Consider the following 56579-nt stretch of genomic DNA (forward strand, 5'->3'; position numbering starts at 1 on the left):
GGTGGTCACCGTGTCGCCGACTCGCTTTTCGACGACGTCGCCCATCTCGTCCCGGGTGTAGGAGATGGCCTGCCCGGCGGCGTTGACCTTGGAGACGGGGCGTCCGGCCAGATCATTGGAATAGGTGACGGTGCGGCCGTTGAAATCGGTCTCCGCGACGAGATTCCCGGCCGCGTCGTACTCGTAGGTCCAGGTCGCGCCGTCCGCGCCGGTGACGCGGACGAGGCGGTTCTCGGTGTCGTAGCCGAATTCCAGGCGTGCGCCGTCCGGGCCGATCTCGGCGATCGGCGTTCTGAAACCCGTGTATTCGGCGCGGGTCACGTTGCCGGCCGGGTCGGTGTGTTCGAGGAGGTTGCCCTCGGCGTCGTACGACCATTTCTCGTGCGTTCCGTCCGGGAGCCGGCGCCAGGCGGGGAGCCCTTCGACCGTCCATCCGTACCCGGTGGTGCCGCCGACCGGGTCGGTTATCGACGCGATGCGGCCGAAGGCGTCGTGGGAGAACCTGGTCACGGCGCCGAGCGGATCGGTGACGGCGACGGGGGATCCGGCGGCGTCCACGTCCAGCGTGGTGGTGCGTCCCTGCGGATCGGTGATCGCGGTCAGCCGTCCGGACGTGTCATAGGCGTAGGCGACCTCCGCCCCTGCGGGGTCGGTGATGCGCGTCAGGTTTCCGCGGTCGTCGTAACCGTGATGCCATGTGCCGCCGCCGGCGTTGGTGGACCTCACGGGCAGGTTCAGGTCGTTGTAGACGACCTCCGCCCGCGCCCCGTCCGGACGGACGACGCCGGTGAGGTTGCCGCTCTCGTCGTAGGTGTAGCGGGTGGTGTGCCCGAGCGGGTCGGTGCGGGCGAGGAGCCGGTCGTAGCGGTCCCATTCGGAGCGGGTGGTCGCCCCGAGCGGGTCGGTCTGGGAGACGACCTGGAGGTGATCGTTGTAGCGGTAGGCCGTGGTGCGGCCGAGCGAATCGGTGACGAGCGTGGTCCGGTTCTCCGGATCGAACGCGAGGGCGGTGCTGAGGAGGCCATCGGAGCCCGTGCCTCGGACGGCCCGGCCCTCGCCGTCGTATTCGTAGCCGTAGGAGAAGCCGTTGCGGTCGGTCCAGCCGGTCAGGCGCGCCGCGTCGTCGTAGGTGTACCGCAGCGGTGCGCCAGAGGAGTTGATCACCTCGGCGAGTTCGCCGGCCGCGTCGTAGCGGAAGCGGATCAGGGTGATTCCGCCGTCGGTCGCGTCGGTGGTGGTATCGGTGAGGAGGCGGAGTTCCGTTACGCGTCGTCCCGTGTCCACTCCTTCGGAGTCGGTCTCGGCGGTTTCGACTGCTATGCGCTGGCCGCCGGGACGGCGGATCTCTGCCAGCGTCCCGTTCTCGTACCGGAACTCGATACGGTCGCCGCTGCGGTCGGTGATCGCGGTGAGGGGCACCTCCGACCAGCCGTACTCCTCGCCGGGCGCGGGGAAGTGGAGGGTGTGGCCGAGCTGCGGGTCGGTGAGGCGGTAGCCGCCGTCCGGCGTGAGGACCAGCGGCCACTGCGGGCCTTCCACCGGCCGGAACTGCACATTCGGCACCCCCGCGTGGGGGTATTTCAGGACCATCGCGTCGGCCGAAAGGAAATGGACGCCCGTCGCGTCCATCTCCAGGCGCTGATCGAGAGTGGAGGCCCAGGACGTCCCGAATAACCGGCCGTCGCGATAGCTGGAGACATGGGTCCGCTCCAGGACGAGCGGCAGGATTCCCGGAAGCGTCACATCGGTCTCGGTGAGCAGGACCTCACCCGTGATCACGTCGATGGGGTCGTGGGTGGTGTTCCGGCCTCCGGGCTGCCTGCCGCCGTGGCGGGGATTGTCCTGCCCCCGGTTCCGGCCCCCGCCGCCGCGCTGCCGGCCTCCGCCGGAGCCCCCGCCGCGTCCCGGGCCCCGGCCCCGGCCGCCCTTCGCGCCCCGGGGGCTGCGGAAGGCCTTGCCCGCCATCCGGCCGAACGGGCCGCCGACGGCGGCGCCCGCGCGCCCGCGGCTCCTGCCGCCGGGACGCGTGCCCCTACCCAAGACGGGCTCCGATCACGTGGTCGATCAGCATGGTCATCATCCGATCATTCCGATGCCGACGCCTCGGAGCGGATTGTATCGGCGAGAGGCGTCTCCGCCCCGGCGCCCGCGTCGGCGCGCTTAGACATATCGGGCACGGCATGGGACGATTTCGCAGGTGAGCAGCAGATCTACGGAGGCGCAGCGGCTGAGCGACCTCGCCTTGCTGCGCCGCGTCCGCGACCGGATCGACCGCGAGTACCAGAACCCGCTGGACGTCGAGGCGCTCGCCCGCGGGGTGAACATGTCGGCCGGGCACCTCAGCCGCCAGTTCAAGCAGGCCTACGGTGAGTCGCCGTACGGCTACCTCATGACACGGCGCATCGAGCGCGCGATGGCGCTGCTCCGCCGGGGCGACCTCAACGTCACCGAGGTCTGCTTCGAGGTCGGATGCTCGTCGCTGGGGACGTTCAGCACCCGCTTCACCGAGCTGGTCGGCGTCCCGCCGAGCGTGTACCGGCGGGAGCAGGCGGAGGCGACGGAGGGCATGGCGCCGTGCGTCGCCAAGCGGGTCACGCGACCGATCAGGAATCGAGAAGCACAGGTCACCGAGCCGCAGCTAGCGTGACGGCCATGGAAATCAGCATTCACCAGACCTTCCTTCCGCACGACGACCCGGACGCGTCGCTGGCCTTCTACCGCGACGTTCTCGGCTTCGAGGTCCGCAACGACGTCGGGTACGCCGGGATGCGCTGGATCACGGTCGGCCCCGCCGGCCAGCCCGGCACGTCCATCGTCCTGGAGCCGCCGGTCGTCGACGGCTGCGGCATCACCGAGGACGAGAGCCGCATGATCAGCGAGATGATGGCCAAGGGCACCTACGCGGGCATCAACCTCGCCACGCCCGATCTCGACGAGACCTTCGCGAAGCTGGAGTCGAGCGGCGCCGAGGTCGTCCAGGAGCCGACCGAGCAGCCGTACGGCGTCCGCGACTGCGCCTTCCGCGACCCGGCGGGCAACCTGCTCCGCATCCAGGAGCAGCGCTGAGGCGTCGTCCGGCCCACGCGGCCTGACCTGCACGAGGCCGCCCCCGGTGCCGGAGGCGGCCTCCCGCACGAGACGGCGATCACCGGTCGCCGGCCGCCGAACCGGACGTATCCTTCGGAGTCGGCGGGCTCGCGACAGGCGACGCCGGCGGAGTCCGCGGAGGGCGGCTCCACCTGACAGATGGAGACACGATGAGCATGACCAGGGGGACGGAGGCGCAGTCGCCTGCGGAGCACGCCGCCGACCGCCACGACCTGATCCGCGTGCACGGCGCGCGGGTGAACAACCTCAAGGACGTCAGCGTCGAGATCCCGAAGCGCCGGCTGACCGTGTTCACCGGCGTCTCCGGCTCGGGCAAGAGCTCGCTGGTGTTCGACACGATCGCCGCCGAGTCGCAGCGGATGATCAACGAGACGTACAGCGCGTTCGTGCAGGGCTTCATGCCGACGATGGCGCGTCCCGAGGCGGACCTGCTGGAGGGGCTGACGACGGCGATCATCGTCGACCAGGAGCGGCTGGGCGCCAACCCCCGCTCCACCGTCGGCACCGTCACCGACGCCAACGCCATGCTGCGCCTGCTGTTCAGCCGGCTCGGGCAGCCGCACATCGGGCCGCCGAACGCGTTCTCCTTCAACGTCCCGTCGGTGAAGGCGGCCGGGGCGATCACCGTCGAGCGCAGCGGCGGCGCCAAGGCCGAGAAGGTGACCTTCAGCCGCGCGGGCGGAATGTGCCCGCGGTGCGAGGGGCGGGGCGCGGTCTCCGACATCGACCTGCGCCAGCTCGTCGACGACTCCAAGTCGCTCAACGAGGGCGCGATCACCATCCCCGGCTACAAGGCGGACGGCTGGTCGGTGCGGTTCATCATCAACACCGGCTACTTCGACCCGGACAAGCCGATCCGCGACTACACCGATCAGGAGCGCCACGACCTGTTCTTCCGCGACCAGGTCAAGGTGAAGATCGAGAACACGAACATGACGTACGAGGGGCTGGTGCCGCGCGTCAAGAAGTCGTTCCTGGCCAAGGACAAGGACGCGATGCAGCCGCACATCCGGGCGTTCGTGGAGCGCGCGGTCGCCTTCGCCGACTGCCCCGACTGCGGCGGGACGCGGCTGGCCGAGGCGGCCCGGTCCTCGAAGGTCAAGGGGATCAACATCGCGGACGCGTGCGCGATGCAGATCAGCGACCTGTCCGACTGGGTCCGCGGGCTGGACGAGCCGTCGGTGGCGCCGCTGCTCACGACGCTGCAGAGCACGCTCGACTCGTTCGTGGAGATCGGGCTGGGGTACCTGTCGCTCGACCGGCCGTCCGGGACGCTGTCGGGCGGCGAGGCGCAGCGCACCAAGCTGATCCGGCACCTCGGGTCCGCGCTGACGGACGTCACGTACGTGTTCGACGAGCCCACCATCGGCCTGCATCCCCATGACATCCAGCGGATGAACGAGCTGCTGCAGCGACTGCGGGACAAGGGCAACACGGTCCTGGTCGTGGAGCACAAGCCGGAGACGATCCAGATCGCCGACCACGTCGTGGACCTCGGCCCCGGCGCGGGGACGGCGGGCGGCGCGGTCTGCTACGAGGGGACCGTCGCCGACCTGCGCGGCAGCGACACGCTCACCGGCCGCCACCTGGACGACCGCGCCGTGCTGAAGGAGTCGGTGCGGAAGCCGGAAGGGACGCTGGAGATCCGCGGCGCGAACGCCCACAACCTGCAGGACGTGGACGTCGACGTCCCGCTCGGCGTGCTGTGCGTGGTCACCGGCGTGGCGGGCTCCGGCAAGAGCTCGCTGATCAACGGCTCGGTGTCCGGGCGGGACGGGGTCGTCACGGTCGACCAGGCCCCGATCCGCGGCTCGCGGCGCAGCAACCCGGCGACGTACACGGGGCTGCTCGACCCGATCCGCAAGGCGTTCGCGAAGGCCAACGGCGTCCAGGCGTCGCTGTTCAGCGCCAATTCGGAGGGCGCCTGCCCCGCCTGCAACGGCGCGGGCGTCATCTACACCGAGCTCGGGTTCATGGACGGCGTCACGACCACCTGCGAAGACTGCGAGGGCAAGCGGTTCGAGGCGTCCGTACTGGACTACCACCTCGGCGGCCGCGACATCAGCGAGGTGCTCGCGATGTCGGTCGCGGAGGCCGAGGAGTTCTTCGGGTCCGGTGACGCGCGCACCCCCGCCGCCCACAAGATCCTTGCCCAGATGGACGACGTCGGGCTCGGCTACCTCAAGCTCGGCCAGCCGCTGACGACCCTGTCCGGCGGCGAGCGGCAGCGGCTCAAGCTGGCCACGCACATGGGCGAGAAGGGCGGCGTCTACATCCTGGACGAGCCGACCACCGGCCTGCACCTCGCGGACGTCGAGCAGCTGCTCGGGATGCTCGACCGGCTCGTCGACTCCGGCAAGTCGGTCATCGTCATCGAGCACCACCAGGCGGTGATGGCGCACGCCGACTGGATCATCGACCTCGGGCCGGGCGCCGGGCACGACGGAGGCAAGGTCGTCTTCGAGGGCCCGCCCGCCGATCTGGTGGGCGCCCGCTCCACCCTCACCGGCGAGCACCTCGCCGACTACGTCGGCCGCTGATCGCCGACCGCTGACGGCCGACCGCTGACGGCCGGGCGCGGGGCCGCCTCCTTCGTGGAGGCGGCCCCGCCGCCGTTACGCGGCCGGTCCGTGGTCGAAGGTGTGGCGCGGGCCCGGCAGGCCGCTGGGCTTGGGCGGCGGGCTCTCGCGGACGCGCCGCCGCAGGCCGAGGTTTCCGGCGACCTCGTTGCGCAGGCGCGGGAGCTGCGCGTACAGCGCGTCGCCGGGGCAGGCGGTGGTGTTGTAGTCGCGGTGCCCGACGATGGCCTCCCGCGGGTCGAGTCCGTGGACGTCGCACAGCCAGGCGCAGGTCGCGACGAGGGCGTCCCACAGCGCTTCGGTGGGCTCCTCGGTCATGTAGGTGCCCTCGTTCTCGATGCCGATCGTGTGGTCGTTGTGCCCGAGCGTCTGCGCGCCGACGACGAGATCTCCGGCGTCGATCGCGGCGAGGCTGCGGTTGCGTCCTTCCATGAGGTGGCCGCCGCGGCTGATGGTGAGCTGCTGGCCGGCGTCCTCCCAGCCGTTGGAGTCCATGTGGAAGTTCTGGATCGCGCGGGACAGCGTGAAGGCGTGCGCCAGCGACAGGTCGGCGGCGTTCGCGGAGGCGGTGTGGTGGACGACGATGTGATCGGGAGCGCGGTTCAGCACGGTCGCCGCCGCCGTGGGCGGGCGCGCGGCCCACTCGGCACGGGTGTACCGGCGGGGCACGGCCCGCGCCTCGGGCACGTTCGGCGTCTGGGGGACGGTCAGGGCGGACGCGGCGGGCTGTGGGCCGAGCAGCACGCCGCTCATGGCGGCGGCGGCGCTTCCGAGCAGGCCACGGCGGGTGAATGGAATGTTGGCGGGCACGAGCGGCTCCCCTCTAGGTGTCGATCGGCCGGGGCTGCCGATCATGCGTGAAATCTCCCGTCACTACAACCCCGGCGCCGCCGGAGGCATCAGTTCGTGGTGCGAACTGTGGGTATGCTGGTCGCGTGGGTACGCAGGATGATGAGCGGATCGGGGTCGTGAGCGCGCTGGTGCAGAGCGCGTTCTTGGTCAACGCCGTGTACACCGAGTCGGCTCGGGAGCACGGCATCACATCGCAGCAGGGCGTGCTGCTGTGTGTGCTGATGATGCGGCCGCGCGGGATGGGTGAGCTGGGCGCGATGCTCGGGCTCGCCAAGTCGAGCCTGACCGGCCTGGTGGACCGGACGGAGCGCAACGGCCTCGTCCAGCGGGAATCCGACCCGGACGACCTGCGGGCGGTGCGGGTCGCGCTGACGCCGCAGGGTCGCAAGCTCATCGATGAGTTCTATCCCGAGACGTGCCGGCGGGTCGAGAGGCTCGCCGACGGTCTCGGGGACGCCGACCGGGACGCGCTCGCCGACGTGCTCAGCCGCGTCGTCCGCGACAACGAGGTCCCGGTGGTCTTCATGGAACCGGGCGAGGGGCCGTTCTCCAAACACTGACTCCGCGACCGCGGGTTGAAGTTCGTAGCACGAACTAATATGGTTCGTGGTACGAACTCTTCTCCTATGTGCGGAGCGTGTGATCATGAGTCGAACTGTCGCCGTCATCGGCGGAGGCTACGGCGGAGCGGCCGTCGCCAAGGCGTTGGACGCTGAGGCCGACGTCGTCCTCATCGAGCCCAGGGACGCGTTCGTCAACGCGGCGGGGTCGCTGCGGGCGCTGACCCGGCCGGACTGGGCGGGCAACATGTTCTTCCCCTACGACGCGCTGCTGACCAGGGGCACGGTGATCCGAGACCGTGCCGTCTCGGCGGATCCCGGCGGTGTCGCGCTCGCCTCGGGACGGCGTCTCGACGCCGACTACCTGGTCCTGGCGTCCGGCTCCAGCTACGTGTATCCGGCCAAGCCCGCCGCCGACACCACCGGCGCCGCGCTGGACGACCTGCGCCGCACCCACAAGGAACTCGCCGGTTCCGAGCGGGTGCTGATCGCCGGGGCGGGGCCGGTCGGGCTGGAGCTGGCCGGTGAGATCAAGGAGGTCTGGCCGGGCAAGCGGGTGACCGTCGTCGATCCGGTCGAGCGGCTTCTCCCGGGCTTTCATCCCGAGCTGCGTCGTGAACTGCATCGGCAGCTCGACGAGCTGGACGTCCGGCTGCTGCTGGGCTCGCGGCTGACGGCGCCGCCGGCGGTGGAGTCGGGCCGGGCCGAGACGTTCACCGTGACGACCACCGGCGGTGAGGAGATCACGGCCGACATCTGGTTCCGCGCCTACGGCGTGCGCGTCAACAGCGAATACCTCGCCGACGGACGGCTCACGGCCCTGACGGCCCAGGGCGAGGCGCCGGTCTCGGAGACCCTCAACGTCCGCGGGCACGACCACGTCTACGCGGTCGGCGACCTCACCGACGTCGCGGAGGCGAAGCGGGCCGGGCACGCCATGCGGCATGCCGAGGTCGTGGCGGAGAACATCCTCGCCCAGCTGCGCGGGGAGCGGGCGCCGGCGGTCTACCGGCCGTCGCCGGAGCCCATGATCCTGCTCCCGCTCGGGCCTCGCGGCGGCGTCGGCCAGATGCCGGCGGAAAACGGGCCGTCCGTCCTCCCGGCCCCGGCGGTCGCCGAGTACAAGGGCGCCGACCTGTTCACCGGACGGTTCGCCGAACTGTTCGGCACCACCGATTGAGAAGGGAGGCGGAACAATGCCGGTAAAGAACGTCGTCTTCGGCTTCGGCGCCCACACCGGCGTCGGAGACGTGCCCGAACTGCTGCGCCTGGCTCAGCAGGCCGACCGGGACGGTCTCGACGTCTTCTCCCTGTCGGACCACCCCTACATCGGCGGACGCCTCGACGCCTACGCCGCCATCGGGTTCATTCTGGGGCGGACGGAACGCATCGCGGGCCTCGCGAACGTCACCAACCTGCCGACCCGTCCGGCCCCGATGCTGGCGCGGACGGTGACGTCCCTGTCGGCGCTGTCCGGCGGCCGCGTCGTGCTCGGCATGGGCGCGGGCGGGCTCTGGGACCGGATCTCCGACATGGGCGTCCCGCGGCTCTCGCCGGGCGACGCCGTGGACGCCTTCGAGGAGGCGATCATCTTGGTCAGGAAGCTGTCGGGCGGCGGCCCGCCGATCACCCACCGGGGCCGCCACTACCGGGTGGACGAGATCGACCCCGCCCCCGTGGCCGCGCCACCCGTGTGGACCGGATCGGTCGGACCGAAATCCCTGGCCGCAACCGGACGCGTGGCGGACGGCTGGATCCCCGGCCACGCCGCCGACTGGCTCAGCGACCGGTACCGGAGATCGCGGCCGATCATCGATGCGGCGGCCGCCGCCGCGGGCCGCGATCCGGGGGAGATCCGCACGGTCTTCAACCTTCCGGGACGCATCACCGACCGTCCGGCGGCAGCGACCCGCGACCGGTCCGGGCGCTGGATCGGCGGTTCCGTCGACCAGTGGGTCGAGGAGCTGACGGGGGCCGTCCTGGAGCACGGCGCGTCGGGCTTCACGCTCTTCCCGGCGGGCGACGGGGCGCAGGACGACGTGTTCCTCGGGCGCTGGGCCAGGGAGATCGTCCCGGCCGTGCGCGAAGCGGTCATGAAAGAGGAGGGGTGAGGCGTCAGCGGCGCTGGAAGCCGTCCTTGGTGCGCAGGCCGTAGCCGAACGCGCGGTCGAAGGAGATGTGGGCCAGCCAGCCGCACATCCCGGCGAAGATCGGCGCCCAGGTGAAGGGCACGACGGTGTAGATCGCGATCAGGGCGACCGGGACCAGCGCCCGGTGCGCGGCGTTGTAGTACGGGACGGCGCGCGCCGGGAGCTGCCCCTTCTCGACCTTGTGGGCGTCCCGGGCCCCGGCCAGGAAGGTCAGGTCGGGGGCGATGAAGAAGACGACGGCGAGGAGGACGGCGAGCCAGCCGTGGTTGACGCCTTCGAGGACGGCGAACGCCGTCCAGAACAGGGCGTTGGCCAGCCACGCGACGCGGCGGACGGTGCGGGCGCGGCCGGCCTTGGCGGTCGCGGCGGTGACCGGGGCGGCGGTGGCGGGGGCGGCGGTGGCGGTGGCGGTGATGGTGGTCATGGCCTGGACTCCCTTGCGCGGGCGGCTAATGCTCTTAGCCGTAACCATAAAGCTAAGAGCATTAGCCGTCAAGCTCAACGGAGTCGCGCGTAGACGTCGCCGGACTTGCCGCGCGGGCGGATGCGGTCGAGCCGCCGTTCCAGGGTGGCCGCGTCCAGCCAGTGCGGGGCGGCGAACCGCATCGTCTCGACGGGGGAGTAGTTGTACTCGTAGCCGCCGGCCGCCGCGCCGAGCCGCTCCGCCAGGCGCAGCGCCTCCAGCCCGGCGTCGTGCGCGGACGGGATGTACTCGAACGAGAGCGCGGGCAGGGCGCGGGTGAGACCCGCGAGGACGTCGGCCTCGTAGCCCTCGACGTCGATCTTGCAGAAGGCCGGGACGCCGTGCGCCGCGATGAGGCCGTCCAGCGTCGTCACGGCCACCTCGACGGTCCGGTCCCACCGGACGCGGGCGAAGCCGCTGTCCGCCGCGACCGACTCGATCCAGCCGCGCGACATCGAGGACACCGTCGGCGTCGCCGTCGAGAGGGCCAGGTCGGCGGTGCCGGGCCGGGCGCCGACGGCGTCCGGCACGATCGTGACGCCGCCGTCGCGGCCGTAGAGGAGGCGCAGGACGCTCAGGCAGTCGGGCTGCGGCTCCGCCGCGACGACCCGTGCCCCGAGGCCCCGCCAGACGCGCACCCGCCCGCCGACGTGCGCGCCGATGTCGAACGCCAGATCACCCGGCTTGAGGAACTCGCCGTAGAGGCGCGTCGCGCGGCGGTGCTTGCCCGGGACGCCGTAGTACATGACCAGGGACCGTGCGATCCCGTAGGCGCGCAGCAGCATCCGCCGACATTACCGCGCCGGTCCGCCGCCCCGGCCGGATTCCCCGCGCCGTGTCGGGGAACGTCCTGCGAGGTGGAGACCAGGCCGTGGACGTCGGGCCGGGCGACCCGCTCGCCGTTCGTCCTGCCGAGCGGGCTGCGGGGACGGCTCGCCGGGCGCCTCATGCTGCGGACGAACAGGCAGGACGAGGTCGCCCGCCTGCTCGCCGTCCGGCCGGGGGAGCGGGTGCTGGAGGTCGGGTACGGGCCGGGCGGGCTGATCCGCCGCCTCGCCCGGACGCCCGCCGGACGCGTCTGCGGCGTCGACCCGTCCCCGGAGATGCGCGACATGGCCGCCAGGCGCGCGGCCCGGGCGGACCTCCGGGTGGGGACGGCCGAGGACACGGGGTTCGGCGACGCCGAGTTCGACTGCGTCGTCTCCGTCAACAGCGTGGCGCTCTGGCCGTGCCTGGAGCGCGGGCTGGACGAGCTGCGCCGCGTCACGCGTCCCGGCGGGCGGGTCCTGATCGCCTGGCACGGGGGCCGCCGTCCGCCGAGGATCGCGCGGAGGTTCCGGCTGCCGGACGACCAGCTCGCCCGCGTCGAGGACGCGCTGCGCCGCCGCTTCTCGAACGTCCACCGGCACGAGCTGTCCGAACTGACGGCGTTCACGGCCAGGCGGGACCGCCCAGGCGAGCGGGACGAGGACGGGGGCGCGGGCCGGGCACAGGGCCGGGGCGCGGGTCAGGGCTTGCGGGCCAGGCCGCCGTAGACGGAGACCTGCGAGTCGTCGATCTGGCGGGCCGCGTCGTCCGGGCGCCAGTGGTGGACGGCCGTCACGCCCGGCTCGACCAGTTCCAGGCCGTCGAAGAAGCTCGTGATCTGCGCCGCGGTGCGGCCCTTGGCGCGGATCCCGTGCTCGTTGTGCTTCTTCAGGGCGTTGAGCGGCTTGGCGGCGCTCTCGATGTTGATCGTGGAGAGGGCGAGGAAGCTGCCGGCCGGGAGCGGCTCCAGCAGCCGCCGGACGATCCGCTGGGCCTCGTCGTCGTCGGGGATGAAATGGATGACGGTGAGGAGGCACAGCGCGACGGGCTCGCCGAGGTTGAGCGTCTCGTGGAGCTCCGGCGCGGTCAGTATGGCGTCCGGCTCGCTCAGGTCGGCCTGGATGTAGCGGGAGCGTCCCTCGGGGGTGCTGGTGAGCAGGGCGCGGGCGTGCACGAGCACGATCGGGTCGTTGTCGACGTACACGATCCGGGCCGACGGGTCGACGCCCTGGACGACCTCGTGCAGGTTGGGCGAGGTGGGCAGGCCCGTCCCGACGTCGAGGTACTGCCGGATGCCGTGGTCGACGGCCAGGTGGCGCGCGACCCGGACCATGAAGTTGCGGCTGGCCCGCATGGACGTGCGCATGTACGGCGCGATCTTGACGATTTCCTCCGCGGCCTCCCGGTCGGCGGCGTAGTTGTCCTTGCCGCCCAGCAGGTAGTCGTAGACGCGGGCGGAGTGGGCCACGTCGGTTCGCAGGTCAGCCGAGCGCGGTTCACTGTCCGCTGTGTCCGGCACGGGAAGCCCCCATCGATCGGTGCGGTGGCACGCCCCACATACTAATGAGGCCGCTCACCCTTTGGATCACGTTTTGTCGGGGTTGACGGCACATTGCAGTAAAGGGAATCCCACTGGCGAGGCGAATTCTCGTCAGGACGGCAAAAGCCCGCGGGTCAGGACGGCGGGAGGCCGAGCGCGCGGGCGATCAGCATGCGCTGCACCTCGGACGTCCCCTCGCCCACCTCCAGGATCTTCGCGTCCCGGTAGAAGCGGCCGACCGCGTACTCGTTCATGAAACCGTACCCGCCGAAGATCTGCGTGGCGTCCCGCGCGTTGTCCATCGCGGCGTTGGACGCGACCAGCTTGGCGATCGCGGCCTCCTTCTTGAACGGCTCGCCCGCCAGCAGCCTCGCGGCGGCGGCGTAGTAGGCCAGCCGGGAGGTGTGGGCGCGCAGCTCCATGTCGGCGATCTTGAACTGGATCGCCTGGTAGCGGCCGATCTCCTTGCCGAACGCCTCGCGTTCCCGCACGTAGCGGAGGCATTCGTCCACGCAGCCCTGGGCGAGGCCGACCGACAGCGCGGCGATCGCGATGCGGCCCTCGTCCAGGATGCGGAGGAACTGCGCGTAGCCGCGCCCGCGCTCCCCGACGAGGTTCTCCGCCGGGACGCGCACGTCGTCGAACGACAGCTCGCGGGTGTCGGACGCCGACCAGCCGACCTTCGAGTACTTGCGCCCGACCGTGAACCCGGGCGTCCCGTTCGGGACGATGATCGTGGAGATCTCGCCGTCGCCGGTGAACGCCGTGACGGTCACGAACGCGGTGATGTCGGTGCCGGAGTTGGTGATGAACGCCTTCGACCCGTTGATCACCCACGAGTCGCCGTCCAGCCGGGCGGTGGTGCGCATCCCGCCGGGCACGTCCGACCCGCCGCCCGGCTCGGTGAGGCCGAAGCCCGCCAGCCGCTCGCCGGAGGTGAGCCGCGGCAGCCACCGCTCCTTCTGCTCCGCCGACCCGAACCGGTAGATCGGCATCGCGCCCAGCGACACCCCGGCCTCCAGCGTGATCGCGACGGACGAGTCCACCCGCGCCAGTTCCTCAAGGGCCAGGCAGAGGGCGAAGTAGTCGCCGCCCATCCCGCCGTGCTCCTCTGGGAACGGCAGCCCGAACAGGCCCATCTTGCCCATCGCGGCGACGATCTCGTACGGGAACTCGCCGCGCTCGTACAGGTCCCCGATCACCGGCGCGACCGTCTCGCGGGCGAACCGCTCGACCGTGCTCCGCAGCTCTTCCTGCTCCTCGGTGAGCGTGAAGTCGATCATCATGTCTCCGTTGCGGGTGAGAGGGCCTGGACGACGCGCGACGGGCTGGGGCGGCCGAGACGGCTCGCCAGCCAGCGGCTGGTCGCGACAAGACTGTCGAGGTCGACGCCCGTCTCGATGCCGAGCCCGTGCAGCATCCAGACGAGGTCCTCGGTGGGCAGGTTGCCGGTGGCGCTCCCCGCGAACGGGCAGCCGCCGAGACCGCCGGCGGACGCGTCCACGACCGTGACCCCGGCCTGGAGCGCGGCGAGCGTGTTGGCGAGCGCCTGCCCGTAGGTGTCGTGGAAGTGGACGGCGAGCCGCTCCGTGCCGATCCCCGCCGCCCCGAGCGCCTCGATCAGCGCGGTGACCTGGCCCGGCGTCCCGACGCCGATGGTGTCGCCGAGGCTGAGCTGGGAGCAGCCGAGGTCCATCATCCGGGACGCGACGGACACGACCTGCTCGATCGGCACGTCCCCCTCCCACGGGTCGCCGCACGCCATCGACACGTACGCCCGCACCCACAGCCCTTCCGCGCGGGCGCGCCCGACGACCGGGGCGAACATCGCGAGCGACTCGTCCACGGTGCGGTTCAGGTTGCGCTGCGAGAACGTCTCGGTGGCGCTGCCGAAGATCGCGATCTCGGTGACGCCGTTGGCGAGCGCCCGGTCGAGCCCCCGCTCGTTCGGGACGAGGACGGGATAGCGCAGCTCCGGGGAGCGGGGGAGGACGTCGAGCAGCTCTTCGGCGTCGGCGAGCTGCGGCACCCATTTCGGGTGGACGAAGCTGGTCGTCTCGATCGTGCGCAGGCCCGCGTCCGCCAGCCGCGTCACGAACTCGGACTTGACGTCCACGGGGACGACCGCCTTCTCGTTCTGCAGCCCGTCCCGCGGCCCGACCTCGTAGATCGTGACCTCGCGGGGAAGACCGGAGAGAGGAACCCGCATCGTCATGCCTCCTCGATAACGGCGTCATGCTCGATCACGGCCAGGACGGCGTCGAGCGCGACCTGCGCGCCCGCGCGGACCGGCAGTTTCGCCACGACCCCGGAGAGCGGCGCGGTGACGGTGTGCTCCATCTTCATCGCCTCGACGACCACGAGCGGCTGCCCCTCCGCGACCCGGTCGCCCTCGGCCGCCTTGACGGCGAGGACCGTCCCCGGCATCGGGCTGCGCAGCACCCCGTCGCCCGCCGCCGCCGCGTCCGCGCCGCCCTCGGCGCGGACGTGCTCCGCCAGCGCCCAGGCGCTTCCGGCGCGTCCGAGCCACAGCGTGCGCCCGTCGCGGGCGGCCTCGAACGAGGTCGTCCTTCCAGCGTAGGTGAGGGTGAACGGCCTGGTCAGCGACGCCGTGACCGGCGGGTCGCCGCCGATGGCGACGCGTGCGGACGCGGCCCGCCCCTGGACCCGGACCTCCACCGGCTCGCCGCCGGACGGGGTGATGATCCACGGCGTCCAGGCGTGCGCGCCGGGACGCCAGCCGTCCGGGACGTCCCACGGGTCGTCGCCCGAGCCTTCGAGGGCCAGCATCCGCTCCAGCGCGGCGGCGGCCAGCACGTCCGCCGGGACGGACGCGTCCGCGGTCAGCTCGTCCAGGGACCGCTCGACCAGGCCCGTGTCGAGATCGCCCGACACGACGGACGGATGCGCGAGCAGGCGCCGCAGGAACGCGACGTTTGTCGGGACGCCGAGCAGCGTGTACGAGGCCAGCGCCCGGTCGAGGCGGTGCAGCGCCTCGGCCCGGTCGGTGCCGTGGACGATCACCTTGGCGAGCATCGGGTCGTACGCCCCGCCGACCTCCGTCCCGACGTCGAGCCCCGAGTCGACGCGGGCGTACTCCGGCTCGGACAGGGTGAGGACGCGTCCGCCGGTCGGGAGGAAACCGCGCGAAGGATCTTCGGCGTAGATGCGGGCCTCGATCGAATGGCCGTCGAGCGTCACGTCGTCCTGGGTGAACGGCAGCGGGCGGCCGGACGCGACGCGGAGCTGGAGCTCGACCAGGTCGAGGCCCGTGACGAACTCGGTCACGGGGTGCTCGACCTGCAAGCGGGTGTTCATCTCCATGAAGAAGAACTCGTCGGGGCGGTCGGCGGAGACGATGTACTCGACCGTCCCGGCGCCCACGTAGCCGACGGCCTGCGCGGCGGCGACGGCGGCGGCGCCCATCCGGTCGCGGGCTGCGGCGTCCAGCAGCGGCGACGGCGCCTCCTCGATGATCTTCTGGTGGCGGCGCTGCAGGCTGCACTCGCGCTCGCCCAGGTGGACGGCGTTCCCGTGGGCGTCGGCGAAGACCTGGATCTCGATGTGCCGCGGGTTCTCGACGAACCGCTCGGCCAGCAGCGTGTCGTCGCCGAACGAGCCGCGCGCCTCGCGGCGGGCGGAGGCGATGGCGTCCGGCAGGTCGGCCGCGTCCCGGACGAGCCGCATGCCCTTGCCGCCGCCCCCGGCGGACGGCTTGATCAGCACCGGCAGCCCGACCTCCAGGGCCGCGGCCTTCAGCTCGGCGTCGGAGAGGCCGGGTTCGTCCCGTCCCGGCACGACGGGCACGCCCGCCGCCGCGACCGTCCGCTTCGCGCGGATCTTGTCGCCCATCGCCTCGATCGCCTCGGCGGGCGGGCCGATGAACACCAGCCCCGCCTCGCCGCACGCGCGCGCGAACGCGGTGTTCTCGGCGAGGAACCCGTACCCCGGATGGACGGCGCCCGCCCCCGCCGCCCGCGCCGCCGCGATCACCGCCTCGACGTCGAGGTACGACGGGACGCGGAGCGCCTCGTCCGCCTCCCGCACATGCCGGGCACGCGCGTCGGCGTCGGTGTGGACGGCCACCGAACGGACGCCGAGCCGCCGCAGCGTGCGGAACACGCGGACGGCGATCTCCCCGCGGTTGGCGACCAGGACGCTGTCGAACATCAACACCCTCACATCCGGAAGACGCCGTAGCCGACCGGCTCCAGCGGTGCGTTCGCGGCGGCCGACAGCCCGAGGCCCAGCACGCGCCGGGTGTCGGCCGGGTCGATCACCCCGTCGTCCCAGAGCCGGGCCGTCGAGTAGTACGGGTTGCCCTGTGCCTCATACTGCTCGCGGATCGGCGCCTTGAACGCCTCCTCGTCCCCGGCGGGCCACTCCTCGCCGCGCGCCTCCAGCTGGTCGCGGCGGACGGTCGCGAGGACGCTCGCGGCCTGCTCTCCGCCCATGACGGAGATGCGGGCGTTCGGCCACATCCACAGGAAGCGCGGCGAGTACGCCCGGCCGCACATCGCGTAGTTGCCCGCGCCGAACGACCCGCCGATGACGACGGTGAACTTCGGGACGCGCGCGCACGCCACCGCCGTGACCATTTTCGCGCCGTGCTTGGCGATGCCGCCCGCCTCGTATTCGCGGCCGACCATGAATCCGGTGATGTTCTGCAGGAACACGAGCGGGACGCTGCGCCGGTCGCACAATTCGATGAAATGCGCGCCCTTCTGCGCCGATTCGCTGAACAGGATCCCGTTGTTCGCGACGATCCCGACCGGATGCCCGTGGATGCGCGCGAAACCGGTGACGAGCGTCGCGCCGTACTCCTTCTTGAACTCCTGGAAGCGGCTGCCGTCCACGACGCGGGCGATGACCTCCCGCACGTCGTAGGGGGTGCGCGGGTCGGGCGGGACGACCCCGTACAGCTCCGCCGGGTCGGCCGCCGGCTCCTCGGGCGCCGCGACGTCCCACGGGCGCGGCTCGCGCGGCCCGAGCGTGGACACGATGTCGCGGACGATCCGCAGCGCGTCCGCGTCGTCGTCGGCGAGATGGTCGGTGACGCCGGACGTCCGGGAGTGCAGCTCGCCGCCGCCCAGCTCCTCCGCCGTCACGACCTCGCCGGTCGCGGCCTTCACCAGCGGCGGGCCGCCCAGGAAGATCGTCCCCTGGCCGCGGACGATGACGGCCTCGTCGCTCATCGCGGGGACGTACGCCCCGCCCGCCGTGCACGACCCCAGCACCGCCGCGATCTGCGGGATTCCGAGGCCGGACATGGTGGCCTGGTTGTAGAAGATGCGGCCGAAGTGCTCGCGGTCGGGGAACACGTCGTCCTGCCGGGGGAGGAACGCGCCGCCGGAGTCGACCAGGTAGATGCAGGGGAGGCGGTTGTGCAGCGCCACCTCCTGCGCCCGCAGGTGCTTCTTCACCGTGACCGGGTAGTAGGTGCCGCCCTTGACGGTGGCGTCGTTGGCGACGATCACGCATTCGCGGCCGGAGACGCGTCCGATCCCGGTGATGATGCCGGCGCCGGGCGCCTCGTCGTCGTACATGCCGTTCGCGGCCAGCGGGGACAGCTCCAGGAACGCCGAGCCGGGGTCGAGGAGCGTGTCGACCCGGTCGCGGGGGAGCAGCTTGCCGCGCCCGACGTGCCGCTCGCGGGTCCGCTCGGGGCCGCCGCGCCCGGCCCGGTCGACGCGGTCGCGCAGCTCGGCGGACAGGGCCTCGTTGTGCGCGGCGTTCGCCTTGAACGCCTCGGCCGAGACGTCCGCGCGGGAGCCGATCTCGGGTCCGCTCATGCCCGTCCCCTCCTGTTAACGACCGTTAACAACGCCGATGTTAATGGGCGTTAACAACTCTAGTCTAGACTGGCGCGCATGACGTCCCACCCCGCCGCGGAGCCGGCCCTGCCGCCGAACCCGCGCCGGGCCGAGATCCTCGCCGCCGCGGCCGAGCTGTTCGCGCGGCGCGGCTACCACGGGGCGTCCATCGGCGACCTCGGACGGGCCGTCGGCCTCACCGGGCCCGCCCTCTACCGGCATTTCCGCGGCAAGGAGGCCGTGCTCGCGGAGATGCTCCTCGACATCAGCGAGCGCCTCTTGGCCGAGGGCGTCCGGCGCGCCGCCGACCCCGATCCGGGACGGGCCCTGGACGCGCTGCTCCGCTGGCACATCGCGTTCGCGCTGGACAACCCGGCGCTGATCACCGTCCACGAGCGGGAGTTGGACAACGTGCCCGAGCCGCAGCGGCATCGCGTCCGCCGGCTCCAGCGCGCCTACGTGGAGGAATGGGTCGCCGTCCTGCGCCGCCTGAACCCGGCCCTGCCCGGCGACCGGACGCGCGCCGCCGTCCACGCCGCGTTCGGCCTCCTCAACTCGACCCCGCGCAGCGCCGCCGGCCTCGACCGCGCCGCGATGTGCACTCTCCTCCACACCATGGCCCGCGCCGCCCTCGAAAACGCGGGCTGACGCCCGCGCTAGCAGGACGCGGCCTGGCCGTCGAGGGAGCGGTTCACGGCACGGGCGAAGGACTCGGCGTCCGTCCCCTTCTGGTCGAAGATCTTCTGGACGCAGCCGCGGAACGTGCTGCTGAACGTGCTGTAGTGCGGCGTCACCGGACGCGGCTCGGCCCGTGCGAGCGCGGTGATCACGGCCTGCCCGAGCTGGGTGAGCTGCGCGTGATCGGGCAGTTCCGTCTCGCCGGGAGCGGGCGGAGGCTCATCGGTGAGCGCCCAGCACGTCTGCACGTTCACGTGGGCGGGCGAGCGGCGTTCCGGGGTGAGCCCGAGCGCGGAGTACCGTCCGGGCGCGAACCCGCCGCAGGAGAACAGGAGCCGCTGGCTGTCGGTTCCGCTGAGGAACTCGACGAGGTCGGCGGCGGCGTCGGGGTTGGGGGACTTCGCCGACACGGCGAGGTTCTGCCCGCCGAGGACGGTGCGTCCCGGCAGCGCCCGCACGCCGAACCGCAGCCGGCCGCCGTCCGGCGCCCGCATGCGCGGCTCGGTCGCGAGCGACGAGAACGCGTACGGCCAGTTGCGCATCAGCCCCGTCCCCGACGCGAACGCCTCGATGCTCTTCGGCTCGTCGAACTGCCGCGACGGGGCCAGCGGTCCGCGCACCGGCGAGGTGAGCCGCTCAAGTGCCGGATACACCTTGGTGCGCAACTCCTCCACGCTCGGACGGTCGTCGCCGGTGAGCAGCCCCTCGCCGTCGTCGTTCCACACCGCCTCCAGCGCGTTCACGGTCAGGCCGTCGTAGTCGGCGAGCTGCAGCGCGATGCCGGAGCTCAGCAGCCGGGACCACTCGGTCGGCGGGGTCCGGCCCTCGTGGAAGTAGAGGAGCCCGACGTCCACGTTGAACGGGACGGCGTACTGCTTCCCGTCGCGTTCGCCCGTCCGCAGCGCGGCGGGGAAGAAGTCGCCGAGGCCGCCGATGTCGTCGAGCGGACGCAGGTACCCGCCCTCGGCGAACTGGGCCGTCCACGTGTTGTCCATGATCAGGACGTCGTAGGCGCAGCTCCCCGACTCCTGCACCGCCTTGATCTGGCTGTGCTGCAGGTCGGTGGAGTCCGACACCTCGACGAGCGTGGCGTGCGGATGCGGGCGTCCGTCCGCGTAGCGTTCCTCGTTCCATTTCCGGATGAGCGCGCGGCGCTGGTTCTTCAGGCTGACGTCCGTCCCGCCCGCGACGAACAGTTCCTCGCGGTTGCAGTCGGCCTTCATCGCGGGATACGACTCGTCCGGCCAGAAGAGGACGGCGAGGCCCGCGGCCAGCATCAGCGCGGCGCCGGACGCGGCGCTGATCCAGGCCGTCCGGTCGCCCGGCAGGAACTTCATCGGCGCTCCCCGGTCATCTGCGCTTCCCCGTCATCTGCGCTCCCCGGTCATCTGCGCTCCCCGGTCATCTCAGGTCGGACAGGAGTTCGGCGGCCTGCTCAACCTCGGACGCGCCGGTGAGCGTCACGCAGCCGGCCCCGTCCGGCGGGTGGAGCGTCGCCACGATCTCCTTGACGGGCGAGGACCGGCACGTCGCCGGGCCGGTCAGCACGACGGTCAGCCGCAGGTCGGGATGCCTTTCACGGAACTCCCCGGCCAGCCACCGCGCGCGTGCGGCGAGTCGCGGATTCCTCCGCGGGCTCTGCCCGTCGGTGACGAGGATGAGGTTCGGACGGCCCGTGCCGAGGCCGGCCGCCGCGATCGCGTCGCCGAGCGGCTGGTCGCCGCCGCCGGACGCGACCGCCTGCAGCCGGCTCGTGATCGAGTTCTTGTGGTCGAGCGACGCGGTGCCCAGGGGGACGTTCCCGAACGTCCTCGTGCTGTTCGGCGACGCGGACTGCGACGACACCTGGAGGCCGACGCGGTCGTTGCTCTGCAGCTGCGACACCAGGCTCCGCAGGAACGACGTGCCGTGGGCGAGGCGCGAGCCCTCGCTCGCCTGGGCCGCGCCGCCCATCGACGCGGACACGTCCAGCATCAGCGACACCGAAACCCTCGGACGGGCCGCGCCGATGCGGTCGAGCGTCTTCTGCACGCCGTTCGCGGGCGTCAACGCGACGTGGGTCGGCATGACGCGGTCGCCCACGGTCCGCTGGAGCCGCGACAGGTAGAAATGCCGGGTGTCGCCTTCGAGCACGGGCGGGATCGTGCCGCGATCGTCCCGGAAGCCCTGCCGGGTGAGCGGGTTGCGGTCCAGCCAGCGGCGGAACTCGGTGACCGCCGCGTCCCGCTCCTCGGTGTCCTGGCCGCGCCACCGCACCTGGACGAACGGGTGGTCGAGCGTCGGCAGGTCCGTCGCGTAGTACGGGTGCAGGCGCCATTTCGCGTACGGGGCGGCGTTCGGGTCGACGGCCCCGCACCGGTCGCCGAGCGGGCGTCCCATGTCGTAGTCGTGCAGCACCTGCTCGGGGACGGCGACCGCCAGGTCGTCCGGCGGCTCGGAGTCCTGCGCGGCGGCGCGCTCACGGAACTGGCACAGCAGCGACACCGCGTCCGGGGCGACGAGGCCGGCGGGTTCGGCGAAACGCTCGTCCTTCGCGTCGCCGCCGGGGAGCGCGTCGTAGAGCGCGGGCGTCACCGCCAGCGCGGCCGACGACGTCTCGGGGACGGGACGGGCGATGCCGCGCAGCCGCACGTCCCCTTCCTTGATCCGGTTCAGCACCTCGGACGTCCTCGTCGCGAGCGGCGCCGCGATCGGGTCGGCGACGGACTCGTGCGCCCTGGTGAACAGCGCCAGCACGAGCGGCGACGTCCCGAGCGTGCCGCGCGGCCGGAACTTCGGATCGGCCGCGCGGTTGGGGATGGAGCCGTTGACGGCGGAGCCTCCCCGGGCAATGCCGCCGCCGGCCTTCAGGGAGGGGACCTGGCCGGGGCCTTCGGTGACGAAGTCGTACTCCGCCGTCGACGACGGGATCCAGATGTCGGGCTGCGGGCCGTGCAGCTGCTCGCCCTCGGCGTGCTGCGGGTCGGCGTGTTTGCTGCGCCGCCAGAGCAGCCTGAACCCGTCGTACAGCGGGACCGGCCCCGCCTCGGGGACGACGGTGACGCTGTACTTCCGGCAGCCGCGGTCCTCGCTGTCGTTCGCGAACTCGGCCGCGGCGGCGCGCAGCGGGGTGAGCATCTCGGGCGGGCTCAGCACCCGCAGCTCCAGCGGCTGCCCGCACGAGCTGGTGTGCTCCCGCAGCCCGTAGACGCCGACCGCGGTCAGCAGGATCAGCGCCGTCACCGCCGCCGCGGCCGCGCCCCACGCGATCGCCGTGAGCGCCGTGACCGCGCTCGTCGACAGCCTGGTGACGACGGGTGCGAGGACGTCCCTGATCCGCCGCCGGAAGGTGAGCCACAGGAGCAGGAGGAGGGCGACCGCGACGGCGGCGGTGACGAGCGTGCCGAGCCAGGCGACCGCGTACACGTGCTTCATCACGACGGTGGCGATCACGCCGGAGCAGGCGCCGAGAATCACTGTGGGCGGCCATGGATCGGCTTTCTCGGCCTTCCCGGCCTTCCCGGCGTTGGAAGGGCTGTTCTCCTCGCCCCCGGAGTTCTCGCCGTCGCCCGGGCGGCCCGATGGCGTGGCGTCGCCGCTGCCCGTTTCGCTCATGCAGGCCCCATCGGCGTGTCGGTCCGGCTCGTCCATTCCCCCGATTCTGACTCCGCATGGTATTTGCCGGGACCGTGAACGGTCAGGAAAACCGCTGACTCGGACCGGCCGATACACCCTGGAAGGCGTTTGTGGACCGTCCACAATCTTGACTTGGTCACTGCGGCATAGGTCAGATGGACATGAAGGTCATCCCGCTTCTGACCCGGACAAAGGAGTTCCGCATGGGCGTCGAGGGCGTCGGCTTCTACGAGATCGCACAGCAAGACCCGGACCGTCCCGCCGTGCTGGCTCCCGGCGTGCCGATTTCGTACGGCGGTTTGCACTCCGAAGTGAACCGGCTGTCGAACGCGCTGAACGATCTCGGGTTGCGTCCCGGGGACGCGCTGGCGACCGTGCTCGGCAACCGGCCCGAGTTCCTGACGGTCATGCTCGCCGCGTTGCAGTCCGGGCTCTATCTCGTGCCCGTGAGCCGCCACTCGACCAGGCCCGAGATCGGCTACGTCCTCGCCGACTGCGGCGCCAAGGCCGTCGTGACGGAAAGCGCGTTCGCCGACGCGGTGTCGGGCGCGGCGGACGAGGCGGGCGTCCCCGCGGAGGGGCGCGTGAGCGCGGGCCCCGCGGACGGCTACCGCTCGATGGCCGGGCTGTGCGTGTCGGGCAGCGCCGAGCCGCCGGGCAAGCGCCGGACGGGTTCGATCATGCTGTACACGTCCGGGACCACGGGACGCCCGAAGGGAGTCCGGCGGCCGCTACTGGACATCGCGCCGGAGGCGGTGGCCGGCGTCCTGCGGCGGACGCTGGCGCGGCACCTGGGCCTGGAGCCCGGCGACGAGGTCCATCTCGCCGTCGGCCCGCTCTACCATTCGGCGCCCTGCGTCCACGCGCTGATGGCGCTCCACCTCGGGCACGCCGTCGTGGTCGCGCCGCGGTTCCGGCCGGAGCACACCCTCCAGCTGATCCAGCGGCACGGCGTCACCAACGCGTTCATGGTCCCGACGATGTTCCACCGCATGCTCGCCCTGCCGGACGACGTCAGGGCCCGGTACGACGTGTCGTCGCTGCGGCGGGTGTACCACAGCGCCGCGCCCGTCCCCGTGGAGACCAAACGCCGGATGCTGGACTGGTGGGGGCCCGTCCTCTACGAGTACTACGGGTCGACGGAGAGCGGCCCCGTCGTCCTCAGCGGCCCGGACGAGTGGCTCGCCCGTCCTGGGACGGTCGGCCGCCCGGTCGACGGCGTCCAGATCAAGATCCTCGACGCGGAGGGCGGCGAGGTGCCGGCCGGGGAGACCGGCCTGATCTACGCGAGCGGACATCCCGGGTTCGAGTACCACGGCGACCCCGCCAAGACCGCGTCCGCCATGCGCGACGGCTTCTACACGGCCGGCGACCTCGGCCACGTCGACGGCGACGGCTGGCTGTACATGAGCGACCGCCGCGCCGATCTCATCATCTCCGGCGGCGTGAACGTCTACCCGGCCGAGATCGAGAGCGTCCTGCTCCAGCATCCGGGGGTCGCCGACGCGGCCGTCATCGGCGTCCCCGACGACGACTGGGGCCAGGTCGCCGTCGCCCTCGTCGAGCCGGCGGACGAGACCCGCGCGGGCGCGGGCCTTGCCGCGGCCCTCCTGGCGCACTGCGAGCCGCGGCTGGCGAGACCGAAGCATCCGCGCCGGGTGGAATTCCGCGCCTCGCTGCCGCGCACCCCGTCCGGCAAACTCAGCCGCCGCCGCGTACGGGACGCCTACCTGCGAGAACTCGCCGACTGACCGTTCCGCGCGACGCCGCGCGGAACGCTCCCGAAGTAATCGCCGCGGACGTCGAACGCCTCCGCGCGCCGCTGCGTACAACCGCACATGAAGGACCTGAAGGTCGCCCCGCTCGCCAACGTCGCCCCGACCGAAGCCGCCCCGACGAAGACCGACCTTCCCGTCATCCCCGACTCCACCGCCCACCAAGTCATCGCAGCCCCCGCTTCACCCAGTGCCGACCGCGGCGGGATCACACGCCTCGGTGACCCGGTCGCGGTCTGGCCGTGCGCCGGCTGCGGACGGCCCGGGCCGCAGCCGGCGCCCGGCGTCCGCGCCGTCCGCTACTGCCAGGACGGCGGCGGCGCGTGCGAGCGGTCCGCGCGCGACGCCCGCGAACGCGGGCTGGAGTCCCCGGGGCTGACCGGCCAGGTCGCCTGGACGTGGGAGATGGTCGACCGGCTCGAAGGCGTCGCCGACCGGCTCGCGGGCGCGCTGATGTCGGAGCTGAGCGTCGCCGGCGTCGAACGGCGGATCGCGGACGCCCGCGCCGACGCCGCCGGGCACATCGCGATCGCGCAGCGGGAACGCGACGCGTCGCAGCAGCAGGCGGAGGCCGCATGGCGGGAGGCGGCCTCCGCCCGCGCCCGCGCGGACGCCGCCGAGCAGGACGCCGCGTCCGCCCGCGCCGAGGCCGGGCGCCTCACCGCCGAACTCGACGCCGCCAGGCGGGAATGCCAGGACGCCAAGGACGAAGCCGATGCCGCCTGCGCCGCCCGTCTCGCGGCGGAGCGCGACCGCGACCGCGTCGGCGCCCGCGAAGGCGAACTGATCGCCGCACTGGAGAACGCGCGCTCGGAACTGGTCACCCTGCACGGACGGCTGTCGGAGGCGGAGACCCTCGCCGAGGGCCAGCGCGTCGAGGCGGACGCCGCCAAGCGCACGGCCGAGGACCTGCGCTCCGCCGTCCGCGACGCCGAGGCCAAACGCGGCCAGGCCGTCGCCGACTGCGACCAGTTCCAGGCGCGGGCGCGGGAGTTCGAGCAGCACAACTGGCAGCTGTCCAGGACGGCCGAGGAACTGCGCGCCGCGGTGAAGGCCCTCACCGCCGAACGCGACGCCGCCCGCGCCGAAGCCGACCGCGCGCGCCGCCGCGTCGACGCCCTCACCGCCGTCACCGACGGCCACCGCACCCCTCTGGGCGGAGTTCCTCACCCCGTCGCCGACCGGGAGCCGCCGACCGGGCTGCACCCCCTCCCGCCGGTGAACGGATCGTCGCTGAACGGCGCCGACCCGCTCGCCACCGACCCCAGGACCCATGACGGACATCGCCTGCCCCACGCTGGCTGACCTTCGCTGGTGGGACGTCGTACAGGTAGGAGGTGAGGCCCTTCCCACACTGCACTGGCCCTGAAACCGGCCGCCGTATCGCACCGGGGTGGTACGGCGGCCGGTACCTATTGGCGCGCCTCCAGGTAGGCGGCGTAGTCGAGCGCACCGGCATGGACGGCGGCGTGCACGGCGCGGGCGATCCTCGAACCCCACGCCGAACGGGGCCCCGCGAACGGCTCCCGCGCCCCGCCGGTGGTCGTGGCGGCGACGCAGATGGCGTCGGACGCGGTGCCCGTGCACGGATATCCCGCTTCGAGAAGCGCCTGGGTCTTGGCCTCGGTGGCGGTGACGACCGCGTTCACCAGCGCCGCGTCGCTCAACGGCACCGGGACGGCGACGACGATGTTGACGGTCCCGGGCGTCCACGACGGCGACGTCTCGCCGGTCGCCCGCAGCGGCGGCTTGGCGCCGTCCAGGTGCATCGGGGCGAGTTCGGGGTCGCGGATTCCGGCGGGTGCGGCGGCCCAGGTCGGGACGCGGAGCCCGACCGTCGCGGAGACGCTCACGCCCTCGTCGTCCCGCCGCACGGTGCGGGACACCGACGCCGCCGTGAGCATGCCGACGCCCGGGCCGGCCAAGCCGTGCGCCCTGGCGAGTTCTTCCAGATGGACGACCGGGTCCGTCCGCGAGTAACCGCCCGCGACCTGCGCGTTCAGCACCCAGCGGGCCGGGCCGATCCCGCCGCCCAGCATCGCGGACGAGATCATCCGATGCCCGCCGCCGGCCCGCCACACCGTCGCCGCGAGCCGCTTCCCGTCCTCCTCGCGCCACGCCATCTCGACCTTCACGGGCGCTCCGACGGACGCTTCAGGGGACGTTCCAGCGGCCGCTCCAGCGGGCGCTCCAGCGACCGCTCCCGCGGGCGCTCCAGGGAAAGGATCGGCCGGCCGCCGGGGCCGGAGCCGACGTGCACCCGCGCGTCGAAATGCTCCTCGACGGCGGCGCGGGTGAGGACCCGCGAAGGCGACCCCGCCGCGGCGACCCGTCCGTCCGAGAGGAGGACCAGGGCGTCGGCGTACTGCCCCGCCAGCGTCAGGTCGTGGATCGTCGTCACCACGGTCAGCTCGTCGGAGAGCCTCAGCTGGTCGACCAGCTCCATCACCTGCTGCTGGTGGCCGATGTCCAGGGCGGTCGTCGGCTCGTCCAGCAGCAGCACCGACGTCTGCTGCGCCAGCGCCCGCGCCAGCACCGCCCGCTGCCGCTCACCGCCCGACAGCTGATCCATCGGACGGGACGCGAACCCGGCGAGATCCAGCCGGTCGAGGACGTCCGCCGTGATGGCCCGGTCGCGGGCGCTTTCCCGCCCGAGATGCGAGATGTACGGGGAACGTCCGAGAAGCGTGTAGTCGAAGACGGTCATCCCGACCGGAATGTTCGGGCTCTGCGGCGCGTAGGCGATCAGCCGGGCCCGCTGCCTAGGCTTCAGCGCCGCGAGGTCCGAACCGGCCAGCGTGATGCCGCCCTTGGACGGCACCAGGCCCAGGACGGCGCGCAGCAGCGTCGACTTCCCCGCCCCGTTCGGCCCGATGACCGCCGTCCACGACCCGGCCGGGACGTCCAGCGACACGCCCTTCAGCACCGGCCGCCCGCCGAGCGCCACGTCCAGCCCCCGGATCTCGATGGTCACGTGTCCACCTGCCTGCGGCTGGCGCGCAGCACGGCGACGAAGAACGGCCCGCCGACGAACGCCGTCACGACGCCGAGTGGAAGCTCGCCGGGCTTGATCACCGTCCGCGCCACCAGGTCCGCGACCCCCAGGAACGCCGCGCCGCCGAGCAGCGACAGCGGCAGGACGATCCGATACGAACCACCCACGAGCCGCCGCACCGCATGCGGCACCACGATCCCGACGAACCCGATCAACCCGCTCACCGCCACCGCGCACGCCGTCGCCAGCGACGCCGCGACCAGCACGATCAGCCGCACCCGTGCCGCGGACAGGCCCAGCGCCGCCGCCTCCTCGTCGCCGACGCTCAGCACGTCCAGCAGCCGCCCGTGCGCCAGCAGCACGAGGGTCGACACCAGCGCGTACGGGGCGATCAGGGCGAGCTGATGCCAGTCCGCCGTCCCGACCCCGCCGAGGATCCACGAGAAGATCCGCTGCAGCTCCTCCGCCTTCAACTGCTGGACGAACGTCTGCACCGCCGCCAGGAACGACGACACCGCGACCCCCGCCAGCACCAGCGTCGCCACCCCGTTCCCGCGCCCCGCCGTGCTGCCCAGCGCGTACGCCAGGAACACCCCGAAGATCGCGCCCACGAACGCCGCCAGCGGCACCCCGTAGCCGGGATCGCCCGGCACCAGCGCGATCACCACGGTCGCCCCGACCCCGGCCCCGCCCGCCGCACCCAGCAGGTACGGATCGGCGAGCGGATTGCGGAACACGCCCTGATACCCGGCGCCCGCCAGCGCGAGCATCCCGCCCACCAGCGCCGCCATCAACGCCCTCGGCACCCGCAGCTCGAACAGCACGTTCTCATCGATCACGGCGAGGCCGGAGTCGACGTGCACGAACGGCAGCCTGTCGGCCAGCGCCTTCAGCACCCCGGTGACGGGCAGTCCCGCCGAGCCGACCAGCACCCCGGCCAGCAGGGTCGCCGCCAGCAGCCCCACCGCCACCCCAAGCGGCACCGCCCGCAACCGCGCCTGCCCAGCCGCCTCCCGCACGTCCTTCCGCGACACCGCGCTCCGGAACCAACCCTTGCCCCGCCCACGCAAACCCCCACGCGCGACGCCCATGGCGGACGTCACGCCACCGCGCTCACCAGACCCCCCACCCCCGACCGCCCCCAAGCCGCCTCCACCGTCGACACACCCGCCCCCAGCACCAGCCAAGACGTCTTCACCACGCCCGCAGACGTCCTCGTCACTCGGGCGGACGTCTTCGTTCCCGGCCTCGACGTCCGCCGAGACGTCTTCGTCACGTCCGCAGACATCCTCGTCCCCTGCTGGGACGCCTTCGTCGCTTGGGCGGACGTCCTCATCGTCCACACGGACGCCCTCGTCACTTGCCGGGACGCCCTCGTCACTGGGGCGGACGTCTTCGTCACTTGCGGGGACGTCCTCATCGTTGGCGCGGACGTCTTCGTCGCGTCCGCGGACGTCTTCGTCGCGTGCGAGCCCGTCCTCAGCGTCCGCCGAGACGTCCTCGTCATCTCTGCGGACGGCCTCGTCACCTGCAAGGACGTCATCATCGCTCGCAGGGGCGTCTTTGTCGTACGCGCGGACGTCCGGGGACGTCCCGGCCGGATGTCGGTCGGCTGGGGCGTCCCCGGCGGAACGGCGGCGCTGAGGGCTCACGGGCGGGCGTCCATCAGGGCAGGGGCAGGGGCAGTGATCACTGGACCTTCTGCACCGCGTCGCCGATCGTCTTCACGAACTCGGGCAGGCGCGGACCCCACCGGGAGGCGACGTCGTCGTCGAGCTCGACCACGCCCTTGTTCTTGACCGCGCCCAGGTCCGACCAGCCGGGCCGCTTCGCGATCACGCCGGCGTTCTGCCCGCAGCACTTGGTGTCGGCCAGGAAGATCAGATCCGGGTCCTGCTTGAGCAGGTATTCGCGGGACAGTTGCGGGTACCCGCCGCTCGCCTTGTCCGCCGCGTCCGCGATGTTGCGGAGGCCGAACAGCCCGTAAACCTGGCCGACGAACGTCTTGGACGTCACGGAGTGAAGCTGGTTGTCGAGCTCGTGGTAGTAGGTGAGCCCCTTCCCCTTGGGCGACGCGGCGACGGTCTTCTGGATCTCGGTCCGCATGCCGTCGACGATCTTCTTCGCCTCCTCGGCGTGCCCGGTCGCCAGCCCGAGGTCGTTGATCTCGTCGTACGCCGCGTCCAGCTTGGTCGCCGCCGGCTCCAGCAGGACGGGGACCTTGACCTTCTCCAGCGCCTTCACGATGCCGTTCAGATCGTCGGACAGGACGACGAGGTCGGGCTTGTACGCGATGATCGCCTCGGCGTTCGGCTTCAAGCCGGACAACTTCGTGCGGGGCGCGTTCGCCGGGACGGTCGAGTAGTCGTCCACCGCCACAACCTGTGGCCCGGCGCCGATCGCGAACAGGGTCTCGGTGTGCGTGGGGGAGAGCGACACGATGCGCTTCGGATCGGCCGGGACTTTCACCGCGCCGTTTCCGGCCTGGACTGTGACGGTCTTCGCGCCCGACGTGCTGTCCTTGGTGTTGCCGTCGTCGCCGCCGCATGCGCCGGCGAACGTGACGGCGCCGAGCGCCACCACCGCGACGAGGGAACGTACGGGTCTCACTGAAGCCTCCTGGCTGCAGGGAAGCCGCGGCCCGCTCATGACGGATCGCCCTTCCACGAGGTCGAAAATCGTCGGCGCGCGAGGAGGCGACCTGGCTCGGCCCTTTCGGGGCTCCACAGTTGCGGGACAGCGCCGGGTTTACACCGGACTTCGCTCCTGGCGCGCAGCACCGTAACGTTATCAGCCGTCGAATCCGGATCTGCCCTGCTCGTGGCGGGATAGTTCACTTCCCGCCCGTATCGACCGAGTGGGCACTCCGTCCGTTCCCGCTATGGAGCCCAAGCGACGCCGCCGCACCCGCAAGGCGCACTGCGATGCCCCGTCTCGCTGACGCATGATCCGGCCCACCCTCCACCCGTCGAGCCCCGACCACGGCCGCGAAATGATCCTCCGCACCGCGCGGCCGCTGATCACGGAGCCCTCGGTACGGCCGTGATCACCGGCCACCCGCCCGACCTCAGCTCGCCCCACTCGCCGTGTGCGCGCAGAGGCCACCTCCGCCCCACATGCCGACCCCGCGAAGGACTGGAATCCGATCGATTCGGCCTGAATCCCCGCGCGGTATGCGCGCATGTCACAGGCCGCAGGTACCAGCGGACACCAAGGAAACTGGCCGGGTCACGGGACGCCAGTCGCGCACCGCCGTCACGTCCATCGCCGGGACGGCTTGAGAGGCATTGCTGACGTGAACGGGGCGGAGTCGCCGTTCAGGGGTGACGCGGGTCATCGGCTGCGGCTCGGTCCCTGGCTTCGACGAAGAAGTCATATAGGGCGGCGACCTCGGGCAGTTGCCGCATGGGTCGCGCAGCTCCGAACGGGGCGTTCCAGAACGGTCCTTGACGCGCATTCCACGGCCCGGCGTAAGCATATGGCTCGTCCAAGTAATCGTCGCCCAGGCTTACCCCGTAGTTGACCTCGTCGAGGCTCACCCCGACGTCGAAGTGTTCAGGCCAAAGCACTGGCATGGAATCCGGTGCAAGCCTCGCGAGAGCCTCATGACCCCGGCCGAAACACTCTGCGATGTAATGGACCGCCTGTGCGTCAACGCCGAGGATTTCATCCAGTCCAACGCCGCTGCCGTTTTTATAGACGTCTTCCGCGCCACCCGCATCGATGCCCACCGCCGCCGCGAGTTCTCTGCAGGTGGTGCCGTTCAACGGGATCTCTCGGTCACTCGCCACGAGCTCCGTCCCGTCCACCCGCAGGACAGGATCTTGGACGGTGCCGAACCCGCCCCGGACGATCCTCAGCCGGATCGTTCCGCTCTGCCTGTACTGCGGCCCGGCGAGGACCAGCTCCGCCACTCCGTGCAACGAACGACGGGCTGTTTCCAACGTTTGCCGATCGACGTTCATGCGCTGTCCTTCGCTAGGGGCGTCCCGCGCAGCCCAGATAATCACAAACTGTCCGGGTCCCCGCTCCAGGTCGCGTACTGCTCCGCCAGTTTCCGGTCGTTCTCCGCCCACCTGCGATGCCGGGACGCCGACTGCAAATGCAACTCGGCCTCCTCCGGGTCGACGGCAGCCATCTGCTCCAGCAGAATCGCCGCCCGGTCATGCGCTCGCGCCGAGGAGACCATCGCCTGACGCGCGTACTCCTCGGTCTCTCGCCTGCGCTCCGCGCGACCGTCCGGCAGCTCGCCGCCGCGGACACCGGACGTCCGCCGACTCCCGCGCGCCTTCAGCGGAAGCGCGCGTTCTTCGCTGCCCATACCAGCCAACCCGACGCCCCGGCTCGTCGATCAACCAGCCTTCCAGACACGTTCGACTATCTACCCAGTAACCCATCTGTTCAGCCCACCCAAGGGCATCCGCCCTCAGACACCCCGCGCAATCTAGGACAAATCCCTCCCGTCCCGCCGTCCCGATCAGGCGATCAAAACCACGATGAAATTCATGGCCTTGCACTCGCGCCTCTTGCGGGAGTGGCATCGCTCCTAACGGCCTTCTAACGCCGGTCGTATTCGAGGTGATCGATGGGTTACCGTCCGGGACCGCCTCCAGCACCTGCTTGGCCAATCAGGGCCCGAGATGTCTTCTGGACGCGTTGAATTCGCCGGAGCTGAAACGCCCGCAGGCCCTTCTTCGGTGATGCTCCTTGCCGAGCTGACTGCGGTCACGGCGCAAATTGCCGTGTTACGGCCCGCCAAGCAGAACGCAATCGACGCACGGGAGTTTGAGCGGCCAGCCGGTATCAGGGACGAGGAGAAACCCACGCCGCGACGCGCTGTGGGGGAGTTCGACGAGCAAACGGCCAAGGCTCGCCTCGCCACCGCGCCCGACATGAGCATGCAGCTCCAGGCAGAGGTGGACAGGCTCCTTGTCTGCTGCATCACAGGCATGGAGGTGACGTTTGACCTGGGCCTCTTGTGCTCGCGGCCGTTCGTTCGGAATGTCGCCTCCACCGTGGGGTGGAGGCTTACGATGCGGTGGGCGACGGGGCACACCCAAGGCAATAGGCAGCCCTGGACCTCGGGGAGCGCCGGGTCGCCAGAGGTCCAGCGGCGCCGACCCGCGTCGGGCTGAAGATGTCCCGGGCGGGATTCATGCCTCTCCATCGTCCGGCGGCTAATTCCCCGACCGGTCGGAGCCATGAGTTCTGAAAAGCTGGCTGTGATCTTGAGTGTGGCGGTCGATTCTCCTGGCCGCAGGGTGGCCATGGCCCGGATCCGAGGACGGTGGCACCGGGTGGGCGCGCCGGGGCAGACGGCGATAGCCGACCATGGGACCCGTGATGATTCCCGAACCTCTCACGCTCTACACCGCTGACGGTGTCCGGATCGACGCAGGCCACACGCGGGGAGACGGTGACCTGTGCTTCGTCCTGGCACATGGCTTCACCTGCTCTTGGCGGCAGCCTGTGCTCCGGCGGATCGCAAATGCGCTCCACCGGCACGGTGGTGTCATCGGCCTGGATTTTCGTGGCCATGGCAGATCTGGTGGCCACTCCACCGTCGGCGACCGTGAGGTTCTCGACGTCGACGCGGCGGTCGCGGCCGCACGCCGGAGAGGGTACGGGCGCATCGCCATAGCCGGGTTCTCCATGGGAGGTGCCGTCGTCGTCCGCCACGCGGCATTGCACGGCGGGGTGGACGCAGTGGTCTCGGTCAGTGCGCCGGCTCGGTGGTACTACCGCGGGACGGTGCCGATGCGGCGTGTGCACTGGGCGATCGAACGACGTGCTGGACGGCTGGCGGTACGTCTGGCACGTGGCACCCGAGTTGCGCCAAAGGGATGGGATCCGGTGCCGGAGGCGCCGTATGAGGTTGCTGGACGGATCGCTCCGGTTCCGCTGCTGGTCGTCCATGGAGACGCGGACCCGTTCCTTCCGCTCGACCACGGCCGCCAGTTGTACGACGCGGCGCGCGATCCGCGCGAGTTGTGGGTGGAGCCTGCATTCGGCCATGCGGAAGTTGCGGCCACGCCTGATCTGATCGAGCGCATCGGTGAATGGGCAAAGGGCGCAGCTTCTATCACGGCGTGATGGACTCGGCGTTCGTCCGAAGGCACATGGGCCTAGGTCGGGGAGACTCATGCAGGGCTTGCGTGGTTGTGGACATGCGTCGGCGTGCTCGAGCTATCGAGGCTGGTCGGGGAGTGGACGGAGTGGATTGCGGGGCGAGGGTTCCCTGATGGCGGCGTAGGTGGGTTGGGCATCGCTGGCGGGGGTGAGCAACATGGGCCTGCAGAGCTGGTTTTGGACGTGGGCGTTGCAGCTTTTGGCGTTGTGCTGAGCTCTGCCCGAAGGTTCGCCCGTGCGTTGGACGTGTTCGATGGCTCACGCTGCGCCCTGCCAGCGGAGCCGATCCGGCAGTGCTGTGATCACGACTCCGGGGCGGTGACCTGGGCCAATCCAAGGTTATCCACATATTCGCAGTGGTCTTCGCGGTGAGTGGCCGAGGGGCATGATCGTGGGCATGAACGGGTTCAGCCTTACCTGGAAGCGAGCGTCCGCGGATTCGATCATCCCCGTCGGACCCGGCGTGTACTTCGTTCCCGTCAAAGGGGCTTCGCTTGCCGCGCGTACCGCCGCACTCAGCGACCTACTCCCGCAGGACGCCGTCGTCGCCCGCCGCGCCGCCGCATGGATTTGGGGCCTTGACGTCTTACCGCCGGGAGTGGACGAGGCCGACTGGAACGTCGAACTCATCACTCCCGGGTCGTCTGACAATCCGATGTCGCGGATCACCGCGGAGACCGTGGAACTTCCCGCAGACCACGTTACGGAGGAGTTTGGTGTACGCATGACGACTCTGGCTCGCACGGCATTGGACTGCGCCCGTTGGCTTCCTCGCTACGAGGCGGTGGCGGCCCTCGATCAATTTCTCCGGCGAGGAGTGAAGACTGATGAACTCAGCTCCATGGCCCGGAGCATGCAGGGTTACCGTGGCAACAGGAGGTTGCGGGAGATTCTCCGCCTCAGTGATCGCGGCGCCGCTTCCCCTGGCGAGAGTTGGACCCGTGTCGCCGTCATAGAGTCAGGCCTTCCCCGTCCGAAGACCCAAGTCCCGGTGAGGGGCGAAGACGGCCAGTGGCTTTACGTAGACCTCGGCTATCCGGAACTCCGTGTCGGCATGGAATACGACGGCGAACGTCATCACTCGGGTCGCATGGCCCAAGCTCACGACGCGCGCCGACGGGCTTGGCTCACAAAAGAGATGGGGTGGGAGATTCTTCCTGTGACCAAGAATTTCTTATACCAGCCCACGGCCTACCTGGAGGCTCTTCTGACCGCACTCATCCAACGAGGATGGCAACCAGATAATTCCACAATGGGACATATCGCCGTCCGACTGGCCCGCCTGAACCGCCGGTCATGGTGACCGCTCAACTCGATCGATACCACCCCTGCGACGAGGGGTACGGAGGCGGTGCGATCGAACCGAGTCAGCGGGCCAGCATGCTGTGTCCTCCCGCCATGGTCGCGGGGCGCGGAAGTTGATCGCGCCGAATCGGCGGATTCCACACCTGTCGATATGCCCGCCCTCCCAGCCCAGGCCGCGCCACCCAGGCCAGGCCACGCCATCCGGGCCAGGCCCCCCGGGGCGGGCCGCGTCACGCGGGGCGGGCCGCGCCTCGCGTGGGAGGGCGGGCTAGGGCAGGGCGGCCAGGACGTGACGGGCCAGGCGAGCCAGGCAGGGGCGTGGCAGGTAGGCCAGGACAGGGGCCGTGGCAGGCCAGGCCAGAGGCGTGGCAGGGCAAGGTAGGGCGTGGCGGGGCAGGCCAGGGTATGGCGGGGCAGGCAGGCCAGGCCGGGGTAGAGCGTGGCGGGCAGGCCGGGGTAGAGCGTGGCGGGCATGCAGGGTAGGCGCGGGGCATGCAGGGCAGGGCAGGGCGGGTCAGGCCAGGTCAGGGCAGGGCGTGGCGGGGGATGGGGTTGGTCAGGTTAGGGCGGGTCGGGGTGGGTGGGGCGAGGTAAGGAGCCGCAACCGTCTCCGTCAAGAACTGTTCCACGTGGACGAGGTCCCGCGCGTGCTCAGCCGGAAGTAGCCCGCCCCTAGGGCCTGGTCAGCGAGGTGACTGTAATCCGGGACGGCCGCTCGACTACGCTCGCCCAACCGCAGGACGCAACCGTCTCCGTCAAGAGCTGTTCCACGTGGACACGATCCCGCGCGTGCTCAGCCGGAAGTAGCTCGCCCCTAGGGCCTGGTCAGCGAGGTGACTGTAATCCGGGACGGCCGCTCCACCACGCTCGCTCAACCGCAGGACGCCACCGTCCTCGAACCCGCTCCGAAGGTATGCGCGACCACCCCTTCGCGTGCAAGGGCGGCCGCTGCACTTGCCGCGTCCTTCTCGTAGAAGGCGAGGTCGACATGCGCCGCAACTACGGCGGATGCGTGCATTGCCGGGGGCCGGCTGGCGCCTCATTCGGGTCAGCGGCGTCGTCCTAGGCCCGCCTCCCAGGGAGACCTGGGCGCCCTGACCACAGAACCCTGGTCCTAACCCACAAGTTCGACGCCGGGCACGCACATGTGAAGTCCAGGATGTCGATCGTGAAGTCCTGGGCCCATTCAGACGTCCCACACAGCGGGTCTTCCCTGCGAGGAACGTGTCCTCACAGGTCAGTGTCGCTGAGGATAATCTGCAACATCTTCGTGCATGAAGCCGCGAGCGTGGTTCTTCGGCCTGTCCGGCTTCGGACAAGGCGGGCTTCAAGGGGGATGATGTCGGCGGGGGTTGACGGCTGGATTCCGCGAGGGAATTTGGTGTCTGCCGCAGATGCATTGTGCGGACGGCTGCTATCGTTTATCCAGCAGCTTCACCAGGCTCTTTGGTGCGATCAGGCGGTAGCTGTCCTCGATGAGCTCAGCCATTTCAGCCCAGTCGTGGTCGATGTTGAGGTGTGCCCCTACCCATCCTTTGCTGCCGACATACTTCGGGACGAAGAAGCGCTCGGGGTTTCCGCCACGAGAGCTTCTTGCACGCCCGTGCCTGCCTTGAGTGTCATCGAGAGGCCGTCCTCGCTGGTCATCACGAACAACTTGTCGCGGACTCGAAAGGAGGGCGCAGTATGCCCGCCAAATGGCTTCTCGGTCGCCTCCGGTAGCGAAAGGCATATTTCTCGTATTCGGGACAGCGCATCCATGTCGGTCATTGCATTTCCTTGGAAGGTTGCAGGTCCGGGCTGAGTCATTCCGTGTAGCTGTGACCAAAGCGGGTGCTTGTTAGCGCTAATTCCTATGCTCGGTCAGGGTCGAGTAGGGCGTATTGGTGGCTGTGCGATCCAGGCAAGTATTAGATGCCCCTGACTTGTTGGTGGCGTTGATTGGTGAGAATTTATGTGACGGTTGATGTGTGCCCAAGGTCGGTATGGGGTTGGCGCTGCGATGGCTTCGTCCTCGGAAGCGGCGCAGGATCGGCTGGCCGAGGACGGTCGACCAGAACTCGGCGAGCGGCGACTGGTCATGCGAGTGGATGACCAAGAGGCGCGATGCCATTCCCCGAGGTTACCGGTGAGATGAGGGGCGGCCCGGGGAGGTGCGGGGCAAGGTCAATGAGGTTGGTCTAGGGGGTGAGCGGGAACGCGGTGAGGGGTGTGGCGTGTCCAGGGCGTGCGTGACGCTTCTTGAGGGTGCGGAGTGGCGGCGGATCGGATGTCGAGGACGTGGCTGAGACGTCCGGGCGTTAGTAAGCGGGTCAGCTAGGGGCGCCAGCCAATGCGACGTTCGTCCAGGCGGACGCAGGATTTGCCGACTGGCCGGTCGGTTTCGCGGACGTACTGTGAGCCTCGGTACTACGCGTCCGGCTCGTCCCGCTAGGCGGTCATCGATGCGCCGATGCCATGGGTCAGTCTTTGCTCGCCTCGCGCATGCAGAGACGTGGTCGGCTTCTCGTCCTTGGGAACAGGTGGACGACTTCGGTTCGGCTGTCTCTATTGCTGCGGTTGTGCAGCACTCCGAGGTGTCGCCTGGACCGGAGCGGCTGGCGGGATTCCGAAGCCTCATTGTCGCCGCGCGATCCACCCCGGCCCCACCCGCAACGACACGCCCTCCAGCGCCGCGCCGTCCGCCTCCGGATATCGCACCGTCACCCCCAACAGCACGATCGCGAGCGCACCCGGACACCGCACGGCATGCCCGCTCGGACGCGCCGCCGGGACGTCCAGGCGATGCATTCCCGATGACCCATCGGGCACGGCGAGTTCGACGCGAACGTGGCGCGTGCGGCCCGTGACTGGAATTAGTGGCCGGATGGGAGGTGGGCTAGCCGGTCGAGCGTGAGGGCCGCGTGAGCAGTAGACACAGATCATGTCCGGAATCGTGGACGTCGCATGCGCAGTTCGATGTTTCCTGGCCCGTGCAGTGCGAGAGCTCGCGAGGGGAGGCGGGCCCGGCAATTCCTGGGCGCAGGGGCGGCCGGGCCGTCGTGAGCAGCACCCATGAGATCGTCCAGCTGGTGGGTGCCCGGATGGCGGATCGTGTTCATGGGCACGTCCGGATGGTCCTGGCCGTGCCCCCGCCCTTCGGCCAGTTCTACGGAGGGCGTGACCGAGTCCGTGGACGCTGACGTGCGCCACTCACGGAGAGAATGTCCGCGCCAAGGCCAGACGATGGATCTTGCTCGGTTCATCGTGCTGGCGTTGGTCGGGTTCTGGGGCACGTCCAGTAGTACGAAGAGGCACGGTTGATCGTGGGTCGCCGAAGGATGCCCTTTCGCGCGGCGGGTCACCTCGCTCCGCTGACGGTGCGAAGGTGGGTCATCTGGCGGGTGTAGCGGTCTTCGAGGGGTGTGCGGTCGGCGACGGCAAAAGAGCGGGGGTGGTGCATGTGGATGTCGCGGTCGTTGTAAGGAAGCCGCGCCGTCCTGTGTCTGCTGCGCTTGCCGGACGAGAACCGCGGGTTCTTGGAATGCCTTGGAGTGGCGGGCTTCGGCGTCCGGACCTTGCTCGCTGCGGCGCGTTGAGGTGGGCTCGGTCGGCGGCGTTGGTTGGAAGACATGCTGAGTCCGGCGCGGATGTCCGGGTCCGGAACATCACGCAGGTCTACGCTGAGCCGTACATATCACAGCAGTGGAGGCATGGCGCATGAACCGCAGCGAACTGGTCAGAGCCGTGGCGGAGCGCGCGGGAAGCGACGAGGCCGCCGCCCGGCGGCACGTGGACGCCGTGGTCGAGACCGTGATGGAACGGGTGTCCGCCGGGGAGCGGGTCATCGTCACCGGATTCGGCACGTTCGACCGCCTGTCCCGTCCGGCCCGCAGTGCCCGCAATCCGCGCACCGGCCTTCCGATCGAGGTGCCCGCCGCCGAGGTGCCGCGGTTCCGGTCCGGGCAGACGTTCCGGAATCGTGTCGCCGAGAGCGGTCCCGCCGTCGTCCAAGAGCAGGCTGTGGAGGCCACCGCGGCCGAACCGGCCGTGGCGGCGGCCGCGGCGCCGGATACGGCGGTGAGCGTCGTTGTCGATCCGCCGTCCGCTAAGAAGGCCAAGAACGAACAGAAGCCTGGGAAGAAGGCCAAGAAAGCCGCGGACGCGAAGAAAGTGTCGAAGAAGGGCAAGGCGGCGGCCAAGGCTCCGAAGGCTCCGAAGGCTTCCAAGGCGGAGGCCTCCTCGAAGAAGCGACCGCGCAAGTCGAAGTCTCGCGCCAAGGCCTCCAAGTAGCCTCACGCGAACGGTTGCTCCCATCGCGCCCAGCCGACAGTTGGGCGGGCGAGCATGGTTTGCAACCGGCGTCGCGTTTGGGGCGTTCGGTGGTTGGGTGGGCCGAGTTGTGGTCTCGTGCGCGGGGATCGGAACCTCAGTCTCGGATCGCGACGTGGGTGACACCCGGGACTGTCTGCGGGAGGACGTCGGCGATCCGCTTGGCCGACGTGTCCGCGCGACCGTGCAACTCGACCACGCCGTTTCGCACCGATACGTCCCACTGCGAGGCGTCCGGTTCGTACTCTGCGATCGTGGCCAGGACGTCGTCACGGATGCGGGCGTCGTCGTGGGCCAGGATCGCGACGAGGTCTCGGCGTGTGACGATTCCGACGATGTCGGAACCGGTCAGGACCGGGACGCTCTTGATCCGCGTTTTCAGCATCGTCTCGGCGAGCACGGCGATGTCCGTGTTGGGCAGGGCGATCTCCACGTCGCGGGTCATGACCTCCGCCACGCGACGCGGGGGCGGGGCCGTTGCGGTGGCGGCCGTCCGGGCGAACGCTCTGGGGTCGTGCTCGAACACGTCGTGCAGGAGGTCCGTCTCGCTGACGATTCCTGCCAGCAGGCCTGATTCGTCCACGACGGGCAGTGCGGTCACGTCGTGCTCATGGAGGACGCGGATGGCCTGACGGACCGTGGCCGACGGCGGAATCGTCACGACGGGCGAGGTCATCGCCTCCCGGACCAGCATGGCGCGTTTCTCCTTCCGGCGAGGACGCACCTTCATTTACCCGGATGGTGCCCTTCTGACCCTTTCGCCCAAGGTTGCCGGGCGACCGTGGCGCTCGGCCGGGCCTGCCGCAGGGTCGCAGGATGATGGCGAGCGGGAGGACGAGCGCGAGTATGAGGCTGCTTGCGAGATATGACGGTCTTCTTTAGCCCGCCACGACGCCAGCCCTGATCCTCAAGCCCTGAGCCTCAAGCGCTCCTGGCGGACGCGCGCCTTTGGGCGTGGTAGGTGAAGCCAGCAAGGGCCGATGCCAAGCAATAACCGTGCCCAACCGACCAGGGTGATACCCGCCCCGGATGGCTGGGCCTGGGTGGTGCTGGGGCCGGGGTGGTGCGGCGTCTGGGTGGTGCTGGGGCCGGCGTCTGGGTGGTGTTGGGTCTGGGTGGGCTTGGGTTAGGTGGGTTGGGTGTTAGAACAGTGTTGGGGGGCCGGTCGGTTCTGGGGTGGGTAGAGGGTTGATCTCGGGGAGTCGGTCTCTTGCGTCGTCGTGGAAGCGGCGGGCGAGCGTTAGTGCGTCTGCGTTGTCCGGTGTGTGGATGAACACGGTCGGCGAACGTCCCTCACGCAACCACTCGACGACCCTCTCGATCCAGAATCGCCATCCTTCGACCGTTTCCGCCGTGTCGTCCCGTCCCAGGTAGCGGACGATCGGACGGTCGGTCAGCGCGACAGACCGCCGCGGAACACGCGGCTTCTTCGTCCACGCATCGCGTTCCGCGTCGCTGCCCGGACGCCTCTCGAAGAACACGGTGGTGTCGAACGGAACCCACTCTGCCCCGGCGCCGCCGAGGACCCGTTCAAGATCGCGCACGCATCCGGCGTCCTCGAAGAACGCGCGGTGGCGCACCTCGACGGCGTATCTGTGCTCTTTCGGAAGGCGACGCAGAAATCCGGCCAGCGTCCCGAGATCCGACGGGCCGAACGACCCCGGAAGCTGCACCCACAGCGCATGCGCCCGCGACTCCAGGGGCTCCATCGCGGTCAGGAACGTCCGGAACTCGTCATCGAATCCGACCAGCCGCCGCTCGTGCGTGATCGACTTCGGCAGCTTGACCACGAACCGGAAGTCGGGCGCCGTCTGCTCCGCCCACGACTCGACCGTGCCGCGCGACGGCGTCGCGTAGAAGGTCGTGTTGCCCTCCACCGCGTTGCACCAGCTCGCATAGGCGCGCAGCCGCTCACTCGGAGCCAGCGGGTGCGGAAGGAAACGTCCTTGCCAAGGCGGATGGGCCCACATCGCGCACCCCACATGAAGCCGCATGAACCCGACGCTATCGAAATCGGTGCCTGACGGTGCCCGTGACCTGCGTTCCCGCTAGCGCTTGAACTCCGTCCGGCCGTGCGCCGTATCTCCACGCACAGACCGGACCTTGGAGGACCCATGACCCGCCGTAACGCCACGAGGAAGACTCGTATGCGCACCGTGGTCACGTGGACCGCGGTGACCGCCGGATCCGCCGGCCTCGTAGCCGGCTCGCTGTACGCGGTCCGGATGCAGGACCAGTCCGGCGGCGGCCGGGAGGCCGCGCTCGCCGGGCAGCAGGCATCGAACACGCAGAGGAGATCGGCCGGCGCGCTGGCCGCCAAGCTGGCCGACCGGCTCGGGACGCGCACCGCCGGCGCGTACCTCGACTCGTCCGGCCGGCCCGTCGTCACGGTCACCAACAGCGCGGACGCCGCCATGGTGCGCGAAGCCGGCGCCGTGCCGAAGGCGCTGCAGAGAAGCCCGGCGACGCTGAAGCGGATCACCGCCGCTCTCCGCCAGTCGACGTCCGGCGTATCGGGCACCGGCTGGGCCGTCGACCCCGCCACGTCCAAGGTGACCGTCTGGACGGACGATTCCGTCACCGGGGCGCGCATGGCCGCGGTGCGCCGGACGGCCAGGGAGATGGGGCCGGCGATCCGCATGGTCCGCATTCCGGGACGCCTCCGCACCTTTGCCCTCGGCGGCGACGCGATCTTCGGCGGGGGCACCCGCTGCTCGCTGGGCTTCAACGTCAAGCGCGGCGATCAGGACTTCTTCCTCACCGCCGGGCACTGCGGCAACGTCGTGCGCACCTGGACCGCCGACCAGCAGGGCGGCCAGGCGCTCGGCACCACCGTGGAGAGCAGCTTCCCGGGGGACGACTTCGCGCTCGTCCAGGCGGAGGAGGCCGGGGAAGGCGCCGTCAACCTGTACAACGGCCAGTCGCAGGACATCACCGAGGCCGGCGAGGCCGTCGTCGGGCAGGACGTGACGCGCAGCGGCAGCACCACCGGTCTCCGCGAGGGCACTGTCACCGCGACCAACGCCACGGTGAACTATCCCGAAGGCACCGTCACAGGAGCGATCCAGACGACCGTCTGCGCGGAACCGGGTGACAGCGGCGGGCCGCTGTTCAGCGGAAGCACCGCGCTGGGCCTCACGTCGGGTGGCTCAGGCGACTGTCAGTCTGGCGGCGTCACCTTCTTCCAGCCGGTGGACGAGCCGCTCGAGGCTTTCGGCGCCGAAGTCAGCTGACCTCAGGCCCGAGGAGGCCGGTTCCGGCGCGTTCGGAACCGGCCTCTGAGCCGCCGCTCTCGGACGACGGGCTCACGAATCGAAACCCCGTCGTCCAGCGAGGAAATCTCTCGTCGACTCGATGCGGTCGACTCGCAGCCTTCCCTTGTGCGCCTTCTGGGTGGACGCCCTATCCCAGATGCCGTCGAGCATGGGCAGTTGAGGTTGACGGTGGCGCCTCGTGCGCGCCGCCCTGCTCAGCCCTGCGCCGCCAAATTCTCAAAAGCAATCTGTATAAGTAGTTGGGCCCGTCCCCCGAACTCGTGCGGTCCCTTTGAGGGGGCGTCGGACCTGCAGAATCGAACTGACCCTAACCCGCTCGCCGTCCCATGAGCAGTTGCGGGACGGACGCCTGGACCCGGTAGATAGGCGGTTTGCGTCGCTCCGTGCGGTCTTCCCCCTAGACCGCTCCGCCGGTAGGATTCCCGCGCTCGGTCAGCTTGGCTTGGACGATGTGGAGTCTGCGGTGTCCACGGATGATCCCTCGAATTCCGCGAAGTTCTCGGTCGACGTTCCGACGCCCGCGCGAATGTACAATTACGGTCTCGGCGGCAAGGACAACTACGCCGTTGATCGCGCCGCGGTCCGGGCGGTTAACGCGAGGTTCCCCGAGGCTCTCGACGCGACGCGGGCCAACCGGCTGTTCCTCTATCGCGTGGTTCGATTCCTGGCACGAGACGCCAGGATCAAGCAGTTTCTCGACCTGGGCAGCGGATTGCCCACCCAGCACAACGTGCACCAGGTGGCGCAACAGTTCCGGCCGGACGCACACGTGGTCTATGTCGACAACGACCCCATCGTTTTGACGCACGGGCGTGCCGTGCTGGCCGAGAACGAGTACACCACGGTCATCGCACAGGACATGACCAAGCCCGACGAGGTGCTCGATCATCCTGACGTGCGACGCATCATCGACTTCACACAGCCGGTCGCCGCGCTGTTCCTGTCGGTTCCGCATTCGATCCCCGACGATGAGATGGCCCAGCACACCATCGGCACCTTCACGGACGCGCTGGTTTCCGGAAGCTACGTCGCGCTGTCCCAATTCGTCGGCGCCGACCAGCAGACGGCCGACGAGTTCACCGCGATCATGCAGAGTGTCGGCATGAAATGGAGAAGCCGGACGCCCGACCAGGTCAAGGCATTCGTGAACGGACTGGAACCCGTCGAACCGGGAATGGTCAACGTCATGGACTGGCGTCCGGATCCCACGCAGCCGCCACTGGACCCGGTCGATCCGGCCTTGCAATCCGACATCGGCGCGTCGACCGAACGCGAACTCGCCAGAGAGTTCGGCGGAGTGCTCCGCAAGCCCTGACCCCCGCCGTGCTTCGGCCGACGTCCCTTGGCGGCACTCGATGCGGTCGGTGGCGTCGCCGTCACGCGCCCGCCGCGTCGTAGCGACCGGCAGCAGATCGGACGCCACAGGTGTGGCGGTCACGATGAACGGCCGAAATAGGTAGGGCCACCTAGAGTTCTCCGGATTGATACCTCGCTTGCCGCAACCCATCGTGGTGGCGCCATCGCCGAATCGGCCGTGGCATCCACGAGCAGAGGAAGCAGCGAGGATGGATGGTCGCCACGTCGTCGTCCCCAGAGCGCCGCCACACCGCCTCGCTTGGAAAATGCAGCTCGTAGCCCAGTGCGGCGGAACCGGCCGCCGAACATCTGCGCGTCGAGCCCGGCATCCCGGACGGCGTGTCGTGATGCTGCGGCGCGGCCATCGGGTCGGCGGCCGGGATCGAGGGTTGCGGACGTGCGGGGACGGGCTGCGTCGACCTCGTCGCGCATGACGTCGACACGTGCGTCGCGGGTGCGGCCGCCATCGCCTGCCATCGACTGGCGGTTCCTCAGTCGGACGTCGATGGCTCGACCGACGACCACCTATCACGACGCCTGTAAGAACAGGTCGGGGTTATTCCGAAGAAGAAAAAATGCGCAGTGTCCCCACACTAACTGAGAACGATCCTCTCCAGATTGTCCCTACCGGGCCGTTCGATCAGGCGCTCAAGGCGGCGATTCAGGCACGAGGTCTCAGCCTGGAAGCGCTGAGCCGCCGGCTGCGAGCGCTGGGCAGTCCAGTCAGCGTGGCGTGCCTCAGCCATTGGCAGCGTGGCCGAAACAGACCCGAGCGCGCCGATTCTCTGAAGGCCGTCCGGGGACTTGAGGAGATCCTGGGACTGCCGCGCCATTCCCTCCTCACCCTCCTGAAGTCGAAAACCCGATACCAGGCACCACGACTCCCACTGGACGAGCTGTGCGAGCAGCCCCGGGTCAAGGGCCTGGTGGACGCCATCGGTACCCGGACCAACGGGCAAATGGTCGGCTTGAGCCTGCACAGCCAATACCTGCTGGGACGGAACGGGCAACTTCTCCAGACCCGAACCCGCATGGTGTTCCAAGCCCGGCAGCGCGGCGTTGACCGTTGGATCGCCGTCTATAGCCACCAGCATGGCCTACTGCCTTCTGCGCGCATCGCCGAAGGATGCCGCTTCGGCCGGACGCGAACCGATGACGTCGGCGCGATCGCTACCGAGCTCCTCTTCGACCACCCCCTCGCCAAGGGCGAGACCTACCTGCTGGAGTACACCTTCACCTTCGACGAATCCGGACCGCCCATGACCGGCGACGGACGCGCATTCCGCATACCGATGCATCAATTCATGCTTGATGTCCGCTTCCACCCCGAGGCCGTCCCAACGCGCTGCTTCCGCGTGTGGCGGCCGGACGGCCGCACCCCACTGCAAGACAGAACGCAACTGCGCCTCTCCCTCTACAACAGCGTTCACTTCCTCGATTTCGGCCTCGACGGCGGCTACCACGGAATGCGCTGGGAATGGGACTGACCCATGCCGAACAGCACCCGCGACGCCGCGGAGTGACGCCGCCTCGGGCGCGCTCGCACGGCAGCCTGTCGATGAACCGGGCTGATGGCCGCCGGTCTGGTCGGTCGCGTCCAGGTGACGACCTTCCCGGCGCTCACGCTCGACGGCCACACCCAAGAGCTCATCTACCGGTCCAGGCAGGGCCCTGCACGTCTGATCGTCCGCTCAGGTACACGACGCGTCAGATGAGCGAACCCCGACGCCGAAGTTCCGACGACACTCCGACCGGCTTCAGGGCCACCTTGGTCACGCGGGGCTGCTGTCTCGTTCTGTTGCGCTGTCGGACGGCAGTGTGCTTCTGTGAATTGGCTGATCGGGAGGGCGCACGATGGTGAAGTTTCGGACGACGATCGAACTGGGCGGCAAGACCGCGACCGGGTTCGAGGTTCCGGCCAGCGTCGTCGAACAACTCGGGGCGGGCAAGAAACCGAAGGTGAAAGTGACCATCGGCGCCCACAGCTACCGCAGCACGGTCGCCGTCTACGGCGACCGGTACATGCTGCCGCTGGCCGCCGAGAACAGGAACAAGGCCGGTGTCGAAGCGGGAGACGAGACCGAGGTCGCTCTCGAATTGGACACCGCGCCCCGGGTGGTCGAGGTTCCCGAAGACTTCGCGCAGGCCCTTGCCGCTGAACCGGCGGCACAGCAGACCTGGGATGGCCTGTCGTACAGCAACCAGCGGTATCACGTGCTGCAGATCGAGGGCGCCAAGACCGAACAGACCCGGCAACGGCGAATCGCCAAATCGGTGGACACGCTCAGCCAGGGCAAACAACGCTGACCGGGCGGACGACTTTCACCGCGCCGCGTCCCGACCACGTTGCCGTCGGGCATTTCGCAGTCGGGTCCGCTTGCGCGACGTGGTTTCACTGGAGCGTAGTGAACCAGCGGACGATCTGGGCGGTGCCTGCGACGTTGGAGCCGAGGTGGCGGGAACCGCCGTACAGGGTGTCGCCCACGTCGATGACGGGGGCGTTGACGCCGCGCTCGCGGAGCCACGCGGCGCAGTGGTCGGTGTTGACGGTCGTGGCCTGCTCGTCGTCGGCGATCTTGTAGAGGCGGATCGGGACGCGCGGTGTCCAGGCGTTGCAGACCTCGGCGTCCACGCGCAGGGCCTCGGCGAACGTGCCGGACGGACGGTGCAGCATCGCGAGGCCGCGTCGCGTGAGGAGGTCGCCGAGTGTGTCGGGCAGGGCGTCCACCACGTCCGATCCGGGGGTGGCGCCGTTGAAGAGCTGCTCGACGCGGCTCGCGTGAGGTTCATGGAAGACGTCCGACGGCGTCTCGTAGATGCCGCCGTGAATCCGGTTCCACGCGGTGAAGAGGTAGGAGACGTAGACGGCGGCGACTTCCGGCGGCACGTCACCCTTCAGCAGGGCGGGGAGTTCGGCGCCCTCGAAGTCGTAGGCGCCGCTGATCGGGGCGACCGCGCGGATGCGGAAGCGGGGGTCGGCACCGTCCTGCAACGCGCGGGCCAGGCCGAGGGCGGACGATGCGCCCTGCGAGAACCCGGTGGCCAGCACCTCACCGTTCAGAACGCGCCCGGTGCGCGGCACGAATTGCCGCGCGGCGCGGAGCATGTCGAGCGACGCGGAGACCTCGGACGGCACATGCTTCCAGGGGTGAAGGCCCGACCCCTTGCCGAGACCGAGGTAGTCAGGGGCGACGGCGGCGAACCCGGCCGCGCCGTAGGTGACCGCCGGGCCGGGGCCCCAGACATCGCCGGAGGTTGACGGCGCGTCCGGCTTGTAGATCTCCGTGCCATGCGTGAAGGAGACCGTCTGGAGCCTGCGTTCGCCGCCGTGGGGCAGGACGAGGAGGCCGCTGGCCGTGGTGGCGCGGCCGCGGGCGTCGATCGTCCGGTAGACGAGGCGGTAGGTGTCCACGCCGTACCGGACGGACGAGTTGTCGAAGCCCTCCGTCGCCAGCCACCTGCGCACCTGGTCTGCGGACATGGTTCGGAGATGGGTCGCGGAAACGAGATGTCCGCGCGCGGCGGTCTGGTGGGTGAGGGCGTGACGGTCCTGGGGGTTCGCGGACGCGGCGGGCGCCGCGCCGACACCGGCGGCGGTGGTGATCGCCGCGGCGGCCACCAGGCCGGCGGTCAGGCGTGCTGCGGTGCGTGTCATGGGCTTCAGCCTTCTCGCGAGCCGACCGAAACCGCATCCCGCCGATGAGTGATCTCGAAACTGCTACCCGAGACCCGCACAGCTCCAAAACACTCCGGGGCCCCGGGCCTAGTGCCGCATCCGCGAGCGTGCGGGCGAGGCCGGTCCCGGCCGACCGCACCGCCGACGCGGCACTCGATCTCAAAGGACCCGTGCGGCCGCTGGCCGCCATTTACCGGTCGAGCCTTTGACGCGGATCCCGGACACTCCCGATTGCGCGGGCTTGGTGCTGCATGAGAGCAACCGGTGGGCCGGACGATCTGCGCTGCGACTATCGTGATGAATGGATTTGTTGGGCATCCTGTTGGCGCTGAGGATAGGGATTCCGGCTTGAATCTCGACCGCGTCCGAGACCGTCTTCTGGCGGTTCGGGACGGTTGATGGCGCGCCCGTGGGGGAGTTGATGACGGCCTTGTGCCTGATCCTCTAGAGCGTCCATAAATGTCTGCGCTCGCGGAAGTGGCAGGAGATTGGCCCGGGATGCTTTGGCTCTTCCGGCCAGTGCGTGATCTTTGGCAAAGGTGTACTCTCCAATCGTGAGCATCAGGACACATAGCGCGACGGAGGAGGCGGAGGATCTGTTCCTTCGCTGCGGGGAGAGAGTGGGGCTCCGCAGGGTCGCCGCCATCGATCAGGACGCCTTTGTCGGACTGGCGCGGCGGAGCGAGTCGCACTTCCGTCCCTGGATCCTGGCTCCGAAGACCGCGGACGAGTTCGACAGGTACATCAAGCGATTCGATCAAGTCGCCGCGGACGGGTTCGTCGTCTGCCTGCTGGGCACGAAGGCGATGACCGGGTTCGTCAACATCAACGAGATCGTCCGCGGGCCGTACCAGCGCGGGGTCATCGGCTACGGGGCTTTCGTGTCCGGTACCGGACACGGTTACATGACCGAGGGGCTGCGGTTGCTGCTCGACTACGCCTTCACCGATCTGGACCTGCATCGCGTCGAAGCCGACATTCAGCCGGCGAACCTCAAATCCGTCAACCTGGTCAAGAGATTACAGTTTCGGAAAGAAGGGTACTCGCCGAACTTCATCAAGATCAATGGCAGATGGATGGACCACGAGCGCTGGGCGATCGTCAAAGGCCAGATATGACGCAGGTCGCCCCCGGTCAAAGTAAGCGAAAAGCTCGGTAGAGCTGCATGAGTTCGTGATTCCACGTTTCCCGGTCGGCCTGCTTCCGGTCGATTGCCTCACCGTTTCCCGTCCCGCCCTCGTTTCGATGGACGGCGACCCGCTCGGCCATCGCCGCGGTGTCCGGGTGTTCCTCCCCGAGCACGACGCGGTAGCGCTCCAAGGTCTCGTCCTCCAGCCGCCGCGCCTCTTCCGTTTCGCGGAGCCGCCGCAGATACAGGGCGAGGCTTCTGGCCACGAGCAGCGTCTGCGGATGGTCCTCGCCCAGCGCGCGGCGGCACATTCCAAGGGTGTCCTCCGCCAGGGTGCGCGCCGCCTCCACCTGCCCCGACTCGCTCAAGTGGCCCGCCATGATGCCGGCCGAGTTCAGCGTGTCGGGATGCTCGACGCCCAGCACCTCGCGCCGCCGTCCGTGGATTTCCTCGACCATCGTGCGGGCCGTGCCGAGGTCGCCCAGGGTGTACAGGTCGATGGCGAAGTTGTAGGCGACACCGAGGGTGGAGCGCGCATTCTCCCCTAAGACCTCCGTGCTGCGACGGAACGTCTCCTCGTTCAGGGCGCACGCCCTTTCCGCGGCCCCCAGCGCGTAGAGGTCCGTGGCCAGGTCGGTGGCCGCCTTGAGCGTCCGCGGGTCGTCCGGGCCGAGAATGCGGCGGCATCGTGCGAGGCAGTCCTCGTTCAGCCGCTGGGACTTCGCGTACGAGCCGAGCCGCTGATAGACGTAGGCCAGTTGCAGGCTTATCTCCAGGCAGGTCGCGTGGTCAGGGCCGAGGGCCTCCTGCCAACTCGCATAGAAATGTTCGGCGACGGGACGCGCCGTCTGGGTCTGCCCGCTCGAGACCAGATAGCGGACGACGCCGGTCGCCAGCAAACGGAGCGGATCATGAGGGCTCGTCGCGGGATCCTGGCTCAGGACGTGCGGGACGAGCACGGCCCAGTCCGGCCACGTCTCCGGCTTGTCGGTCGTCCTCGGCTCGGCCGCGACGAGCAGCCCGGCGATGACCGCCCGGTACGCCGCCCGCTGCGTCCGCGTCTGATCGCGGATGACGGCGGCGGTGAGGCGGTGCAGCCGCAGCTCGTTCCGGTCGATGCGGGCCAGGCCGTAGCGCGTGATGGCCTCGAAGGCCCGGCTGACCTTGAGCACGCCCGCCGGAAGCGCCTCCAGCGCGTCCGCGAGACCCTCGCCCGCCGACCCCGGCGACGCGTAGAACCAGGCGGCCGGGATCGGCTCGGACGCCAGATAGGCACAGGCCCGGATCACCGTCTCGCCGCCGGCCCTGGCCGCCGCGAGCCGTTCCAGCGCGAGTGAGGTCGCGGCCGCGAGCGACGCGGGGTACGAGGTCGGACGCCCGCGGCTGAGGATCTCCGTCGCATGAGCCTCCAGGGAGCGCTCGTACTGGGCCACGGTCACCCCGCTGGCGAGGACACCGGCGGCCTGGACGAGCGCCAGCGGCAAATCCCCGAGAATGTCCGCCAGATGCGCGGCCTCGCTTGGCGGAAGACGGGGGACGAGATTGTGCAGGAGCCGCACGGATTCTTCCCGCGTGAACACTTCCACTGCGACACGCGTGCCCGCTTCGGCCCACGCCGAATTCCTGGACGTGATGAGCACGTGCCCGCGTCCGCCAGGAAGATAGTCGATTATCTCCGCCGGATCTTCCGCGTTGTCGAAGACCAGCAGCCACCTCTCCGATTTGTGCAGCTCCGCCAAAGCGCGATGGGCCGTGACCGTCTGATCGGTCACCGGCGCTCGCACGTCCAACTCGGTCGCGAGCGCCGCCAGCTGACCAGTGATCAATTCGCTCTGCTCCGCATCGATGACCCATACGGCGTCATAGTCCGAGGCGAATCGGTGCGCGTACTCGATCGCTGTTTGCGTCTTTCCGAAACCGCCTCCGCCGTAGAGGACGACCACTCCGCTGATCGACACGGTCAGGGCTTCGCGAATCTCGACTAGCAGCGCGTCCCGTCCGGCGAAGGACGCATTTCGAGCGGGGACCCGCCACACCTGCGGCCCGGCGCCGGGCAGCCGAGGCCCGAGCCCGCGCGGTACGCCGCTGCGCGTGGGGCCGGGGAAGACCGGGCTGCTCGCTGGGTGTCCGGGCTGCTCCACGAGCTCCAGCAGGCGGCGTCGCGCCTGGTCCTCCTCCAGTCCGAAGAGATCGAGCGTCGTCATCGCGCGCAGCGCGGCAGGGAATCTGTCGCGGGGAAGGTTCTCGATCCGTATCGGCACCAGCCGCGGGCCGTACTCCTTGATCGCGATTGTGGACGTCCACTCATCGGTCGTGAAACGGTCCTGCTCGAAGTACGACGCCGAGAATAGGGCGAGCACCCGGTTCGCGGAACGCAGCGCCTGGTTCATGCGGAGCACGAAGTTCTCGCCCGGTCCCCAGTCCCAGACATCGAGTTCCACATCGTGTTCCGCCTGTTCGAGCTGCCAGCCGATCCACTCCGCCCACAGCCGGTCGGGCCCGGCGTAACTGATGAAGAATCTCTTCCGACCTGCGTCGTCGGTCGTGCTCACGCCGTCAGGATCGCGTAACAGCAGAAGTGCCGCCAGTCAGAACGCGTTCAGCGGCCGTTTCAGGTCAGTTCCCGTCAGTGTGACACACAGGGTTGACGCATTCATTCGGGCCGAAACCGTCGCCGAATGGATCAAGCGAGTTCGGTCGCGATGCAACTTTCATTCTGCCTTAGCCTGAGTGCGCCTTGCCATCCGGCCCGATTCCGGATGAGGCCAAACGCGTCGGGCCGCGGGCCGGAGCCGGTCGGCGTGCGTGGAACGTCAACTAGCGTGCGGAGAAACACAAGAGGGCCTGCGGACGCTGGTCGATACATTGACCGGCGTGGAGCCCAGCAATGACGACCAGCCTGTCCGTGAGATGAGCGCGCCGAGCGCGACCGGACGGGTCGTGACCGTCACCGGGCCTGTCGATCCGCGTTCCCTCGGGCACACGGTCACGTCCGTCCATCTGGTCAGCGACCTGAACGGCCTCTCCGAAGCCGCCACGAACGGTCTCTCCGAAGCCGACCTGAACGGCGAGGAGCCGGTGAGCATGGGGCTGCTCGGTGCGCTCGCCCTGGGCGCGCCGAACCGGGACGACCGGCGGCTTACGGAGGCGACCGTCCGTCCCGAACTCGCCGACTTCGCCGCCCTGGGCGGCGGGGCCGTCGTCGAGGTGACTGGCGTCGACCTCGGCCGCAGGCCACGGGCACTGGCCGACCTCGCCCGGGCGACCGGGGTCGCCGTGGTGATGGGCTGCGGCGGCTACTCCCCGTCGAGGACGCCCGAACTCGCTGGCAGGACGGCCGAGAGCCTCACCGCCGAGATCATCGGTGATCTCCGCGAGGGCGTGGACGGCGTCCGGGCGGGCGTGATCGGCGAGATCGAGGCGCTGGATCTTGACTGTCCCGCCGACCGCGCCCTGGCCACCGCCGTCGCGCACGCCGCCCGGCGCACCGGGGCGCCCGTGCTCGTCGACCGCGCCGCGACGGCGGCCGCCACGCACGAGCTCCTCGACCTGATGGACGCGTCCGGCGCCGACCTCGGCCGCATCGCCATCGGGCACTGCGACGGCCTCGCCACCGACGCCGACGCCCTCGCCCGGCTCGCCGATCGCGGCGTGTACCTGCAGTTCGACGGGCTCGGCCGACTCCCGACCGTGCACCGCGAGGTCGACGACCAGGACGTCGCCGCAGCCGTCCTGGACCTCGCCGGGCGCGGCCACGCCGAGCGGATCCTGCTGTCGCCCCGCGTCGCCCGCAAGATCGATCTCAAGGCGTTCGGCGGCGGCGGATACGGCTTCGTCGCCGAGCAGTTCGTCCCCTACCTGGGGTATCTGGGGGCGGACGAAGCCCTGCTGAGCGCCCTCACGGAGTCGAATCCGCGCCGCTGGCTGACCATGACGGAGGGCCGCGGATGAAGCGGACGATGCCGATGAACCTGCCGCCGACCATCCCCGATCTCACCGGTCAGGTGCTGACGGTCACCGGGCCGGTCGATCCGTCGGCTCTCGGCCCGACGCTCATGCACGAGCACCTCTTCGTCGACCTGCGCCGTCCGGCCCACGCGCTGCGTCCGGGCGAGGACTCCCCGCAGGCGCGGGAACCGCTCACCCTCGCCAACCTGGCCCGCACCCGGCACGGCGCCGTCAACGCGGACAACGACGTCCTCGCGGATTTCGACGAGATGCTCGCGGAGGTGCGCGAGTTCCAGCGCGCCGGCGGCGGGACGGTCGTGGAGGTCACCAACCTCGGCATCGGCCGCGACCCCGGCTCGCTGCGGCGGATGTCGCAGGCGAGCGGGCTCCACATCGTGATGGGCGCCGGCTGGTACACGCCGACGTTCCACCCTCCGGACATGGGCGAACGGAGCGTCGACGACCTCACCGCCGTGATCGTCCGCGACATCGTGGACGGCGCCGACGGCACCGGGATCCGCGCCGGGATCATCGGCGAGGTCGGCGCCGAGTGCGCGCCGCTGACGCCCGGCGAGCTCAAGAGCGTCCGGGCCGCCGGACGGGCGAGCCGCATCACCGGCGCTCCGATCACGTTCCATGTGGGCGGGGTCGGCGAGGAGAAGTTCACGGTCCTGGACATCCTGGACGAGGAGGGCGTGGACCCGTCCAACGTCGTCTTCGGCCACGCCGGGACCCTGGCCGTCGACCTGCCCTTCGCGCGGCGGGTGCTCGCCCGGGGCGTCTTCATCGAGTTCGACTTCCTGGCCTCGCCGGGCAGCCCGTGGGGTCATCTCGTGCTGCTCGGCGACCACAAGATGGCCCGCGGCATCGCCGACCTGGTCGAGGACGGACACTCCGGCCAGATCCTGCTCGGCCACGACGTCTGCCAGAAGATCCAGCTCAAGCGCTACGGCGGGCAGGGATACAGCTACATTCCGGACCATTTCCTGCCGGCGCTGCGCCGCCTCGGGGTCGCGGACGAGGCCGTCCACAAGATCATGGTGGAGAACCCGGCCCGCGCGCTGACCTTCACCGCCCCGGCTCCCTGACGAGCGCGCCGGGGGCGAGGCCGTCGAAGATGATGCCGAGCGCGCGGGAGCGGACCGGCTCGTCCAGGCGGAGGTGGGCGGCGGCGCGGGAGGCGCCGACGAGGAGCGCGTAGACCTCGTCCAGGCGGACGTCCGTCCGGACCGCCCCGGCGTCCTGGGCGCGACCGAGCAGGACGCCGACGGCCTCGCGCAGGTCACGCGGACCCTGGGCCGCCCTGCCGTCGGCGTCGCCGCCCGCTTCGGTGAACGCCTCGATGATGGCGAGCTTGCCCGCGGCGTCCGCCACGAGCCGGCGGAAGAAATCGAAGAACGCCCGGCCCGGATCGGCCGAGTCGGCGAGGCTTCGCGCCTCTCCGGACAGGCGGTCGAAATGCTTCACCAGAACCGCTTCCACCAGCGCCCGCTTGGTCGGGAAATGGCGGAAGACGGTGGCGATGCCGACTCCGGCGAGCCGCGCGACCTCCTCGGTGGAGGCCGCCGAGCCGCCCTTGCCGAACACGTCCTCCGCCACTTCCAGGATCCGGGCCCGGTTGCCGCGGGCGTCGGCGCGCGTGGGTTCCATTGACATCCGAAGTCTCCACTCCGTATATTCGGAGTCTCCACTTCGGAACCTTACCGTGTCATCGGGAGGAATCATGGCGCCCAGTCCTCGCGAGGTGTTCCTCGAGCTCGTACGGGGGGTCTCGGAAGGCCGCTGGGACGAGCTGCCCGACCTCTACGCGGAGCAGACCCGCGTCGAGCATCCGTTCTCGCCGTTCGAGGACGAGCCGATGCGCACCCGCGAAGAACTGCGCGAGCACTTCTCGGCCGGCAAAAGCATGCCGCCTCTCCGCCAGGAACCGGCCGACATCATCGTCCACGAAACCGCGGATCCGGAAGTCATCGTCGCCGAGTTCGCATACCGCGGGACGACCGAGAACGGGGAACCGTTCCGGGTGCCGTGCGTATTCGTCCTCCGCGTCCGGGACGGAAAGATCGTCGCCTCCCGCGACTACATCGACCACATCTCCTCGGCCCGCCGCCGCGGCGCACTCGACGATTTCCTCCAAGCCATTCCTCACTCCACCTTGTAATCAGATGTGATCCGAGCGCGGTAGAGCCCGATGCCGGACTCACCCTTGACGGGCTGACCGACGATGGCGCCACAGGCCGCGGGCCGTCACCGTTCCGGCGGTGAGGACGCCGAAGGCGGCGGCGATCCACCAGATTCCGATCCGATCGATCCAGTCGGACAGCGCGCCCTGGATCTCCGTGGCGGTCCGGACGACGGGGGAGTCGGCCTCGGCGCCCGCGTTGACGCGTGTCTCGTACCAGCCGTAGTAGGCGACGTAAGCCCCGGCCAGGAGAAGCAGGCCGCCGCTGAAGCGGGAGACGTACGGCAGGATCCGGCGGGTGCGGGCCACCGCGGCGTCGTGCGCCAGCGCCACCAGCATCGACAGGAACCCCACGACCAGGCCCATGCCGACGCCGTACGCGGCGAACGCCGCCAGCCCGGCGACGATGCCCGTGCCGTCGGACACCAGCCCGGTGACGGCCAGGAACGGCGCGATCGTGCACGACAGGGACGCGACGGCGTACGAGGCACCGTATCCGTACAGCCCGGCCAGCGAACCCGACAGCCCGCCCGCCTGAAGGCGCGGCAGCCGGAGCATCAGTTCCCGCCCGGTCACCAGCCATCCGCCGAGCGCGACCAGGACCAGGCCCATGACGATGGTGACCCAGGGCAGGTACTGGTGGATCGAGCTCGTCAACGCCGAGATCAGCAGGCCGAACGCGCCGAAGACGGTGACGAACCCCGCGGTCATCGCGGCCGACAGCCGCAGCGCCCGCCAGACGCCGCCCGCCCCGGGCGCGGCGATCAGCAGCGTCAGGTAGGACGGCAGGAGCGCGAAGCCGCACGGGTTGAACGCCGCCACCAGCCCGGCGGCCAGAGCGAGCGAGATCTCCTCCATCGGCCGGTCAGCCGAGGAGCTCGCCGATGTGCCGGTTCAGGTCGGACTCCCCGAGCGGCCCGGAGTCTTTGCTCGCCGTCCCGTCGGGCGCCATGAACAGGAAGGACGACTGCGAGGTCACCTTGAAATGGGAGTAGACCTTGCCGGTCCGGTCGTCCAGATGGGTGAGGTTCTCGGTGCCCGTCCGGGAGACGAAGGCGCGCAATCGGCCCTTGTCCTTCTCCAGCCCGCCGATGCCGACGAAGGAGACCCTGCCCTTGTATTTCTCGGCGGCCTTGGCGACATCGGGGCCTTCGGCGAGGCATTTGGGGCACCAGGGGGCCCAGAACCAGAACACCACGGGCTTGCCCGCGAGGCTCGTGCCGTCGAAGGCGTCGCCGTCGAGCGTCTCGCCCTTGAAGCGCAGCGTCCGGGGCGCGTCCCGGCCCGCGCCGCCGGGGCTCTGCACGGCAGGGCTCCGGGACGCGGCGCCCGTCGGCTCGACGGCGATCGTCTCGTCGTCGGCGCCCCCGCATCCGGCCATGAGCGACACCGCACTGATCACGATCGCGAGCGCCTTCTTCATGCCGCCACGCTAATGGACGGCGCGGTTCCCCGGTTCTTACGAAGAGATAACGCCCGCCTGTCCGTAATCCCCCCGTAAGGACGGCGGCGCTCCGCAGAGATCGACCAAAGTGACAGGCTCAAGGCGCTGCGGGGGTTAATTGCCATTTCCCAGACTTTGGGAGGTCGATTGTGCGTAGTTACGTCACGGAGTTCATCGGCACATTCTTCCTGGTCTTCACCGTGGGCTGCACCGTCCTGGCGAAGGCTCCGTTCGCCCCGCTGGCCATCGGCGCGGTGCTGATGGTCATGGTGTACGCGGGCGGGCACGTCTCCGGCGCCCATTACAACCCGGCGGTGACGCTGGCGGTGCTCCTGCGCGGCCGGATCCGCTGGACGGACGCCGCCGCCTACTGGACGGCCCAGCTCATCGCGGGCGTCGTCGCCGCCCTCGCCGCCCGGTACGTGGTGGATCCTGGCGAGATCGCGGAGCTGTCGCCGTCCGGCCGCGCGCTCGGGACGGCGCTCCTGGCCGAGGCGGTGTTCACCCTCGCGCTCGCCTATGTCGTCCTCAACGTCGCCACCAGCAGGGACCACCCGGACAACGGCTTCTACGGGCTGGCCATCGGATTCACCGTCGCTGCCGGGGCCTTCGCGGTGGGCGGCGTCTCCGGGGGAGCGTTCAACCCCGCGGTCGCCACCGGCGCGGCGACGATGGGCATGTTCGCCTGGTCGAAGCTCTGGATCTGGCTGCTGGCCGACCTGGCCGGGGGAGCCCTGGCCGCGGCGGCGTTCCTGGCCCTCAACCCCGAGGACCGCGCCCCAGCGGAGACCTCCGCGGCCTGACACGCGGACCCCGCCTCGCGAAGGGAACCGACGCATGAGCGGAATCGCACGGGAACTCGTCGAGCGCGCCGGTGTCGACGTGGACG

50 protein-coding genes (2 of these 50 only partly in view) are annotated in these 56579 nt (G+C 70.2%); 24 read left to right on the forward strand and 26 right to left on the reverse strand.

Translation table 11 applies throughout. The annotated features are described in order from the left end of the window. Positions 1 to 2040, reverse strand: partial view of an RHS repeat-associated core domain-containing protein gene (locus tag ACH35V_RS28545; protein ID WP_395976784.1) — the 5' portion only. 1716 nt of this gene lie to the left of the window's left edge; the window shows 2040 of its 3756 coding nt (coding positions 1-2040); it begins with the start codon at positions 2038 to 2040; the stop codon falls past the left edge of the window. Between the two features lie 157 nt (positions 2041 to 2197). On the opposite strand from ACH35V_RS28545, the gene ACH35V_RS28550 reads away from it, so the two are divergent. The 3 genes from ACH35V_RS28550 (at position 2198) to ACH35V_RS28560 (ending at position 5648) form a co-directional block, all read left to right on the forward strand. After that, positions 2198 to 2647: a helix-turn-helix transcriptional regulator gene (locus ACH35V_RS28550; RefSeq protein WP_395976786.1), complete on the forward strand. Its 450-nt coding sequence runs from the start codon at positions 2198 to 2200 to the stop codon at positions 2645 to 2647. Positions 2648 to 2652: 5 nt separating this feature from the next. Further along, positions 2653 to 3066, forward strand: a complete 414-nt coding sequence (locus ACH35V_RS28555) for a VOC family protein (RefSeq protein WP_395976788.1) — start codon at positions 2653 to 2655, stop codon at positions 3064 to 3066. Positions 3067 to 3263: 197 nt separating this feature from the next. Then, positions 3264 to 5648 carry an ATP-binding cassette domain-containing protein gene (locus tag ACH35V_RS28560; protein WP_395977067.1) on the forward strand — a complete coding sequence of 795 codons (2385 nt, stop codon included), beginning with the start codon at positions 3264 to 3266 and terminating at the stop codon, positions 5646 to 5648. A gap of 75 nt (positions 5649 to 5723) precedes the next feature. On the opposite strand, the gene ACH35V_RS28565 is transcribed toward ACH35V_RS28560, so the two are convergent. Beyond that, positions 5724 to 6497 carry a peptidoglycan recognition family protein gene (locus tag ACH35V_RS28565; protein ID WP_395976790.1) on the reverse strand — a complete coding sequence of 258 codons (774 nt, stop codon included), beginning with the start codon at positions 6495 to 6497 and terminating at the stop codon, positions 5724 to 5726. Between the two features lie 125 nt (positions 6498 to 6622). Between ACH35V_RS28565 and ACH35V_RS28570 the strand changes: the two genes are divergently transcribed. The 3 genes from ACH35V_RS28570 to ACH35V_RS28580 all read left to right on the forward strand — a co-directional run bounded on the left by ACH35V_RS28570 (position 6623) and on the right by ACH35V_RS28580 (position 9210). Beyond that, the gene (locus tag ACH35V_RS28570) at positions 6623 to 7099 is read left to right on the forward strand and encodes a MarR family winged helix-turn-helix transcriptional regulator (protein WP_395976792.1); all 477 of its coding nucleotides are present in this window, start codon (positions 6623 to 6625) and stop codon (positions 7097 to 7099) included. An 85-nt stretch (positions 7100 to 7184) separates the two neighbouring features. Continuing rightward, a complete protein-coding gene (locus tag ACH35V_RS28575) occupies positions 7185 to 8279 on the forward strand; it encodes an NAD(P)/FAD-dependent oxidoreductase (protein ID WP_395976794.1) in 1095 nt (364 codons plus the stop codon). 16 nt (positions 8280 to 8295) lie between these two features. Next, entirely contained in the window at positions 8296 to 9210 is a 915-nt protein-coding gene (locus ACH35V_RS28580; protein WP_395976796.1) for an LLM class flavin-dependent oxidoreductase, read from the forward strand. Positions 9211 to 9214: 4 nt separating this feature from the next. Here ACH35V_RS28580 and ACH35V_RS28585 read toward each other — a convergent pair whose 3' ends face one another. Further along, on the reverse strand, positions 9215 to 9673 hold the full coding sequence (locus tag ACH35V_RS28585; protein WP_395976798.1) for a DUF4260 family protein: 459 nt from the start codon (positions 9671 to 9673) through the stop codon (positions 9215 to 9217). A gap of 74 nt (positions 9674 to 9747) precedes the next feature. Further along, positions 9748 to 10497: an FkbM family methyltransferase gene (locus ACH35V_RS28590; RefSeq protein ID WP_395976800.1), complete on the reverse strand. Its 750-nt coding sequence runs from the start codon at positions 10495 to 10497 to the stop codon at positions 9748 to 9750. 72 nt (positions 10498 to 10569) lie between these two features. On the opposite strand from ACH35V_RS28590, the gene ACH35V_RS28595 reads away from it, so the two are divergent. Next, positions 10570 to 11247, forward strand: coding sequence for a class I SAM-dependent methyltransferase (locus ACH35V_RS28595; protein ID WP_395976802.1), 678 nt, complete (start codon positions 10570 to 10572; stop codon positions 11245 to 11247). Here ACH35V_RS28595 and ACH35V_RS28600 read toward each other — a convergent pair. From ACH35V_RS28600 to ACH35V_RS28620, 5 genes are all read right to left on the reverse strand, one after another. Beyond that, the gene (locus ACH35V_RS28600; RefSeq protein ID WP_395976804.1) at positions 11220 to 12038 is read right to left on the reverse strand and encodes an SAM-dependent methyltransferase; all 819 of its coding nucleotides are present in this window, start codon (positions 12036 to 12038) and stop codon (positions 11220 to 11222) included. The two genes, ACH35V_RS28595 and ACH35V_RS28600, sit on opposite strands and share 28 nt — an antisense overlap. A gap of 155 nt (positions 12039 to 12193) precedes the next feature. Continuing rightward, complete coding sequence (locus ACH35V_RS28605) at positions 12194 to 13342, reverse strand: acyl-CoA dehydrogenase family protein (RefSeq protein ID WP_395976806.1); 1149 nt, start codon at positions 13340 to 13342, stop codon at positions 12194 to 12196. Beyond that, entirely contained in the window at positions 13342 to 14268 is a 927-nt protein-coding gene (locus ACH35V_RS28610) for a hydroxymethylglutaryl-CoA lyase (RefSeq protein WP_395976808.1), read from the reverse strand. Before ACH35V_RS28610 ends, ACH35V_RS28605 begins: the two co-directional genes overlap by 1 nt. A 2-nt stretch (positions 14269 to 14270) precedes the next feature. Beyond that, complete coding sequence (locus ACH35V_RS28615) at positions 14271 to 16229, reverse strand: biotin carboxylase N-terminal domain-containing protein (protein ID WP_395976810.1); 1959 nt, start codon at positions 16227 to 16229, stop codon at positions 14271 to 14273. An 8-nt stretch (positions 16230 to 16237) separates the two neighbouring features. Then, positions 16238 to 17851 carry a carboxyl transferase domain-containing protein gene (locus ACH35V_RS28620; protein ID WP_395976812.1) on the reverse strand — a complete coding sequence of 538 codons (1614 nt, stop codon included), beginning with the start codon at positions 17849 to 17851 and terminating at the stop codon, positions 16238 to 16240. Positions 17852 to 17929: 78 nt separating this feature from the next. Here ACH35V_RS28620 and ACH35V_RS28625 point away from each other — a divergent pair, with 78 nt between their 5' ends. After that, entirely contained in the window at positions 17930 to 18520 is a 591-nt protein-coding gene (locus ACH35V_RS28625; RefSeq protein WP_395976814.1) for a TetR/AcrR family transcriptional regulator, read from the forward strand. 8 nt (positions 18521 to 18528) lie between these two features. On the opposite strand, the gene ACH35V_RS28630 is transcribed toward ACH35V_RS28625, so the two are convergent. Then, positions 18529 to 19887: an extracellular solute-binding protein gene (locus tag ACH35V_RS28630; RefSeq protein WP_395976816.1), complete on the reverse strand. Its 1359-nt coding sequence runs from the start codon at positions 19885 to 19887 to the stop codon at positions 18529 to 18531. Positions 19888 to 19951: 64 nt separating this feature from the next. Further along, a complete protein-coding gene (locus tag ACH35V_RS28635; protein WP_395976818.1) occupies positions 19952 to 22144 on the reverse strand; it encodes a hypothetical protein in 2193 nt (730 codons plus the stop codon). Between the two features lie 224 nt (positions 22145 to 22368). On the opposite strand from ACH35V_RS28635, the gene ACH35V_RS28640 reads away from it, so the two are divergent. Both ACH35V_RS28640 and ACH35V_RS28645 read left to right on the forward strand, forming a co-directional pair. Beyond that, positions 22369 to 23916 carry an AMP-binding protein gene (locus tag ACH35V_RS28640; RefSeq protein ID WP_395976820.1) on the forward strand — a complete coding sequence of 516 codons (1548 nt, stop codon included), beginning with the start codon at positions 22369 to 22371 and terminating at the stop codon, positions 23914 to 23916. Between the two features lie 87 nt (positions 23917 to 24003). After that, positions 24004 to 25245, forward strand: a complete 1242-nt coding sequence (locus tag ACH35V_RS28645; RefSeq protein ID WP_395976822.1) for a chromosome segregation ATPase — start codon at positions 24004 to 24006, stop codon at positions 25243 to 25245. A 107-nt stretch (positions 25246 to 25352) separates the two neighbouring features. Here the strand turns inward: ACH35V_RS28645 and ACH35V_RS28650 are convergent, their stop codons facing one another. The 6 genes from ACH35V_RS28650 to ACH35V_RS28675 all read right to left on the reverse strand — a co-directional run bounded on the left by ACH35V_RS28650 (position 25353) and on the right by ACH35V_RS28675 (position 31256). Further along, positions 25353 to 26063 (reverse strand): adenosylcobinamide amidohydrolase, encoded by a 711-nt coding sequence (locus ACH35V_RS28650; protein ID WP_395977069.1) that lies wholly within the window; start codon positions 26061 to 26063, stop codon positions 25353 to 25355. 8 nt (positions 26064 to 26071) lie between these two features. Beyond that, a complete protein-coding gene (locus tag ACH35V_RS28655) occupies positions 26072 to 26914 on the reverse strand; it encodes an ABC transporter ATP-binding protein (protein ID WP_395976824.1) in 843 nt (280 codons plus the stop codon). Next, entirely contained in the window at positions 26911 to 27969 is a 1059-nt protein-coding gene (locus ACH35V_RS28660) for a FecCD family ABC transporter permease (RefSeq protein ID WP_395976826.1), read from the reverse strand. Before ACH35V_RS28660 ends, ACH35V_RS28655 begins: the two co-directional genes overlap by 4 nt. 655 nt (positions 27970 to 28624) lie before the next feature. Beyond that, positions 28625 to 29545 carry an ABC transporter substrate-binding protein gene (locus ACH35V_RS28665; RefSeq protein ID WP_395976828.1) on the reverse strand — a complete coding sequence of 307 codons (921 nt, stop codon included), beginning with the start codon at positions 29543 to 29545 and terminating at the stop codon, positions 28625 to 28627. A 707-nt stretch (positions 29546 to 30252) separates the two neighbouring features. Continuing rightward, positions 30253 to 30900: a hypothetical protein gene (locus ACH35V_RS28670; protein WP_395976830.1), complete on the reverse strand. Its 648-nt coding sequence runs from the start codon at positions 30898 to 30900 to the stop codon at positions 30253 to 30255. Between the two features lie 41 nt (positions 30901 to 30941). After that, positions 30942 to 31256 carry a hypothetical protein gene (locus ACH35V_RS28675; RefSeq protein WP_395976832.1) on the reverse strand — a complete coding sequence of 105 codons (315 nt, stop codon included), beginning with the start codon at positions 31254 to 31256 and terminating at the stop codon, positions 30942 to 30944. A 379-nt stretch (positions 31257 to 31635) separates the two neighbouring features. On the opposite strand from ACH35V_RS28675, the gene ACH35V_RS28680 reads away from it, so the two are divergent. The 3 genes from ACH35V_RS28680 to ACH35V_RS28690 all read left to right on the forward strand — a co-directional run bounded on the left by ACH35V_RS28680 (position 31636) and on the right by ACH35V_RS28690 (position 34367). Beyond that, positions 31636 to 32070, forward strand: a complete 435-nt coding sequence (locus ACH35V_RS28680; protein ID WP_395976834.1) for a hypothetical protein — start codon at positions 31636 to 31638, stop codon at positions 32068 to 32070. A 208-nt stretch (positions 32071 to 32278) separates the two neighbouring features. Beyond that, positions 32279 to 33028 (forward strand): alpha/beta hydrolase, encoded by a 750-nt coding sequence (locus tag ACH35V_RS28685; RefSeq protein WP_395977071.1) that lies wholly within the window; start codon positions 32279 to 32281, stop codon positions 33026 to 33028. A 433-nt stretch (positions 33029 to 33461) separates the two neighbouring features. Then, positions 33462 to 34367: a hypothetical protein gene (locus tag ACH35V_RS28690; RefSeq protein WP_395976836.1), complete on the forward strand. Its 906-nt coding sequence runs from the start codon at positions 33462 to 33464 to the stop codon at positions 34365 to 34367. Positions 34368 to 35893: 1526 nt separating this feature from the next. Here the strand turns inward: ACH35V_RS28690 and ACH35V_RS28695 are convergent. Beyond that, complete coding sequence (locus tag ACH35V_RS28695; protein WP_395976838.1) at positions 35894 to 36139, reverse strand: MmcQ/YjbR family DNA-binding protein; 246 nt, start codon at positions 36137 to 36139, stop codon at positions 35894 to 35896. Between the two features lie 846 nt (positions 36140 to 36985). Continuing rightward, a complete protein-coding gene (locus ACH35V_RS28700; protein ID WP_395976840.1) occupies positions 36986 to 37159 on the reverse strand; it encodes a hypothetical protein in 174 nt (57 codons plus the stop codon). 894 nt (positions 37160 to 38053) lie between these two features. On the opposite strand from ACH35V_RS28700, the gene ACH35V_RS28705 reads away from it, so the two are divergent. Next, positions 38054 to 38641, forward strand: coding sequence for an HU family DNA-binding protein (locus ACH35V_RS28705; RefSeq protein ID WP_395976841.1), 588 nt, complete (start codon positions 38054 to 38056; stop codon positions 38639 to 38641). Positions 38642 to 38777: 136 nt separating this feature from the next. Here the strand turns inward: ACH35V_RS28705 and ACH35V_RS28710 are convergent, their stop codons facing one another. Together ACH35V_RS28710 and ACH35V_RS28715 are read right to left on the reverse strand one after the other, a co-directional pair. Continuing rightward, positions 38778 to 39410, reverse strand: a complete 633-nt coding sequence (locus ACH35V_RS28710; protein WP_395976842.1) for a CBS domain-containing protein — start codon at positions 39408 to 39410, stop codon at positions 38778 to 38780. Positions 39411 to 39822: 412 nt separating this feature from the next. Next, a complete protein-coding gene (locus ACH35V_RS28715) occupies positions 39823 to 40674 on the reverse strand; it encodes a DUF72 domain-containing protein (protein ID WP_395976843.1) in 852 nt (283 codons plus the stop codon). Between the two features lie 153 nt (positions 40675 to 40827). Here ACH35V_RS28715 and ACH35V_RS28720 point away from each other — a divergent pair, with 153 nt between their 5' ends. The 4 genes from ACH35V_RS28720 to ACH35V_RS28735 all read left to right on the forward strand — a co-directional run bounded on the left by ACH35V_RS28720 (position 40828) and on the right by ACH35V_RS28735 (position 45618). Then, positions 40828 to 41913, forward strand: coding sequence for a S1 family peptidase (locus tag ACH35V_RS28720; protein ID WP_395976844.1), 1086 nt, complete (start codon positions 40828 to 40830; stop codon positions 41911 to 41913). Positions 41914 to 42418: 505 nt separating this feature from the next. Continuing rightward, a complete protein-coding gene (locus tag ACH35V_RS28725; protein ID WP_395976845.1) occupies positions 42419 to 43270 on the forward strand; it encodes an SAM-dependent methyltransferase in 852 nt (283 codons plus the stop codon). Between the two features lie 616 nt (positions 43271 to 43886). Continuing rightward, entirely contained in the window at positions 43887 to 44798 is a 912-nt protein-coding gene (locus ACH35V_RS28730) for a helix-turn-helix domain-containing protein (RefSeq protein WP_395976846.1), read from the forward strand. A 367-nt stretch (positions 44799 to 45165) separates the two neighbouring features. Beyond that, positions 45166 to 45618, forward strand: a complete 453-nt coding sequence (locus ACH35V_RS28735) for a YdeI/OmpD-associated family protein (protein WP_395976847.1) — start codon at positions 45166 to 45168, stop codon at positions 45616 to 45618. An 85-nt stretch (positions 45619 to 45703) separates the two neighbouring features. Here the strand turns inward: ACH35V_RS28735 and ACH35V_RS28740 are convergent, their stop codons facing one another. Further along, on the reverse strand, positions 45704 to 46966 hold the full coding sequence (locus tag ACH35V_RS28740) for an alpha/beta hydrolase family protein (protein WP_395976849.1): 1263 nt from the start codon (positions 46964 to 46966) through the stop codon (positions 45704 to 45706). A 575-nt stretch (positions 46967 to 47541) separates the two neighbouring features. Between ACH35V_RS28740 and ACH35V_RS28745 the strand changes: the two genes are divergently transcribed. Beyond that, positions 47542 to 48105 (forward strand): GNAT family N-acetyltransferase, encoded by a 564-nt coding sequence (locus ACH35V_RS28745; protein WP_395976851.1) that lies wholly within the window; start codon positions 47542 to 47544, stop codon positions 48103 to 48105. Positions 48106 to 48121: 16 nt separating this feature from the next. Here ACH35V_RS28745 and fxsT read toward each other — a convergent pair whose 3' ends face one another. Further along, positions 48122 to 50668, reverse strand: coding sequence for an FxSxx-COOH system tetratricopeptide repeat protein (gene fxsT, locus ACH35V_RS28750; RefSeq protein ID WP_395976853.1), 2547 nt, complete (start codon positions 50666 to 50668; stop codon positions 48122 to 48124). 322 nt (positions 50669 to 50990) lie between these two features. Between fxsT and ACH35V_RS28755 the strand changes: the two genes are divergently transcribed. Continuing rightward, positions 50991 to 52067, forward strand: coding sequence for a phosphotriesterase (locus tag ACH35V_RS28755; RefSeq protein WP_395976855.1), 1077 nt, complete (start codon positions 50991 to 50993; stop codon positions 52065 to 52067). After that, complete coding sequence (locus ACH35V_RS28760) at positions 52064 to 53152, forward strand: phosphotriesterase (protein WP_395976857.1); 1089 nt, start codon at positions 52064 to 52066, stop codon at positions 53150 to 53152. Before ACH35V_RS28755 ends, ACH35V_RS28760 begins: the two co-directional genes overlap by 4 nt. On the opposite strand, the gene ACH35V_RS28765 is transcribed toward ACH35V_RS28760, so the two are convergent. Beyond that, positions 53133 to 53720 carry a TetR/AcrR family transcriptional regulator gene (locus tag ACH35V_RS28765; protein ID WP_395976859.1) on the reverse strand — a complete coding sequence of 196 codons (588 nt, stop codon included), beginning with the start codon at positions 53718 to 53720 and terminating at the stop codon, positions 53133 to 53135. The two genes, ACH35V_RS28760 and ACH35V_RS28765, sit on opposite strands and share 20 nt — an antisense overlap. A 67-nt stretch (positions 53721 to 53787) precedes the next feature. Here ACH35V_RS28765 and ACH35V_RS28770 point away from each other — a divergent pair, with 67 nt between their 5' ends. Beyond that, on the forward strand, positions 53788 to 54225 hold the full coding sequence (locus ACH35V_RS28770) for a nuclear transport factor 2 family protein (RefSeq protein ID WP_395976861.1): 438 nt from the start codon (positions 53788 to 53790) through the stop codon (positions 54223 to 54225). A 39-nt stretch (positions 54226 to 54264) separates the two neighbouring features. On the opposite strand, the gene ACH35V_RS28775 is transcribed toward ACH35V_RS28770, so the two are convergent. Together ACH35V_RS28775 and ACH35V_RS28780 are read right to left on the reverse strand one after the other, a co-directional pair. Then, positions 54265 to 55104, reverse strand: a complete 840-nt coding sequence (locus ACH35V_RS28775) for a cytochrome c biogenesis CcdA family protein (RefSeq protein ID WP_395976863.1) — start codon at positions 55102 to 55104, stop codon at positions 54265 to 54267. A gap of 7 nt (positions 55105 to 55111) precedes the next feature. Next, a complete protein-coding gene (locus ACH35V_RS28780; RefSeq protein WP_395976865.1) occupies positions 55112 to 55669 on the reverse strand; it encodes a TlpA family protein disulfide reductase in 558 nt (185 codons plus the stop codon). Positions 55670 to 55839: 170 nt separating this feature from the next. On the opposite strand from ACH35V_RS28780, the gene ACH35V_RS28785 reads away from it, so the two are divergent. Together ACH35V_RS28785 and ACH35V_RS28790 are read left to right on the forward strand one after the other, a co-directional pair. Continuing rightward, complete coding sequence (locus ACH35V_RS28785; RefSeq protein ID WP_395976867.1) at positions 55840 to 56493, forward strand: MIP/aquaporin family protein; 654 nt, start codon at positions 55840 to 55842, stop codon at positions 56491 to 56493. Positions 56494 to 56527: 34 nt separating this feature from the next. After that, a protein-coding gene (locus tag ACH35V_RS28790) for a ferritin-like domain-containing protein (RefSeq protein WP_395976869.1) crosses the window boundary here: on the forward strand, positions 56528 to 56579 show its 5' portion. 530 nt of this gene lie beyond the right edge of the window; the window shows 52 of its 582 coding nt (coding positions 1-52); it begins with the start codon at positions 56528 to 56530; the stop codon falls past the right edge of the window.

Origin of the sequence: Actinomadura sp. 1N219 (assembly GCF_044326405.1) — a bacterium.
Taxonomy (GTDB): domain Bacteria; phylum Actinomycetota; class Actinomycetes; order Streptosporangiales; family Streptosporangiaceae; genus Spirillospora.

Excerpts from the sequence above, each read along its gene's own strand:
- ACH35V_RS28555 (WP_395976788.1), top strand. The coding sequence starts at position 2,653 with ATGGAAATCAGCATTCACCAGACCTTCCTTCCGCACGACGACCCGGAC.
- ACH35V_RS28560 (WP_395977067.1), top strand. The coding sequence starts at position 3,264 with ATGACCAGGGGGACGGAGGCGCAGTCGCCTGCGGAGCACGCCGCCGAC.
- ACH35V_RS28575 (WP_395976794.1), top strand. The coding sequence starts at position 7,185 with ATGAGTCGAACTGTCGCCGTCATCGGCGGAGGCTACGGCGGAGCGGCC.
- ACH35V_RS28580 (WP_395976796.1), top strand. The coding sequence starts at position 8,296 with ATGCCGGTAAAGAACGTCGTCTTCGGCTTCGGCGCCCACACCGGCGTC.
- ACH35V_RS28585 (WP_395976798.1), bottom strand. The coding sequence starts at position 9,673 with ATGACCACCATCACCGCCACCGCCACCGCCGCCCCCGCCACCGCCGCC.
- ACH35V_RS28590 (WP_395976800.1), bottom strand. The coding sequence starts at position 10,497 with ATGCTGCTGCGCGCCTACGGGATCGCACGGTCCCTGGTCATGTACTAC.
- ACH35V_RS28605 (WP_395976806.1), bottom strand. The coding sequence starts at position 13,342 with ATGATCGACTTCACGCTCACCGAGGAGCAGGAAGAGCTGCGGAGCACG.
- ACH35V_RS28610 (WP_395976808.1), bottom strand. The coding sequence starts at position 14,268 with ATGCGGGTTCCTCTCTCCGGTCTTCCCCGCGAGGTCACGATCTACGAG.
- ACH35V_RS28615 (WP_395976810.1), bottom strand. The coding sequence starts at position 16,229 with ATGTTCGACAGCGTCCTGGTCGCCAACCGCGGGGAGATCGCCGTCCGC.
- ACH35V_RS28620 (WP_395976812.1), bottom strand. The coding sequence starts at position 17,851 with ATGAGCGGACCCGAGATCGGCTCCCGCGCGGACGTCTCGGCCGAGGCG.
- ACH35V_RS28625 (WP_395976814.1), top strand. The coding sequence starts at position 17,930 with ATGACGTCCCACCCCGCCGCGGAGCCGGCCCTGCCGCCGAACCCGCGC.
- ACH35V_RS28630 (WP_395976816.1), bottom strand. The coding sequence starts at position 19,887 with ATGAAGTTCCTGCCGGGCGACCGGACGGCCTGGATCAGCGCCGCGTCC.
- ACH35V_RS28635 (WP_395976818.1), bottom strand. The coding sequence starts at position 22,144 with ATGAGCGAAACGGGCAGCGGCGACGCCACGCCATCGGGCCGCCCGGGC.
- ACH35V_RS28640 (WP_395976820.1), top strand. The coding sequence starts at position 22,369 with ATGGGCGTCGAGGGCGTCGGCTTCTACGAGATCGCACAGCAAGACCCG.
- ACH35V_RS28645 (WP_395976822.1), top strand. The coding sequence starts at position 24,004 with ATGAAGGACCTGAAGGTCGCCCCGCTCGCCAACGTCGCCCCGACCGAA.
- ACH35V_RS28650 (WP_395977069.1), bottom strand. The coding sequence starts at position 26,063 with ATGGCGTGGCGCGAGGAGGACGGGAAGCGGCTCGCGGCGACGGTGTGG.
- ACH35V_RS28670 (WP_395976830.1), bottom strand. The coding sequence starts at position 30,900 with ATGAACGTCGATCGGCAAACGTTGGAAACAGCCCGTCGTTCGTTGCAC.
- ACH35V_RS28675 (WP_395976832.1), bottom strand. The coding sequence starts at position 31,256 with ATGGGCAGCGAAGAACGCGCGCTTCCGCTGAAGGCGCGCGGGAGTCGG.
- ACH35V_RS28680 (WP_395976834.1), top strand. The coding sequence starts at position 31,636 with ATGCTCCTTGCCGAGCTGACTGCGGTCACGGCGCAAATTGCCGTGTTA.
- ACH35V_RS28685 (WP_395977071.1), top strand. The coding sequence starts at position 32,279 with ATGATTCCCGAACCTCTCACGCTCTACACCGCTGACGGTGTCCGGATC.
- ACH35V_RS28690 (WP_395976836.1), top strand. The coding sequence starts at position 33,462 with ATGAACGGGTTCAGCCTTACCTGGAAGCGAGCGTCCGCGGATTCGATC.
- ACH35V_RS28695 (WP_395976838.1), bottom strand. The coding sequence starts at position 36,139 with ATGACCGACATGGATGCGCTGTCCCGAATACGAGAAATATGCCTTTCG.
- ACH35V_RS28700 (WP_395976840.1), bottom strand. The coding sequence starts at position 37,159 with ATGCATCGCCTGGACGTCCCGGCGGCGCGTCCGAGCGGGCATGCCGTG.
- ACH35V_RS28710 (WP_395976842.1), bottom strand. The coding sequence starts at position 39,410 with ATGAAGGTGCGTCCTCGCCGGAAGGAGAAACGCGCCATGCTGGTCCGG.
- ACH35V_RS28715 (WP_395976843.1), bottom strand. The coding sequence starts at position 40,674 with ATGCGGCTTCATGTGGGGTGCGCGATGTGGGCCCATCCGCCTTGGCAA.
- ACH35V_RS28720 (WP_395976844.1), top strand. The coding sequence starts at position 40,828 with ATGCGCACCGTGGTCACGTGGACCGCGGTGACCGCCGGATCCGCCGGC.
- ACH35V_RS28730 (WP_395976846.1), top strand. The coding sequence starts at position 43,887 with ATGCGCAGTGTCCCCACACTAACTGAGAACGATCCTCTCCAGATTGTC.
- ACH35V_RS28735 (WP_395976847.1), top strand. The coding sequence starts at position 45,166 with ATGGTGAAGTTTCGGACGACGATCGAACTGGGCGGCAAGACCGCGACC.
- ACH35V_RS28740 (WP_395976849.1), bottom strand. The coding sequence starts at position 46,966 with ATGACACGCACCGCAGCACGCCTGACCGCCGGCCTGGTGGCCGCCGCG.
- ACH35V_RS28760 (WP_395976857.1), top strand. The coding sequence starts at position 52,064 with ATGAAGCGGACGATGCCGATGAACCTGCCGCCGACCATCCCCGATCTC.
- ACH35V_RS28765 (WP_395976859.1), bottom strand. The coding sequence starts at position 53,720 with ATGTCAATGGAACCCACGCGCGCCGACGCCCGCGGCAACCGGGCCCGG.
- ACH35V_RS28770 (WP_395976861.1), top strand. The coding sequence starts at position 53,788 with ATGGCGCCCAGTCCTCGCGAGGTGTTCCTCGAGCTCGTACGGGGGGTC.
- ACH35V_RS28775 (WP_395976863.1), bottom strand. The coding sequence starts at position 55,104 with ATGGAGGAGATCTCGCTCGCTCTGGCCGCCGGGCTGGTGGCGGCGTTC.
- ACH35V_RS28780 (WP_395976865.1), bottom strand. The coding sequence starts at position 55,669 with ATGAAGAAGGCGCTCGCGATCGTGATCAGTGCGGTGTCGCTCATGGCC.